58 protein-coding genes and 1 tRNA gene are annotated in these 57,671 nt (G+C 54.8%); 41 read left to right on the top strand and 18 right to left on the bottom strand.

Annotation, left to right across the window (positions count from 1 at the left end; genetic code table 11):
* Positions 1 to 1,289: DNA topoisomerase (locus QI197_03005; GenBank protein ID MDK2372328.1), on the top strand; the 1,289-nt coding region annotated here is incomplete at its 5' end.
* Positions 1,241 to 1,843, top strand: coding sequence for an HAD-IA family hydrolase (locus tag QI197_03010; GenBank protein ID MDK2372329.1), 603 nt, complete (start codon positions 1,241 to 1,243; stop codon positions 1,841 to 1,843). The genes QI197_03005 and QI197_03010, both read left to right, overlap by 49 nt.
* On the opposite strand, the gene QI197_03015 is transcribed toward QI197_03010, so the two are convergent.
* The 3 genes from QI197_03015 to QI197_03025 form a co-directional block, all read right to left on the bottom strand.
* Positions 1,833 to 2,081, bottom strand: coding sequence for a hypothetical protein (locus QI197_03015; protein ID MDK2372330.1), 249 nt, complete (start codon positions 2,079 to 2,081; stop codon positions 1,833 to 1,835). The genes QI197_03010 and QI197_03015 overlap by 11 nt on opposite strands.
* Positions 2,082 to 2,298: 217 nt before the next feature.
* Complete coding sequence (locus QI197_03020; GenBank protein ID MDK2372331.1) at positions 2,299 to 2,739, bottom strand: hypothetical protein; 441 nt, start codon at positions 2,737 to 2,739, stop codon at positions 2,299 to 2,301.
* Positions 2,696 to 2,911, bottom strand: coding sequence for a hypothetical protein (locus QI197_03025; GenBank protein MDK2372332.1), 216 nt, complete (start codon positions 2,909 to 2,911; stop codon positions 2,696 to 2,698). The genes QI197_03020 and QI197_03025 overlap by 44 nt, the downstream gene beginning before the upstream one ends.
* A 72-nt stretch (positions 2,912 to 2,983) precedes the next feature.
* Between QI197_03025 and QI197_03030 the strand changes: the two genes are divergently transcribed.
* Both QI197_03030 and leuS read left to right on the top strand, forming a co-directional pair.
* On the top strand, positions 2,984 to 3,217 hold the full coding sequence (locus QI197_03030; GenBank protein ID MDK2372333.1) for a hypothetical protein: 234 nt from the start codon (positions 2,984 to 2,986) through the stop codon (positions 3,215 to 3,217).
* 97 nt (positions 3,218 to 3,314) lie between these two features.
* Positions 3,315 to 6,185 carry a leucine--tRNA ligase gene (gene leuS, locus QI197_03035; protein MDK2372334.1) on the top strand — a complete coding sequence of 957 codons (2,871 nt, stop codon included), beginning with the start codon at positions 3,315 to 3,317 and terminating at the stop codon, positions 6,183 to 6,185.
* A 16-nt stretch (positions 6,186 to 6,201) separates the two neighbouring features.
* On the opposite strand, the gene gap is transcribed toward leuS, so the two are convergent.
* Genes gap through QI197_03055 form a run of 4 tightly spaced genes read right to left on the bottom strand, consistent with a single transcriptional unit; the run spans position 6,202 to position 10,579 of the window.
* Complete coding sequence (gene gap / locus QI197_03040) at positions 6,202 to 7,212, bottom strand: type I glyceraldehyde-3-phosphate dehydrogenase (GenBank protein MDK2372335.1); 1,011 nt, start codon at positions 7,210 to 7,212, stop codon at positions 6,202 to 6,204.
* Positions 7,213 to 7,259: 47 nt separating this feature from the next.
* Positions 7,260 to 9,461: a CDC48 family AAA ATPase gene (locus tag QI197_03045; protein MDK2372336.1), complete on the bottom strand. Its 2,202-nt coding sequence runs from the start codon at positions 9,459 to 9,461 to the stop codon at positions 7,260 to 7,262.
* A 40-nt stretch (positions 9,462 to 9,501) separates the two neighbouring features.
* Positions 9,502 to 10,008: an Hsp20/alpha crystallin family protein gene (locus tag QI197_03050; protein ID MDK2372337.1), complete on the bottom strand. Its 507-nt coding sequence runs from the start codon at positions 10,006 to 10,008 to the stop codon at positions 9,502 to 9,504.
* A gap of 55 nt (positions 10,009 to 10,063) precedes the next feature.
* A complete protein-coding gene (locus QI197_03055; GenBank protein MDK2372338.1) occupies positions 10,064 to 10,579 on the bottom strand; it encodes a helix-turn-helix domain-containing protein in 516 nt (171 codons plus the stop codon).
* Positions 10,580 to 10,698: 119 nt separating this feature from the next.
* Here QI197_03055 and QI197_03060 point away from each other — a divergent pair, with 119 nt between their 5' ends.
* The 4 genes from QI197_03060 to QI197_03075 all read left to right on the top strand — a co-directional run bounded on the left by QI197_03060 (position 10,699) and on the right by QI197_03075 (position 13,931).
* Entirely contained in the window at positions 10,699 to 11,226 is a 528-nt protein-coding gene (locus QI197_03060; GenBank protein ID MDK2372339.1) for an ECF transporter S component, read from the top strand.
* Positions 11,223 to 12,218, top strand: a complete 996-nt coding sequence (locus QI197_03065; protein MDK2372340.1) for an AIR synthase family protein — start codon at positions 11,223 to 11,225, stop codon at positions 12,216 to 12,218. The genes QI197_03060 and QI197_03065 overlap by 4 nt, the downstream gene beginning before the upstream one ends.
* Positions 12,219 to 12,297: 79 nt before the next feature.
* Positions 12,298 to 13,050 carry an electron transfer flavoprotein subunit beta/FixA family protein gene (locus tag QI197_03070; protein MDK2372341.1) on the top strand — a complete coding sequence of 251 codons (753 nt, stop codon included), beginning with the start codon at positions 12,298 to 12,300 and terminating at the stop codon, positions 13,048 to 13,050.
* A complete protein-coding gene (locus QI197_03075) occupies positions 13,050 to 13,931 on the top strand; it encodes an electron transfer flavoprotein subunit alpha/FixB family protein (GenBank protein MDK2372342.1) in 882 nt (293 codons plus the stop codon). The genes QI197_03070 and QI197_03075 overlap by 1 nt, the downstream gene beginning before the upstream one ends.
* Before the next feature lie 15 nt (positions 13,932 to 13,946).
* Here QI197_03075 and QI197_03080 read toward each other — a convergent pair whose 3' ends face one another.
* Positions 13,947 to 15,149 (bottom strand): TrkA C-terminal domain-containing protein, encoded by a 1,203-nt coding sequence (locus tag QI197_03080; protein ID MDK2372343.1) that lies wholly within the window; start codon positions 15,147 to 15,149, stop codon positions 13,947 to 13,949.
* 24 nt (positions 15,150 to 15,173) lie between these two features.
* Positions 15,174 to 16,541, bottom strand: a complete 1,368-nt coding sequence (locus tag QI197_03085; GenBank protein MDK2372344.1) for a mannose-1-phosphate guanylyltransferase/mannose-6-phosphate isomerase — start codon at positions 16,539 to 16,541, stop codon at positions 15,174 to 15,176.
* A gap of 355 nt (positions 16,542 to 16,896) precedes the next feature.
* On the opposite strand from QI197_03085, the gene QI197_03090 reads away from it, so the two are divergent.
* Genes QI197_03090 through nth form a run of 10 tightly spaced genes read left to right on the top strand, consistent with a single transcriptional unit; the run spans position 16,897 to position 25,352 of the window.
* Complete coding sequence (locus tag QI197_03090) at positions 16,897 to 18,273, top strand: amino acid ABC transporter substrate-binding protein (protein MDK2372345.1); 1,377 nt, start codon at positions 16,897 to 16,899, stop codon at positions 18,271 to 18,273.
* Positions 18,274 to 18,313: 40 nt separating this feature from the next.
* Positions 18,314 to 19,231 carry a branched-chain amino acid ABC transporter permease gene (locus QI197_03095; GenBank protein MDK2372346.1) on the top strand — a complete coding sequence of 306 codons (918 nt, stop codon included), beginning with the start codon at positions 18,314 to 18,316 and terminating at the stop codon, positions 19,229 to 19,231.
* Between the two features lies 1 nt (position 19,232).
* Positions 19,233 to 20,246 carry a branched-chain amino acid ABC transporter permease gene (locus QI197_03100; protein MDK2372347.1) on the top strand — a complete coding sequence of 338 codons (1,014 nt, stop codon included), beginning with the start codon at positions 19,233 to 19,235 and terminating at the stop codon, positions 20,244 to 20,246.
* Between the two features lie 12 nt (positions 20,247 to 20,258).
* A complete protein-coding gene (locus QI197_03105; GenBank protein ID MDK2372348.1) occupies positions 20,259 to 21,044 on the top strand; it encodes an ABC transporter ATP-binding protein in 786 nt (261 codons plus the stop codon).
* Positions 21,031 to 21,744, top strand: coding sequence for an ABC transporter ATP-binding protein (locus QI197_03110; protein ID MDK2372349.1), 714 nt, complete (start codon positions 21,031 to 21,033; stop codon positions 21,742 to 21,744). Before QI197_03105 ends, QI197_03110 begins: the two co-directional genes overlap by 14 nt.
* A 52-nt stretch (positions 21,745 to 21,796) precedes the next feature.
* On the top strand, positions 21,797 to 22,690 hold the full coding sequence (locus tag QI197_03115) for an ArsA family ATPase (GenBank protein MDK2372350.1): 894 nt from the start codon (positions 21,797 to 21,799) through the stop codon (positions 22,688 to 22,690).
* A complete protein-coding gene (locus tag QI197_03120; GenBank protein MDK2372351.1) occupies positions 22,687 to 22,869 on the top strand; it encodes a hypothetical protein in 183 nt (60 codons plus the stop codon). The genes QI197_03115 and QI197_03120 overlap by 4 nt, the downstream gene beginning before the upstream one ends.
* Complete coding sequence (locus QI197_03125; GenBank protein ID MDK2372352.1) at positions 22,857 to 24,281, top strand: sodium:solute symporter family protein; 1,425 nt, start codon at positions 22,857 to 22,859, stop codon at positions 24,279 to 24,281. The genes QI197_03120 and QI197_03125 overlap by 13 nt, the downstream gene beginning before the upstream one ends.
* A gap of 4 nt (positions 24,282 to 24,285) precedes the next feature.
* Complete coding sequence (locus tag QI197_03130; protein MDK2372353.1) at positions 24,286 to 24,669, top strand: thioesterase family protein; 384 nt, start codon at positions 24,286 to 24,288, stop codon at positions 24,667 to 24,669.
* On the top strand, positions 24,666 to 25,352 hold the full coding sequence (nth, locus tag QI197_03135) for an endonuclease III (GenBank protein ID MDK2372354.1): 687 nt from the start codon (positions 24,666 to 24,668) through the stop codon (positions 25,350 to 25,352). Before QI197_03130 ends, nth begins: the two co-directional genes overlap by 4 nt.
* Before the next feature lie 7 nt (positions 25,353 to 25,359).
* On the opposite strand, the gene QI197_03140 is transcribed toward nth, so the two are convergent.
* Positions 25,360 to 27,270 (bottom strand): arginine--tRNA ligase, encoded by a 1,911-nt coding sequence (locus tag QI197_03140; GenBank protein ID MDK2372355.1) that lies wholly within the window; start codon positions 27,268 to 27,270, stop codon positions 25,360 to 25,362.
* Positions 27,271 to 27,335: 65 nt separating this feature from the next.
* Here QI197_03140 and QI197_03145 point away from each other — a divergent pair, with 65 nt between their 5' ends.
* Complete coding sequence (locus QI197_03145; GenBank protein MDK2372356.1) at positions 27,336 to 28,184, top strand: endonuclease V; 849 nt, start codon at positions 27,336 to 27,338, stop codon at positions 28,182 to 28,184.
* On the opposite strand, the gene QI197_03150 is transcribed toward QI197_03145, so the two are convergent.
* Positions 28,168 to 29,619, bottom strand: a complete 1,452-nt coding sequence (locus tag QI197_03150; GenBank protein ID MDK2372357.1) for a hypothetical protein — start codon at positions 29,617 to 29,619, stop codon at positions 28,168 to 28,170. The genes QI197_03145 and QI197_03150 overlap by 17 nt on opposite strands.
* Positions 29,620 to 29,638: 19 nt before the next feature.
* Positions 29,639 to 29,773 (bottom strand) — tRNA-Trp (locus QI197_03155).
* Positions 29,774 to 29,832: 59 nt separating this feature from the next.
* On the opposite strand from QI197_03155, the gene QI197_03160 reads away from it, so the two are divergent.
* From QI197_03160 to QI197_03210, 11 genes are all read left to right on the top strand, one after another.
* On the top strand, positions 29,833 to 30,717 hold the full coding sequence (locus QI197_03160; GenBank protein ID MDK2372358.1) for a hypothetical protein: 885 nt from the start codon (positions 29,833 to 29,835) through the stop codon (positions 30,715 to 30,717).
* Entirely contained in the window at positions 30,717 to 31,478 is a 762-nt protein-coding gene (locus QI197_03165; GenBank protein MDK2372359.1) for a TatD family hydrolase, read from the top strand. The genes QI197_03160 and QI197_03165 overlap by 1 nt, the downstream gene beginning before the upstream one ends.
* Entirely contained in the window at positions 31,471 to 32,283 is an 813-nt protein-coding gene (locus tag QI197_03170) for a class I SAM-dependent methyltransferase family protein (protein ID MDK2372360.1), read from the top strand. The genes QI197_03165 and QI197_03170 overlap by 8 nt, the downstream gene beginning before the upstream one ends.
* Before the next feature lie 56 nt (positions 32,284 to 32,339).
* Entirely contained in the window at positions 32,340 to 33,134 is a 795-nt protein-coding gene (locus tag QI197_03175; protein ID MDK2372361.1) for a helix-turn-helix domain-containing protein, read from the top strand.
* Complete coding sequence (locus tag QI197_03180) at positions 33,092 to 33,352, top strand: hypothetical protein (GenBank protein ID MDK2372362.1); 261 nt, start codon at positions 33,092 to 33,094, stop codon at positions 33,350 to 33,352. The genes QI197_03175 and QI197_03180 overlap by 43 nt, the downstream gene beginning before the upstream one ends.
* On the top strand, positions 33,352 to 34,470 hold the full coding sequence (locus QI197_03185) for an NAD(P)/FAD-dependent oxidoreductase (GenBank protein MDK2372363.1): 1,119 nt from the start codon (positions 33,352 to 33,354) through the stop codon (positions 34,468 to 34,470). Before QI197_03180 ends, QI197_03185 begins: the two co-directional genes overlap by 1 nt.
* 8 nt (positions 34,471 to 34,478) lie before the next feature.
* Positions 34,479 to 35,123 (top strand): rhomboid family intramembrane serine protease, encoded by a 645-nt coding sequence (locus QI197_03190; GenBank protein MDK2372364.1) that lies wholly within the window; start codon positions 34,479 to 34,481, stop codon positions 35,121 to 35,123.
* A 50-nt stretch (positions 35,124 to 35,173) separates the two neighbouring features.
* The gene (locus QI197_03195; protein ID MDK2372365.1) at positions 35,174 to 35,491 is read left to right on the top strand and encodes a hypothetical protein; all 318 of its coding nucleotides are present in this window, start codon (positions 35,174 to 35,176) and stop codon (positions 35,489 to 35,491) included.
* Between the two features lie 36 nt (positions 35,492 to 35,527).
* A complete protein-coding gene (locus QI197_03200) occupies positions 35,528 to 36,100 on the top strand; it encodes an archaemetzincin family Zn-dependent metalloprotease (protein ID MDK2372366.1) in 573 nt (190 codons plus the stop codon).
* Positions 36,066 to 36,833, top strand: a complete 768-nt coding sequence (locus tag QI197_03205) for an HAD-IIA family hydrolase (protein MDK2372367.1) — start codon at positions 36,066 to 36,068, stop codon at positions 36,831 to 36,833. The genes QI197_03200 and QI197_03205 overlap by 35 nt, the downstream gene beginning before the upstream one ends.
* Positions 36,834 to 36,898: 65 nt before the next feature.
* Positions 36,899 to 37,273 carry a GIY-YIG nuclease family protein gene (locus QI197_03210; protein MDK2372368.1) on the top strand — a complete coding sequence of 125 codons (375 nt, stop codon included), beginning with the start codon at positions 36,899 to 36,901 and terminating at the stop codon, positions 37,271 to 37,273.
* Here QI197_03210 and QI197_03215 read toward each other — a convergent pair.
* Entirely contained in the window at positions 37,266 to 38,057 is a 792-nt protein-coding gene (locus tag QI197_03215; GenBank protein MDK2372369.1) for a 50S ribosome-binding GTPase, read from the bottom strand. The two genes, QI197_03210 and QI197_03215, sit on opposite strands and share 8 nt — an antisense overlap.
* A gap of 96 nt (positions 38,058 to 38,153) precedes the next feature.
* On the opposite strand from QI197_03215, the gene QI197_03220 reads away from it, so the two are divergent.
* The 5 genes from QI197_03220 (at position 38,154) to QI197_03240 (ending at position 45,583) form a co-directional block, all read left to right on the top strand.
* On the top strand, positions 38,154 to 39,191 hold the full coding sequence (locus QI197_03220; GenBank protein ID MDK2372370.1) for an acetoin utilization protein AcuC: 1,038 nt from the start codon (positions 38,154 to 38,156) through the stop codon (positions 39,189 to 39,191).
* Positions 39,192 to 39,241: 50 nt separating this feature from the next.
* Positions 39,242 to 40,288 carry a glycosyltransferase family 2 protein gene (locus QI197_03225; protein MDK2372371.1) on the top strand — a complete coding sequence of 349 codons (1,047 nt, stop codon included), beginning with the start codon at positions 39,242 to 39,244 and terminating at the stop codon, positions 40,286 to 40,288.
* 1 nt (position 40,289) lies between these two features.
* Positions 40,290 to 42,920, top strand: coding sequence for a glycosyltransferase family 39 protein (locus tag QI197_03230; protein MDK2372372.1), 2,631 nt, complete (start codon positions 40,290 to 40,292; stop codon positions 42,918 to 42,920).
* Positions 42,921 to 43,384: 464 nt separating this feature from the next.
* Entirely contained in the window at positions 43,385 to 44,569 is a 1,185-nt protein-coding gene (locus QI197_03235) for an FprA family A-type flavoprotein (protein MDK2372373.1), read from the top strand.
* A gap of 9 nt (positions 44,570 to 44,578) precedes the next feature.
* Positions 44,579 to 45,583: a hypothetical protein gene (locus tag QI197_03240; protein MDK2372374.1), complete on the top strand. Its 1,005-nt coding sequence runs from the start codon at positions 44,579 to 44,581 to the stop codon at positions 45,581 to 45,583.
* Positions 45,584 to 45,657: 74 nt separating this feature from the next.
* Here the strand turns inward: QI197_03240 and QI197_03245 are convergent, their stop codons facing one another.
* From QI197_03245 to ade, 4 genes are read right to left on the bottom strand one after another with little or no spacing between them, the layout of a single operon-like run.
* Positions 45,658 to 46,263 (bottom strand): hypothetical protein, encoded by a 606-nt coding sequence (locus QI197_03245; protein MDK2372375.1) that lies wholly within the window; start codon positions 46,261 to 46,263, stop codon positions 45,658 to 45,660.
* Between the two features lie 50 nt (positions 46,264 to 46,313).
* Positions 46,314 to 47,207: a tetrahydromethanopterin S-methyltransferase subunit H gene (locus QI197_03250; GenBank protein ID MDK2372376.1), complete on the bottom strand. Its 894-nt coding sequence runs from the start codon at positions 47,205 to 47,207 to the stop codon at positions 46,314 to 46,316.
* A 3-nt stretch (positions 47,208 to 47,210) separates the two neighbouring features.
* Entirely contained in the window at positions 47,211 to 47,897 is a 687-nt protein-coding gene (locus tag QI197_03255; GenBank protein MDK2372377.1) for a methylenetetrahydrofolate reductase, read from the bottom strand.
* Positions 47,898 to 49,559 carry an adenine deaminase gene (gene ade / locus QI197_03260; GenBank protein ID MDK2372378.1) on the bottom strand — a complete coding sequence of 554 codons (1,662 nt, stop codon included), beginning with the start codon at positions 49,557 to 49,559 and terminating at the stop codon, positions 47,898 to 47,900. It lies immediately after the preceding gene.
* Positions 49,560 to 49,665: 106 nt separating this feature from the next.
* Between ade and QI197_03265 the strand changes: the two genes are divergently transcribed.
* Positions 49,666 to 51,906 carry a CDC48 family AAA ATPase gene (locus QI197_03265; GenBank protein ID MDK2372379.1) on the top strand — a complete coding sequence of 747 codons (2,241 nt, stop codon included), beginning with the start codon at positions 49,666 to 49,668 and terminating at the stop codon, positions 51,904 to 51,906.
* Here the strand turns inward: QI197_03265 and udp are convergent.
* Positions 51,900 to 52,769 (bottom strand): uridine phosphorylase, encoded by an 870-nt coding sequence (udp, locus tag QI197_03270; GenBank protein ID MDK2372380.1) that lies wholly within the window; start codon positions 52,767 to 52,769, stop codon positions 51,900 to 51,902. The two genes, QI197_03265 and udp, sit on opposite strands and share 7 nt — an antisense overlap.
* A gap of 155 nt (positions 52,770 to 52,924) precedes the next feature.
* Between udp and QI197_03275 the strand changes: the two genes are divergently transcribed.
* The 5 genes from QI197_03275 to QI197_03295 all read left to right on the top strand — a co-directional run bounded on the left by QI197_03275 (position 52,925) and on the right by QI197_03295 (position 57,447).
* The gene (locus QI197_03275; protein ID MDK2372381.1) at positions 52,925 to 54,439 is read left to right on the top strand and encodes a 2-isopropylmalate synthase; all 1,515 of its coding nucleotides are present in this window, start codon (positions 52,925 to 52,927) and stop codon (positions 54,437 to 54,439) included.
* Positions 54,423 to 55,673 (top strand): 3-isopropylmalate dehydratase large subunit, encoded by a 1,251-nt coding sequence (locus tag QI197_03280; protein ID MDK2372382.1) that lies wholly within the window; start codon positions 54,423 to 54,425, stop codon positions 55,671 to 55,673. The genes QI197_03275 and QI197_03280 overlap by 17 nt, the downstream gene beginning before the upstream one ends.
* On the top strand, positions 55,673 to 56,182 hold the full coding sequence (locus tag QI197_03285; protein ID MDK2372383.1) for a 3-isopropylmalate dehydratase small subunit: 510 nt from the start codon (positions 55,673 to 55,675) through the stop codon (positions 56,180 to 56,182). The genes QI197_03280 and QI197_03285 overlap by 1 nt, the downstream gene beginning before the upstream one ends.
* Entirely contained in the window at positions 56,154 to 57,140 is a 987-nt protein-coding gene (locus tag QI197_03290; GenBank protein MDK2372384.1) for an isocitrate/isopropylmalate dehydrogenase family protein, read from the top strand. The genes QI197_03285 and QI197_03290 overlap by 29 nt, the downstream gene beginning before the upstream one ends.
* A 100-nt stretch (positions 57,141 to 57,240) precedes the next feature.
* Positions 57,241 to 57,447 (top strand): hypothetical protein, encoded by a 207-nt coding sequence (locus tag QI197_03295; protein MDK2372385.1) that lies wholly within the window; start codon positions 57,241 to 57,243, stop codon positions 57,445 to 57,447.
* Positions 57,448 to 57,671 lie beyond the last annotated feature (224 nt).

The following is a 57,671-nucleotide window of genomic DNA, read 5'->3' on the forward strand; positions in this document are numbered from 1 at the left end:
GGATAACTGGGCTGACTCCGAAGCAGATAGCGGACAGATCATCTGGAATCGCCCAGCAATTGTACGAGGCAGGTCTCATCAGCTACATCGGAACGGAGAGTCAAAAGTACCCGAAAAACTGGACCAAGGAGGACTTCGTCAGGATGGTTGAGCTCATAGGAAGTTATCCCCCCCTCGAGGAGGACGCTTCCTTCGTGTTAAGGAACATGAGGGACAGGCCCGTGGAGGGGGAGAAGGATGATCCAGCCCACCCGACCATCCATGTCGTCGGCTCTCCCGAGGAGGAGTTCCAGAGCAGGAACCACAGGCGAGTTTACGAGATAATAGCCAGGAGGAATCTAGCCACCCTAGCACCGGATGCCCTCATCAGGAGGGTGAATGTGGAGGTCTCAGTGGAGGAATACAGGTTCAAGGCAAGTGGCGCTGCCCTACTAGAGGAGGGATGGCTCAGGGTCTACCCCTACGCTAAGAGGGATTACTCGATGCCCCCAGTGGACAATGGAGAGGAAGTTAAGTGCATTGACGTAAAGATAGAGGAGAAGGAGACCCAGCCACCCAAGAGGTACACACCGGTCTCGATAATTAAAGAGATGGAGAAGTTGGGATTGGGAACAAAGAACACCAGGGTTCAGATACTGGATATACTCAAGGAGAGGGGATACATAGAGGGGAAAAGTTTCAAGCCCACGCCGCTGGGAGAGGCGGTCGCGGAAGTGCTTGAGGAGTACGTTCCAGATCTCACAAGCCCGGAGCTCACTGCTAAGCTTGAAGAAGCCATGGCGAAGATTGAGAGAGGGGAGTTAGACCACAGCTCCTTCCTCAGCGATGCGTTACTGAAACTAGAGCAGATAATGAGGGACTTCAAGAGTAAGGAAGGGCTCATCTCAGAGAAGCTGGCCAAGGCTGTTCAGGCATACAGGTTAACCCAGAACGTCGTCGGGAAATGCCCGAAGTGCGGAAGGGATCTCCTCCTCAAGAAGAGCAAGTACGGCTACTTCGTCATATGCTCCGGCTATCCTGACGACTGCGATGTGAAGTTCAACCTCTTACCTGGGGAGCGCATATTGAGGGAGGAGTGCAAGTGCGGTCTCCCGCTGGTGGAAGGGAAGATCAGAACTAAGAGTAAGAAGACCCTCAAGTACATCAGGTGCTTGGGTAATTGCGAGGAGAGCCCGGTGAGGTGCGCCAAATGCGGCGGAGTGATGGTTCCGAAGAAGGGAAAGTTTGGGGTGTACCTGCAGTGCAGGGAGTGCGGATCCGTGAACTTCTTCAGAGTAAGAAAGCGCTGATAGCCGATCTGGATGGGACCTTGGTCGACCTCCGCATAGATTGGGATTCCCTCAGGGAGAGGGTAAGGCGGGCGATGGGATGGGATCATCCCCTCAGGCCTTTGGGGAGGAGCATACCGCTAGCTGCAAGGAACGAGGAGGAGGTCAAACGAGCATTCGAGATAGTAGAGGAGGAGGAATTGAAAGCAGCATCGAGGGCTCGACCGGACGAGGAACTGAGAGAATTCTTCGTTTCCTTAAGGAGGAAGGGCCTCCAAATAGGACTTGTAACAATGCAGGCTAGCAGATCGGCCGTTTTAGTCCTGAGGAATATGGATCTAGCCGATCTGTTCGACGTAATCGTCACTAGAGAGTACTCTCTAGACAGGAGAGGACAGTTAGTTTACGCTCTGAAAAAATTGGGTGTTAGGGGTGGAGATTGCGTATTTCTAGGGGACATGGAGTGGGATGTAAGGTCCGGGAAGGAGGTCGGGTGCCTCACCATATGCGTTGGAGGGGAGATAGAAGGTGCGGATCTCTATGTGCGGGACCTCAAGGAAATATTCAAGTATTGACCAAGAGCTCGGGTTTCTCCTTTTCCAGCCTTTCAAGGAGTTTCTTCGCCCTTTCGGTGGCGTAAACCCTCATCCCGCCGCCGCTGTAAGTGACCCTCACTAGGCCCTCGCTCTCCAAGTATTTGATGACCTTGACACGGTACTCCCTCTTAGCAATCAGCTTGCTGGCCGTCATGCCCTTGTCGCCGCGCTTTACCAGCTCCTTTAGGATCCGAACATGGGACTTCAGTAATACCACCTGACCACCTCCTCATTCACTCTAGTACCGGTATTCTTAATAAATGTTTACCGACTTTAGGCTAAATCCATGCTGTATAAGGATGTAATAACAATAGTAAAGCCACAAATTTTACCAACATTCTCTGGAGAGTATAATTAGGGATCCTTACGACTTCGATGAACGACTTATTTGAACATAATGTGAACATTAAGTAACCTTACCAATGAGATGGAAACTAGGCTCCTTCCACATTTCTCAAGTATTCTCTTATGTAGGATGACAGAGATCTTACCAGTCTCTTCATTTCTCTCGCCTTTCTTCGTCTCTCTTCCATTTCTCTCTGGAGGGAGGCTAGTTGTTTCTCTAACTTTTGTATACCATCTGACGAAGAAATGGCAACCAGAACCCTCTCCAGAGTTATGCGGTCCAGCCTCTCTAGAAAGTATTCTATCTGCTGAACCAAGTGTTTACCGACTGAATCGCCGGAGTCTCCCAGTCTCTTCAGCCTATGCTTGAACGAGATCAAATTCTGCCTCTCCTGACCTAGAGGGTCGTAGATTATCTCGACCCTTATCATCCTACCCATTCTGGAGACTCGGGTGAACTCCTCAAGTCCCAAGTCGCTTATCACCCTATATATAGTTTCCGCTGGATTCCCTATCCCCCTTGGCCTCATCCTCATCCACCTCTATCTCGGCCACGATGGGGCCTCTGTACCCACAGTCCAGACAGATATATTCCTCCGGCAGTAGCCAGCCAGAGAAGGGGGAGAGCTTCCTTATATTAGTGCTCCCACAAACGGGACACACAGTTATCTTGATCGTCTTCTTTGACCTACCCACTTCCATCACACTTTCCCATTTCCTCCGTGATGTCGGTTCCATATATGCCGTGCTCCCTAATTAAAAATTGGTGATGTCATGCAGAGGAGGAAGGGGGTTACCGGCACGCTGGAGCAGGCTCTCCTCATAGCCGTGACCTTAGCATTCTTCTTGGGTATAGTTGTCACTCCAATGGCGAATGCAGCCAAGTTCGTCTGGGAAATGCCTCAGAACGCTTGGGAAAACTGGAACAACTTCGTTGATTGGTTGGATGATCTCATAAGCAACGTGTTCAGTCTCGATAGTGGTGGAAGCGGCGGCCAGAACGGCTGACCGAACCCTCTTTCTTTCATTCACATAGTAGGCTGAGGGTAACTTTTTCATTGGCGCTGTCCCATTTGAGCGATTCCGGTGGAGAAGGTGGTGATATTTGGAGGCGGAGGCCAACCTCGTCAGTAAGCTCAGGCGGATAGAGAGGAAGTGGCAGGCCAAGTGGGAGGAAGCTAGAATATTCGAGGCGGATCCAGACAGCAGAGAGAAATTCTACCTCACTGTGGCTTATCCCTATCCCAACAGCCCGCAGCACGTGGGTCACGGGAGGACCTATGGACTTACAGATGCGTATGCCCGTTTCAAGAGGATGCAGGGCTACAATGTGCTCTTCCCCATGGCCTTTCATTACACCGGAACTCCGATCCTCGCTATGGCAAAGAGGCTCAGAGAGGGTGACAAGGAGCTTATACGCATATTCACAGAGATATTCCACATACCCAAGGAGAAGCTTAAGGAGCTGGAGGACCCGCTCAAGATGGCTCGCTACTTTCACGAGGAAATTAAGTCGGGAATGAAGCTCATGGGGTACTCTATAGACTGGAGGAGGGAGTTCACCACCATAGACCCGCCCTACAACAACTTCATAACGTGGCAGTTCCACAAGCTCCACGAGAAAGGCCTCCTCACCAAGGGTAGACATCCTGTCGGTTGGTGCCCGAGGTGCAATAATGCGGTAGGTCAACACGACACAATAGGTGATGTAGAACCGGAGATCGCTGAGACTACTCTGATAAAGTTCGAGGATGAATTCATCATCCCGGTCGTTACCTTCAGACCAGAAACCATCCTTGGCGTCACCAATATCTGGATAAATCCGGAGGTGAAGTACAAGATCATAGAGGTGAGCGGGGAGAAGTGGGTGGTCTCCGAGGAGGCTCTGATAAAGCTCAAGTTCCAGAAGTTCCCCGTGAAGAAGGAGATTGGTGAAATCTGGGGCAGAGATCTGCTGGGGAAGAAAGTGAGAAACCCCATGACCCGAGAGGAGATCGTGATACTCCCAGCCAAGTTCGTTGATCCAGATTACGGGACCGGTATTGTGATGTCCGTCCCCGGGCATGCTCCTTACGACTATCTCGCCCTCATGGACCTCAAGAGGAATCCGGATGCTCTCAGGAAGTACGAGCTCTCTCCAGGGGTGCTCGATGGCCTCGAGCCGGTATCCATAATTGAGGTGGAGGGATTCGGCGAGTTCCCGGCCAAAGATGCCGTGGAATCCCTCGGGGTCAGGGACCAGAATGATGAGAGGGCTGAGGAGGCCACCGAGCTCGTCTACTCCAAGGAGTATCACTCCGGAAGGATGAAACCAAATACTGGGAAGTACGCGGGCTTGCCAGTGAGTGAGGCGAAGGAAAGGGTCAAGGAGGATCTGATAGCTGAGGGGAAGGCTTACATGTTCTACGAGATAGCCAACGCCCCTGTGTACTGCAGGTGCGGGGCCAAGATAGTCGTGAACATAGTTGAGGACCAGTGGTTCATCGACTACTCTAATCCCGAGTGGAAGAGGTTGGCCCATGAGGCCCTCAACAGCATGAGGATAGTTCCTAGGGAGGTCAGGAGGGAGTTTGAGGAGGCAATAGATTGGATGAGAGAGAAGGCCTGTGCTAGAAAGAGTGGCCTCGGGACCAAGCTTCCGTTCGATCCGGATTGGATGATAGAGAGTCTCAGCGATTCCACTATTTACATGGCCTACTACACGATAAGTAAGTTCATAAATGAGGGACTGGTTACCGCAGAGCACCTTGACGATGAGGCCTTCGACTACATATTCCTCGGGAAGGGAGATCCGGAGGACATCGCCCGCAGGAAGGGGCTCGATGAAGAGGTCCTCAAGAGGCTCAGGCAGGAGTTCACCTACTGGTACCCGCTCGACTCCAGGCACAGTGGTAGGGATCTCATATGGAACCATCTCACCTTCTTCATTTTCAATCATGTAGCCATATTCCCCAGAGAGCTCTGGCCCAGGCAGATAGTCGTGAACGGCTCGGTCACCATGGAAGGAAAGAAGATGTCCAAATCCTTGGGCAATATAATCCCGATAAGGGAGGCAGTGGAGATATTCGGTGCTGACCCCATCAGGCTGTCCGTTCTCGGTTCTGCCGAGCTTCTGTCAGATGCAGACTTCTCCCCTCAGGTAGCAGCCAGCACCCTCAGGAGGTTGTTTAGAATACACGAGATAGCCACGCAGTTCTCGGGAGCGGAGGAGAGAAAGGAACCGGAGGACTTCTGGGACAAGTGGATACTCAGCAGGACGAGAACCCACATAATAGCCACGACCGAGTCCATGGAGGAGTGCAGGAGCAGGGAGGCGATACAGCACTCACTCTACCTGATCCTCAACGAGATGGAGGAGTATTTAGATGCTAAGGAGAGGCCTAACGAGGGCATCATCAAGGCGATCCTCAAGATATGGGCCAGACTGCTCGCCCCCTTCGCGCCCCACATGGCCGAGGAGATCTGGGAGATAGTTGGCGGGGAAGGTTTCGTGTCCCTCGCTAGGTGGCCCGATCCCGAGGAGATGCCCCAGTACCCAGAGGCGGAGCTCTCATACGAGGTCGTGTCCAATGTTCTCGAGGATGTGAGGAGCATCCTCGCTTCAGGGGTGAAGGGAAGCAAGCTTTACCTCTACTTAGCGTCAGACTGGAAGTACGACCTCTTTAGGAGGATCGACGAGTTGAAGAGGGTGCATGGACTCGATCCGCGCAGGATAATACCTGAAGTGATGAAGGAGGAGAGGTTCAAGATCAAGAGCAAACAAGCGATTGACCTGATCAGGCAGTTCACCTCAGGCGGATGGCCGTGGCTGCCCAGCAAGGAAGCCGAGCTCGGAGCCCTCAAGGATGCTAAGTCCTTCTTGGAGAAGAAGCTGGGCTTGGAGATGGTGTTCGAGGACGAGGATTCACCGTCCTACGATCCTAAAAAGAGGGCCGGGAGGGCCGCCCCCGGGAAACCGGCCATCTACATAGAGTGATGGAAATCCTTCCATCTCACATTTTATTCGCTATATAGTCGAGGAGATCGACTACTCTAGCCGAATAGCCCCACTCATTGTCGTACCATCCGAACACCTTGATGAAGTTGCCATCCACAACCTGGGTCAGCTCGGGATCGAAGATGACGCTGTGCTCATCGCCCACCAAGTCTACCGATACTACGGGATCGTGGGCTATTCCTATGTACCTTGACAAGGGGCCGCTGGCGGCCTTCTCAAAGGCCCTGTTCACCTCATGGATGTTGGTCTCCCTCTCGACCTCTGCGGAGAAATCGACTATGGACACATCCGGGGTGGGTACCCTTAGGGCTATCGCGGCCAGCCTCCCCCTCAGCTCAGGGAATATCAGCTCTATGGCCTTCGCCGCGCCGGTGGATGTGGGTATTATGGACATGGCAGCAGCCCTAGCCCTCCTAAGGTCCCTGTGGGGCGCGTCCAGTATCCTCTGATCGTTGGTGTAGGCGTGAACCGTGGTCATCAATCCTCTTCTTATTCTGAAGCTCTCATGCAGCACCTTGACCAACATGGCGAAGGCGTTGGTAGTGCAGGAGGCGTTGCTTATCACGTGATGCTTGTCCAGATCCAGACCGCCCTCGTTGACACCCATAACAACTGTATAGTCTGCAGGTTCGCCCTTGGCCGGCGCTGTAATCACTACCTTCTTGACGCTGCCCCTCAGATGCTTTGCAGCATCGCTCCTAGACCTGAAGAGTCCTGTGGCCTCAACCACCACATCAATATCCAGCTCTTCCCACGGGATCTTCGCCGGATCCCTGACGCTGAACACCCTGATCTCCTTGCCATCCACGATTATGCTGGATCCCTCGGCCACTACGGTCCCGGGATACCTGCCGAAGACGGAGTCGTATTTCAGCAAGTGAGATAGCGTCTTGGGGTCCGCTATGTCGTTCACCGCTACGAATTCCAAGTTAGGGTTCCTCTGTCCTATCTTGAATACCTGCCTCCCTATCCTCCCGAATCCGTTAATCCCGATCCTGATCGGCATAAGGCATACTGAGGAGGAAAGTAAAAAGATTTCCTAAAGAAGGGGAGTTAGGAACTGACCCTTCTAGCGAATTCCTCGGCCACTCTCCTGTATCTCTCCATTTCCTCGGTGCCCATGGGCCTCACTTTCTTCAGGGCCTCCTCAAAGTGTTTCAATTGTATCTTTAGCTCGTCCTTGTGGGCTATTGCTTCCTTCGGATCCTTGTAATTGGAGATATGTTCCCTAAGAGCTATCAGGGCGGCCGTGTTCACCAAGTTCTCCAAGTCAGCGCCTGTGTATCCCTCAGTGCGCTTGGCCAGCTCCTCTAGATTCACATCGTCAGCGAGGGGCTTCCCCCTTGTGTGTATCCTGAGGATCTCCACCCTAGCCTTGTAGTCCGGCGGAGGGACATATATCAGCCTGTCGAACCTACCGGGCCTCAGGAGAGCTGGATCCAGCAAGTCGGGCCTGTTAGTCGCTGCTATGACTACGACCTTCCTCAGCTCCTCAAGACCATCCATCTCAGTCAGTAACTGGCTGATTATCCTCTCAGTCACCCTAGAATCGCCAGCAGCCCCCCTCACCGGGGCGATGGAGTCTATCTCATCGAAGAATACTATGGCCGGAGCCGCCTGCCTCGCCTTCCTGAATATCTCCCTTATGGCCTTCTCGCTCTCTCCCACCCACTTGCTGAGTATCTCGGGGCCCTTCACGCTTATGAAGTTCGCCTCGCTCTCGTTGGCAACAGCCTTTGCCAGCAACGTTTTACCGGTTCCAGGAGGACCGTAGAGGAGAATGCCCTTGGGCTGCTTGGCACCGCTAGCCTCGAAGAGCTCCGGGTACCTGAGAGGCCACTCGACCGCCATCCTGAGCTCCTCCTTGACCTCTTCAAGGCCTCCTATGTCCTCCCACTTCACATTAGGTACCTGGACTACTACCTCCCTCAAAGCTGACGGAGTTATATCCTTCAGAGCATCAAGGAAGTCTTGCATCGTCACTTGAAGTTTTTCCAAGACCTCAGCCGGGATCTCCTCGCTCTCGAATAGGTTCACCTCCTTCATGAGCCTCCTTAGAGCCCTCATAGCCGCCTCCTTGGCTAAGGCCGCGAGGTCAGCGCCCACGAACCCGTGGGTTATCTCAGCCAACTTATCGAGATCTACATCGTCTGAGAGGGGCATTCCCCTAGTGTGTATCTGCAGTATCTCCTTCCTGCCCTCCCTATCCGGCACCCCTATCTCTATCTCCCTGTCGAACCTGCCAGGCCTCCTTAGTGCTGGATCTATGGCATTAGGCCTGTTCGTAGCCCCAATAACTATTACCTCTCCCCTACCCTTCAGGCCATCCATGAGAGCGAGGAGCTGGGCCACTACACGCCTCTCAACCTCTCCAGTCACCTCCTCCCTCTTGGGAGCGATCGCATCTATCTCATCTATGAATATTATCGAGGGAGCGTTCTTCTCAGCCTCCTCGAATATCTCCCTGAGCCTCTTCTCGCTCTCACCGTAGTACTTGGACATTATCTCCGGGCCCGAGATGCTTATGAAGTGGGCGTTGCTCTCGTTGGCAACAGCCTTCGCCAGCAACGTTTTACCGCAGCCCGGTGGTCCATAGAGCAGCACGCCCTTGGGCGGCTCAATGCCAAGCTTTTGGAAGAGCTCCGGATGTCTTAGAGGTAACTCTACCATCTCCCTTATCTTCTGGATGGCATCCTTGAGGCCTCCTATATCCTCATAAGTGACTCTGGGGATCTTCCTCTCCTCTGGAGCTGGTTTCTCGCTTATCTCTATGTCAGTATCCGGACCGACTATCACAGCATCGGCCACAGGCTGTATTCCCACAACCACTAGTTCTATCCTAGTTCCCAGAACGTTGATCGGTATCCTGTCCCCTCTAGTGAGAGGCCTCCCTTCGAGTAGTCTCTTCAGGTACTCCTCCCCGCCCAGTAATCTCATGGGCTCTGTCGGGGCCAGCAGCACCTTTCTAGCAGGCTTGGCTATGGCCTTTCTCACCCTGACGGTGTCGTCTATGGCCACACCAGCGTTCCTCCTCGTGTAACCATCAATTCTGATGATGCCCTTCCCATAATCGGCCGAATAAGACGGCCAAGCCCGGGCGGCGGTCACCTTGGTACCTTCAATCAGGACCACATCGCCCGTCTCTATGCCCAGCTCTGACATGGTCTCTGGCTCCAACCTAGCGATGCCCCTGCCCACGTCTTGAGAGTGTGCTTCCGCCACACGGAGTGTAACGTACTTCCTCTCGGATGACATCAAATCACCTCCTCCCATAAAAAGGATGGAAACCGGATGCTCACTCCACCTTTATCCTAGTGCCCTCCTCCTTGATAGGCTCCTTAGGCTTCAGGGTTATCTCCAAGATGCCGTTATTATATCTAGCCTTGGCGGTCTTCGGATCTACCTCAACCGGCAGCTCTACTTGGGTTCTGTACTTCCTATCGCCGTTCTCCGCCTTGATCTTGACTATCTTCTCCGTCGCCTCCACTTCTATCTTGTCCTTGGTGACTCCAGGTATCTCCGCTATGACCTTCACCTCGTTTGCCTTGTCGTCCACGACAATGTCGACGAAGGGCTCCCTGTATCCAGCCTCCTCTATTACCGGAGGCTTGACATTACCGAACCTTCTCACTATGGGCTTGCCATCAGGACCTATGGTTATACTGAATCCATACACATAAGGACCGCGGATCTCACCCTCGCCCTTCATACCGGCGAAAATCTCGTCGATCATCTTCTCGAGCTCCTCAAAGTCCTTCTCCATATCCTCGAGAATCCTCCTCCAGTACCTGTCCCACCACATACTCTCGACCTCCCATTATCCGTTAAGTTAAGTTAATATAAAAACTTTTCCAAATTTAGCGTGAAAATCTCTTCAGATTCCGGAGGATCTCCTCCCTCATCCAGAGTAGATGAGACTCTACAGACTCCAGTTCCAGCAATAAGGTATCTATATCTTGTATCAAGTTGGATGTCCTCGTCACTGTCTCGCTAAAGGAATTGAGGTTGCTCAAACTCTCCAGCCTTGATCTGATTTCGTCGAATCTCTCCCTTATGTCCTTAGATGGAGAGGTTGAAGTTGGTTCTATCTCCAGTGCCCTTATCTGGAGGGAGTCCTCTGTCAAAGTCACGACTAGGCGTATTGAACGTGATATCTTGTAGTACTTCCTAGGCCTCCCAGGCCCCATGTTGACCGAGTAAGATTCAACTATACCCAAGGATTCAAGTTCCCTCATGTGCTTTAGGGCAGCAGGCGGAGTTATACCCAGCATATCAGCTATCTCCTTAAGGGTTAGAGGCTTCCTCGTTAGCATAGATACTATTCTTCTCCTAGTCTCACCTGATAGGGCCTCGATTATGTCCTCGGCTCTCATTTCCCATCTGGTAAAATAGTATATAAGGAATTATTTAAGCATTTATTTGGATGTGTCAAGGACTACAACGTTCAATAACTAGTTTAACTGAAACGTGAGGCGGCTCCTCGGGTGAGAACTTGACCTTAAAGGAGGAGATCGATGCTAGGGTCTCTCCAGGCGTCGCTTCATCTAGGGGCGTTGCAACCATTGGTGTTATGGCTGCTCTGGTGGCAGTAGCCACGATGGTGATCCAGATCCCCACACCAGCGACTCAAGGTTACATAAACCTAGGAGATACCATCGTCATGCTCTCGGGGATCCTCTTCGGGTCCGTGGTGGGATCCCTCTCGGGCGGAATAGGATCGGCATTAGCGGACCTGCTAAGTGGATACGGTCACTGGGCACCGTTCACTTTGGTGATAAAGGGTGTAGAGGGATTCCTAGCGGGCATTGCCAAAGGGAAGGGCAATGTGATCTCCTTGCTCATCTTAGCCGTTGCTGGTGCTGAGATGGTAGCTGGTTACTTCGTAGTGGAATGGTACCTCTACGGCCTAGGAGGGGCCCTTCAGGAGGTGCCAGGTAACACATTCCAAGCAGTATCGGGAATAGTTTTCTCCTACCTGCTCGCCCCCGTCATCAGGAGGGCGTTAGGGGAATGGTCGTGAAACATAGGGGAAAGCTTCCCCCAGACTTCCTTTTCAGAAACATCATAGGGAAGCTACCGATCGAAGGTGATGGGATCCTGTTAGGCCCCTCCTTGGGCGAAGATGCCGCTATACTTGAGGTGAAAGAACCTCTGCTGGCTGTGCACTCAGATCCGGTGACAGGAGGCGGGAAGCTAGCTGGCTGGCTCTCTGTGTACGTGGCATCCAACGACATAGCGACAAGAGGTCTGAGTCCTAAGTGGCTACTCGTAGTCTTGCTTTTTAGGGATGGAGTGGATGAAAGCGAGATCTCTGAGCTAGTAGATCAGGTAGGGGAGGCGGCTAGGGAGATAGGTGCCGTGGTGATCGGCGGACACACAGAGATCACCCCCGGACTTCCGTTCAACATAGTGGTGACTACAGCCATGGGTGCTGGCGGGGTTGTTCTCAACACCAGAGACGCCAAGGAGGGCGACTCCCTCATCCTGACCAAAGCTGCCGCATTGGAAGGGACCGCCATCCTAGCCACCGAGCTGAGAGGCCTCTTGGAGGAGAAGGGCGTGGATCCTCATATCCTAGACAGGGCATCTGGGTTCATAAGGGAGATAAGCGTTGTGAGGGATGCTATGTTAGCTGCTAACCTAGCTAGGGCGATGCACGATCCTACAGAGGGTGGACTTATCGGGGGAGTCCAAGAGATGGCTCTAGCCTCGGGGAACGGATTCGTAATATATGAGGAGAACATACCCCTGAGAGAAGAAACGCTCGCTGTATGCGAGGCGCTGGAGATAGATCCTTTGAGGCTGATAAGCTCGGGGAGCCTCCTCATATCCGTGAGCGAGGAAAGGACAGACGAGTTGATCAGCGAGCTCAGGAGGGAGGGGATAGAGGCCTCCGTAATAGGCAGATTAACGGGGAGAGGGGAGGGGATGAGGCTCGTAAGAGCCAACGGTATGGTAGAGGATGTCAGTGAGCCTGTGATGGATGAGCTGTGGAGGGTCCTTCCCTCCTGAACCATTCAATTAAAGATCCCACCTTCTTTTATGTTTAAAAAATAAACCCAGCTGGAGTTCGGGGATTCCCTTGGAGGTCGTGGCATGCGTTAAGTTGGTTTACGATGAGACCCAGATGCCTGTGGAGGGGGATCGCCTCTTAGTGGATCAAGCTCCCGTGAAGATTAGTGATATAGACAGGAATGCTATCGAGGAAGCTGTCAAGATAAAGGAGGAGCTTGGTGGAAGAGTGACTCTAGCTGTCGTTGTTACAGGACCCTTAGATGAGGCTATCTTGAAGGAGGCCCTCGCCATGGGGGCTGATAGAGCTCTAATCGTGGAAGGAGATGCCGTTAAAGGGCATAATCCCTATAGGACAGCTCAAGCCATAGTGAAAGCCTTGAAGAGAGACGGAATCGATCCCAATCTTGTGGTGTGCGGGGAAGGCTCTTCCGATCAGTACAGCTGTGCCCTGCCAGCGATGATCGCCGAGATGCTATCCCTCCCGGTGGCGACATTCGTGGGGAAGCTGGAGGTAAAGGAGGGCAAGCTAGTGGTGGAGAGATACTTAGAAGGGGGCTTCGAGACAGCGGAAGTTCCACTCCCCGCGGTCATCTCAGTAACCTCGGAGGTCAATGAGCCTAGGATCCCGACGGTCCTCCAGATAATGAAGGCCGGCAAGAAGGAGAGGAGCTCGGTAGATGCCTCTGAACTTGATCTGAAGTTTCCACCCATCGAGCTGGTGGAGATAAAGGCTTACGTGAAGGAGAGGAGAAGGGAGAAGGTTGAGGGAAGCGTGAACGAGGTGGTAGATAGGATAGTGAAAGTCCTAGAGGAGAAGGGGGTGATCTGATGAAGATAGTTGTGGCCTCCGACCCGTCCAATCTGCCCAAGCTGGTTGGTGCCGCTAAGTCCCTGTCTCCCGAGGTCATTGAGGCTGTAAGTACTGACAGGGTCTCTATACCAGTTGACAAGCTCGTAATCGCTGATCTGACCCTTAATGACTGCTGGACCAGCGCCTTGAGTGAGAGGGAATTCGATTTGATGCTTCTTCCCTCAACGAGGGACTTCAAGGAGATAGGGGCTAGAGTGGCCGCTCGCAAAGGTATTTCTTACCTGTCAGATGTCCAAGAGCTCGAGCTAGGCGATCAATTGGTGGTATCGAGGATGGTGTTCAGCGGGAGGGGCATAGAGAAGCTGAAGGCTCCTCTTCCCGCTGTCATCACTATAGAATTGGATGCATTCGAGCCTATTTCCGAGGGTGGGGGCCCCTCTTCAGTAGAGGAGTTGAAGGTGGATTGTTCCCCGAGGATCAACTTGCTTGAGAGGAGGGAGAGGGAGGCAGAGGTCGACCTCTCAAAGGCCGAGATAATAGTGTCCGTCGGCAGGGGTCTCAAGAAGAAGGAGGATCTAGAGATGATAAGGGAGTTAGCATCCCTTCTGGGCGCGGAGATCGCGTGCACTAGACCCATCTCTGCGGACTTCAAGTGGCTGCCCGAGGAGAGGCATGTTGGAATGACCGGTGTGAGAGTGAAGCCGAGGATCTACCTAGCCTTGGGTATCTCCGGCCAGATACAGCATGTGGTCGGTTTCAGGGACGCAGAAACTGTTATATCAGTAAACACGGATCCTGATGCTCCTATATCAGAGGTGAGCGACTACTTCGTTGTGGCCGATCTTTACGAGGTGGTCCCCAAGCTGATAGAGGAGATAAGGAATAAAAGAGGCTCCTAGGGTTTAAAACTGATTTTAATCCTCCAGCAGTTCCCCTCCTAACACTTTTATCGCGTCCTCTACTCCCTCTTTCGGGCCGGTCAGGATTAGGATATCGCCCTCTCTGAGAATCTCCTCGTCCTTAGGTGCGTATATCCACCTAACTCCCCTCTTTATAGCAAGTATCCACATACCTGTCTTCTCCTCTAGGTCTAGATCCTCTATCCTCCATCCCACCGCCTCGCTGTCCTCCCTCAGTGCTACCCTCACCACGGTATCCTCGCTCTCCTCCACTACGATCTCTAAGACTGGGTGAGCCGGAACTCCTCTCTCCACTATTAGGGCCATCCTAGAGGCTGCGTCCCCTAGCCTTTCAGATGCTGATGCTGCCCTTATCAGCGGTACGATCTCCTCGGGCCTCGAGCTCGGGAGGAGATCCTTGATCACCTTGGCGAAGAGCTCGTCTTCCAGTTCATCGAGCTCGTCTTCCAGTCTAGATACTTCAGAAGCCATAGCTGGATTGTTATAGAGGATGGAAGCATAGGCTAGATATATCGCGAGCTCCGATAGGCTTTTCATACTGTTCAGTCTCTCAGCTATCTCTTTAGAGGCCTCATCGACCTTCTCCAATGGTCTCTCTGGTACCACAGGCTTGGAGTTCTCTCCTCGAGCTAAGGCTCTAGCTGTCTCTATGCTGTCCTTTGTGCCTTCCAGCAGAAGCAAGTCCCCTACTTCAAGCTCCAAGTCGGGCGGAACATCAAATATCCACCTTCCTTTCTTCTTAACAGCTAGTACCTCGCAGCCAGCCATGTTCGCGGGATCGTATAGATCCTCACCCCTCATGGATATTAGAGGAGACGTTTCCTCGATCCTCACGAGCCCTATGATTTCCTCTGCAGTGTAGAGCATCCAGCTTAAGGCTGGATGGACGGGGTATCCTTTGAGGACCAGTCTCACAAGGTCGGCCATTGCATCCGATATCTCGTCCACAGCTATGCCTATATCCAGCAGGGCAGCGAGCTCCTCAGCCTCTTTGGGAGATCTACCAGCGACTATTGTCATCTTGAAGAGGTTATATCTCAGTTCATCGAGTTCTGATTCCAGACCTAAGACCTCCTCAGCTAACTCCCTGTCTTGATACATTAGAGAAGCGTATGCGAGGCTCAAGGCGAACTCGGATGCGTCCTTCATCTCGACTAGGATATCCCTTACGCTCCTTGGCTCACCCTCTGAGGCCATTCCTCTCCTTCCCCAAAGGCAAGGTTAAAAACCTGATTCGTCCACATCGTCGCTCCCTAAGTACTCTCCTGTGGCGATCTCTATCATGTCTAGGGGGATCTTCCCGGGATTCTCCAGCGTGTACGAGTATCCCACGGGTACCTCTGCTCCCTTTCCCCTAGTTATTATCCTCTCCTCCCCGTTGACCGTGACTCTAGCAGTTCCGGTGAGCACCTGCCAGTAGATGCTCCTGTGGTAATGCTTCCTAGGCCCGAACCCCTTCCCCGGATATATCCTCAGCCTGCTCACCTCATAACTCTCCCCCCTGAGGAGGGTAGTCTTAGTTCCCCATGGCTCGTAAGTCACTCTGTGCCTCAGCACCTCAGGCACATTCTCCCTGAGCATGGTTTCGACGAGTCCCCTGAGTTCCTGTCCTCTTCCCTTGGGCATTACCAGAATGGCGTCCTCGTCATCCACCACAATCATGTCCCGGACACCGACCAAGGCAACCAATCTCTTCGACAGTACCAAGTTTCCATCGGACTTAGCATGCTTCACACGTCCGCTTATGGCGTTTCCCCTGTCATCCTTATCCAGAAGTTCGTATATCGAGTCGAAATTCCCTAGGTCGCTCCATCCTAAATTCTTCGTGGGAACGATGGATAGCAGGTGCGGCACCTTGGCTAGCACGCCTGAGCTCACATCTACCTTCTGAACGTTCCTGTACGCTTCCCTTGGATCATCAAATCTTTTGAAGGGCTCCGAAACCCCAGGCAGATTCTCTTCAATGGCCTTCACCATTACATGGGCTTTGAACGACATGATCATGGTGCTCCAGTACCAGTTTCCCTCCTCCAGCATCTCCCTCGCCCGCTCAACCCCCGGCTTCTCGACGAACTCCTCTACCTCGTAAACTCCCTCATAGATTTCCCTCCCAGCTTTTATGTAACCGAATCCGGGTTCGGGCTTCGATGGGGGAACGGAGATGAGGGATATTCTCCCATGATCCGCGGACTTGAGGGAGGAGGAGAGTGCCTTGAACAACTCCGATTCATTCAGGATCATGTGATCTGACGGGAAGACAGTCACATTGATGGGGGAGTCGAACAGGTCCATGGCCCTTATGAGTCCGTAGTAGATAGCGGGCGCAGTATCCTTTCTATCAGGCTCTAAAATGACCTTCTCCTCGTCCAGATCTATGTCCATCTCCCTAGCCTGACCTATCACTTGATACTTGTACATCTCCGATGTGATGACCATCACATCATCGGCCACGATGGTGGCCCGCTTGAGGGCCTGCTGATAGGTGGAAAGATCGCCTAGGACTTTAGCAAACTGTTTTGGATATTCTTTACGGCTGAGCGGCCAGAGTCTAGTTCCGAAACCACCAGCCAAGATCATGGCTATCTTCATGGCAGCTTACCAGCCCGTGATGTAGGTAGATCCTATTAAGCGTTGGTAGGAATCACGTATGATCATTCTTTAAAGTATTCTATTATACGTGTCTTAATGAGGTAAAAATACTTCATCGCGTTCTAGGAAATAAGCCGGTTGACGGCGGTTTTGGCGAGGCTTGACAACCGGTATTGTGCGACTGGAAAATTAAGAGTTTTTAATTAAATGAGTAGAGGCGTTAGTTTCTCTCATGGAAGAACCAGTTAATCATCTTAATTAATGTTCACGATAAGGCAGTATTTATAAGTAAGCGTTCCAGAGCACTTAGTAGCACCCTTCCCGCACGTCTTGTGTGAAAAGGGAGGTACTTCCCATGAGGAGGTATGGAGTTTCCAAGTATGTGACCGCGGTAGCGTTTCTAGTAATAGGCCTTATCGTGGGCGCCGCAATCGCTATGTCCTCACCCGGACAGGTGGTCACTACTACTGTCACCCAAAGCAGGGTTGTCACGGTCACCAAGACGATCACCCCCGCAGCGCCAACCACTACCCCAACCACCACTCAGAAACCAACGGGATTTACTGGCACTATCTACATAGGTACCACGATCTCCCTGAAGGGCAAGTTCGCCCATGAGGGAGAGTACGCTCTGAACGGATTTAAGGTCGCTATAAAGTGGCTGAACGAGGTGCATGGAGGTATAAAGGTTGGAGACAAGGTTTACAAGGTTGAACTGAAGTATTATGACGACGAAAGCAGCAGTCAGAGAGTACCGGAGCTCTACAGTAAGCTGATAACTGAGGACAAAGTGAACTTCCTGCTAGCCCCGTATTCATCCGGTCTGACAAAGGCTGCCGCCCCAGTCGCCGAGCAGAACAAGATAATCATGGTGAGCCATGGAGGCGCTAGCGATTCCATCTTCCAGCAGGGTTACAAGTACGTGGTACAGACTCTGAGCCCGGCCTCCACCTACCTGAGGAGCGTGGTGGACCTCATAGCTGAGAAGGATCCGAACGCCAAGATCGCTTTAATATACGAGAACGCCGCCTTCGCCGCTACGGTAGCCAAGGGAGCTAAAGACGAGATCCAGAAGAGGGGTCTCAAACTAGTCTACGAGAAGCCCTATGAGAAGGGAGCCACCGAGTTCGGATCCATAATAAACGAGGCAATGGCTGCCGGTGCTGAAGTGCTCCTCGGTGGTGGTCACTTCGCCGATGGTACTGCCCTAGTGCAGCAGGCTTGGCAGCTCGGATGGAAGCTGAAGGGCATAGGCATAATAGTGGCACCTGCGCTGGCCGAATTCAAGGAACAGCTGAAGGAAGCCGCTGACGGTGTGATGTACCCTGCCCAGTGGGAGATAGGGGTCAAGTACAGTCCAGAAGCTGCCAAGAAGCTCGGGATAGAATGGTTCGGGCCAACCAACGAGGAATACATACAGATGTACAAGGAGATCTCCGGAGGAGGTATGCCTGACTACCACGCTGCCGAAGCCACTGCCGCCATACTGCACCTAGCTAAGGCGATAGAAGTCGCTGGAAGCTTGGACTCTGACGCCGTCAGGGCGGCCTTCAACAAGGTGGACATAATGACCTTCTTCGGAAGGCTCAAGATAGATCCGGCCACCGGACTGCAAGTGGGCCACCAGATGGTGGTCGTGCAGTGGCAGGCCGGTGAGAAGAAGATAGTTTATCCGCCGGAGGCGGCTCAGGCGGGCCCAATATACCCGGCCGAGAACTGGTACAAGAGGTAAGTCTCCTTCCCTTCCTCTCCCCTATTTTTGGGTGGTCGTTATGGATGTGTCGATCCTCGCGATTAACCTCGTTAACGGTTTCCTATGGGGCATAATCCTAGGATTCGCTGCCGTGGGACTCACCCTGCTGTGGGGGGTCATGAAGGTAGTGAACTTGGCTCAGGGAGAAGCAATACTGATGGGGTCCTACGTGGCGATAATCCTGTTCACGCAGTACGGTCTGAACCCATTGATAGGCGGTTTAGTGGCCTTACTAGTGGGACTAGCTGCCGGATTCCTGATTTACTGGGCGCTACTACACAAGCTGGTGGGCAAGGTCGAGAAGATAACGCTGAAGATAGAGATGTCTACCTTGCTGGCCATGTTCGCGTTGAGCATAGCCTTGCTCAACTTCTACTACTACACCTTCGGGAGTGAGCCCAGAGGTTTCGGTCTCTGGAGCATAGGCCTTCCCTTCATAAGGGTTCTGGGAACAACCATCAGAACAAACATCCTGCTTGCGGACGCTCTCGCTTTGATAAGCGTTGCAATCGTCTACCTCTTCTTGGACAGAACCATACTTGGCAAGTCCATAAGGGCCGTAATGCAGGACGCTCAAGCAGCCTCTCTAGTCGGGATCAATCCCGTGAGGATAAAGTTGCTTACCACGGTCTTGGGAATCGGCCTAACCGTCTTCTCGGGGTTCATGGTCCTCCTATTCGAGGCCTCAGTGACTCCGGAGATAGCGTACAAGTATGCTCCTCTCGGCTTCGTAGTCGTGGTGCTAGGAGGACTCGGAAGCGTGGTTGGGTCGTTGGTCGCCGGCATCATAATAGGGATAATCTATGGCCTGTCTAAAGTAGTGGTATCTATCTTCAATCCGAGGATCAGTGACCCAGTAGCCCTGTCCACCGCTTTCATAGTCCTCATACTAATCCTGCTGTTCAAGCCGGAGGGAATATTCGGGAGGAAGAGGTGAGATGGCCGGTAAGGAGAGCACTCTATCCCACTACCTAAAGAGTCCCACCCTCTTAGTGATCGTGTTCGTGGTGCTCGGGATACTCGTCGCAAGGATGCTGGGAATGAGCACCTTAGACACGTTAATGACCATCATGTACTTCATGGGCATCGCTCTTTCGCTGAACATAATCATGGGATTCGCCGGCTATGTGAGCTTCGGACACGCGGTGTTCTTGGGACTGGGAGGATACGCCTATGTACTCTTAGTGTACTTCATCAAACCCCTAGCCGAACTCCAGAACATGGGCTTCGGCCTTGGAGCATTCTTGGTCGCCGTGCTCGCTGGCCTCTTCGCAGCTACCATAGCTGCCAGCGTCGGAGCTGCGGTGCTGAGGCTCAGGGGCGCCTTCTTCGCCATAGCCACTATAGGATTGGACTTCACGGCCCTCTATCTGATGAAGGCCATAGTGCCCGAGCTTAATCCGGAGCAGTTCTTCGGAGCGCAGATAATCCTGCCAGCTGACAAGATAGTGGAGAAGGATGTTGTGTTCAACGCCATGTTCCTGACCCTGATCATCCTGCTAGCCGTGAACTACTACATCAGGAAGTCGCCTTTCGGCGTGGGACTGACAGCTATAAAGGAGGATGAGGACGCTGCTGAGGTATTGGGGGTCCCCACCACTATGTTCAAGATAATAGCCTTCACCTTAGCTGGGTTCTTCGCTGGAATGGTTGGTGCTCTATTCTCGCTCAACGGTGGAGGCGTGGACGAGACCCTATTCAACTTGGGACACAGTATAGACATGATAGTCATGATAGTCATAGGGGGGTTGGGAACCGTATTGGGACCCGTTGTGGGTTCATTGATATACTTCGAACTCTATGACCTCCTATTAGTACACTATCCAGGCGTGAACCTGATCATCTTGGGAATCATAGTTGCGATAGTGGTCTTATTCTTCCCTGAGGGGCTCATAGGACTCCTGAGGAAGTATAAGGTGGGGGGAGTGAGACTAAGGGACCTTTTGGAGTAGGGAGGGGATTGAATGGAGGATATCTTGGTTGTTGAGAATGTTACTAAGAGGTTCGGTGGCTTAGTCGCCAACAGCAAAGTCACCTTCTCGATGAAGAGGGGCGAGATCTTGGGCCTCATAGGTCCTAACGGGGCCGGGAAGACCACGCTCTTCAACGTCATAACTGGTGTCTATAAGCCAGATGAGGGTAGGGTGATATTCAAGGGGGAGGACATAACGGGGAAGCCGCCTCACGTCATCACTAGGAAGGGTATAGCGAAGACACACCAGATAGTGAAGCCGTTCAACGACATGACGGTACTGGAGAACGCCATGGTCGGGGCGCTCTTCGGGAAGAGAGCTCGCCAGATAACTATAGGGGAGGCTAAGGAAATCGCTTACCAGTCCCTAGAGCTAGTAGGGTTAGAGGAGAAGGCCGAGGAGCTCGCCGTGAAGCTGACACTCAGGCAGAAGAAAATGTTAGAGTTGGCTAGGGCCCTCTCCGCCGAACCTGAGTTGCTCCTGCTTGATGAAGTGCTGGCAGGTCTAAACCCGAAGGAGGTGGAGGAGGCCCTTGAGATCATAAAGAAGGTCAAGGAGGAGAGGGATCTGAGCATCATAATGATAGAGCATGTGATGCATGCAGTGATGAACATTGCCGGCAGGATAGTGGTACTGCATTTCGGCTGGAAGATTGCCGAAGGTACTCCCGAAGAGGTGGCCAACAACCCGGAGGTGATAACCGCCTACCTAGGGGATCCGAGATATGCCTTGAGGTTCGTCAAGAGGAAAGGAGGTGAAGGAGATGGCTCTTCTTGAGTTGAAGGACATAGATGCTGGGTATGGGGAGACTCAAGTCCTCTGGAACATCAACCTGCAGGCCGACGAGGGTATCATAACAGTCATGCTCGGGAGTAACGGCGCCGGAAAGACCACCACGCTCAGGGTAACCAGTGGCATCCTACCGCCTTGGAAGGGCCAGATCCTGTTGGGAAACGAGGATGTAACTAAGCTCCCAGCGCACAAGAGGGTCGAGCTGGGGATAGTAATGGTCCCTGAGGGTAGGAGGCTCTGGCCCGAGCTCACGGTCTTCGAGAACCTTGAGTTGGGCGCTTACACCAAGAGAGCGAGGGATAAGTTCGACAGCAGCTTGGATCTGGTGTACAGTCTGTTTCCTAGGTTGAGGGAGAGGAGAAGCCAGCTGGCCGGTACTCTGAGCGGTGGGGAGCAGCAGATGCTCGCCATCGGGAGGGCTCTCATGGCAGATCCGAAGATTCTGCTTATGGACGAGCCCTCCTTAGGCCTAGCACCCAAGCTTGTCGGTGAGATAATGAATGTCATCAGGAAGCTGAGGGACGACGAGAAGCTTACCGTCTTCCTAGTCGAGCAGAATGTGCACATGTCCCTTGAGATAGCGGACTATGGCTACGTGATAGAGCAGGGGAGAATAGTCCTGTCGGGTCCCAAGGAAGAGTTGGAGGGTAGTGAGAGGATAAAGAAGGCCTATCTGGGCCTCTAAATCCCAACTTTTATTGCTATCTGTTAAATCTTGTAAGGCACCCTCATTCTAGATGAGGCTCGTCAGCTTCTGGGGAAAGGGTGGAGTAGGTAAGACGACAAGCTCGGCTTCCTTGGCGGCTGGGCTTTCCGAGGAGGGGATGGATGTCCTCCTTCTGACGACGGACCCGACCCCTACTCTTTCTGATGTGCTGGACTTTCCCTTGAAGAGTGAGCCCTCCAAGGTAAACGGGTTCAGGGGGCTGTGGGCGGCGGAACTGAGTGAGAGCGCCGTGATCGAAATGTGGAAGGAGAGATTCGGAGAGGAGGTCTACGAGGTGGCTTCCTCCTTCCTGCCGGTGGGGAGGGACTTCATAGACTACGTGGCTAGAGCCCCTGGCATAGCGGATCAGTTCATGCTCTACCTCCTGCACGAGTTCTGGAGAAAGGGGGGTTACGACATCATAGTCTGGGACACACCCGCGTCCAGCGGAAGCATCAGATTGCTGAGGATAGAGGAGGAGTTCTACTCCCACATGAACGACGCCATACGCATGTATCTAAAGTTGAAAGGATTCTTGGAGAGGATAAGGAGGGGAAGGAGGGATCCCTTGGCACTGATAGAGGAATGGAAGTCCATAGCTCGAGGTATAATGGACATGCTGTCAAGCGACTCCCACCACCTCATACTGGTGGCCATTCCCGAGAAGATCTCCTATCTCCTGACGCTAAGGATGAGGGATGAGTTGGAGGGGATGGGCATAAAGGTCAGGGCGCTGGTCGTGAACAGGCTACTCAGGGACTGCAAATGTGATAAATTGAACAGGATGGCCGAGATCCACGCGAGGGTGCTGGAAGAGTTTAAGGCATCCTTCAACCATGTAAGGGTGATAGAGAACGTCGACTATGAACCGGTGGGTAGGGAGGGTTTGCTTAGGTTTTACGACTACCTGAGGGAGTTGGTATGAGAGACAGGGCCTATCTGGTGTGGAGCCTGCTCGTCTTAACCCTATCCTACACGGTGCCTCACCTCGCTCTCAGGGAGTGTAGGGACCTCTCGCTATACGCGTTCTGGCTGGTTCTCACGCTGGTTCACTTCACCGTCACCCTGATCTACCTCAGGGGGGATGCCTCGTGGAGGAGCTAGCCGCAGCGGTGATCACCCTCACCCTCTACCTGCTGATGGGGACGATTATAGCCCTCCTATCTAGGAGAGTGGGAATAAAGACTACGAGCGATTACTACGTGGCGGGCCACAGGCTGGGCGGCATACTAGCTGCTATATCCTACGCAGCGACTACCTACTCCGCTTTCATGATGGTCGGGCTGGTCGGGCTCACGTACGCGACCGGTGTGGGAGCTTTCGGGTTCGAGATAACCTACCTCCTATCCACCATATTCCTCCTGAGCTACGTCGCACCCAAGGTCTGGAAGTTGGCAAGGGAGAGGAACTGGGTGAGTCCAGCTGAGATGATATCAGACCTTTATGGCCTGAAGCCGCTATCTCTCATCGTGGCTGCCATGTACCTCATAGCCCTGATACCCTACGCCTCGGCACAGCTCATAGCCGTCGGTAGAATGGTTGAGGGGATGGCTCCCGGCCTCTATTGGCTCGGCATCCTGCTGGGAGTGGTTGCAGCCCTGATATGGACAGGACTATCTGGGATGTGGAGCCTCGCCTCTACCGACCTGTACCAAGGCCTGTGGATGATACTGGCCGCCATCGGATTCGTGGTATGGCTCTTCCTGTGGGGTGGATCGGATATAGCGAGCGGCACAGCCAAAATGGCTGAGAAGGGCCTCCTAGGTATGAAGTGGTCTCCCCTAGTCTTCGTGTCCTACTCGATTCCTTGGGCCTTCTTCGCGGTGACCAACCCCCAAGTGGTCCAGAAGCTGTACACGCCCAAGGACGAGAAGGCCCTTAGGAGGCTCATAACCCTCTTCACCCTGTTCGGCCTTTCCTACACGGTCATAGTGACGGTAATAGGACTCGCGAGCAGGGCCCTGACCGAGATCGGACGCCTCCCCGTCATCAAGGTGGGCGATCAGGTCACCCCCTCGCTGCTCAGCTACGCTCCCCTTCCCCTTGCCGTCTTCGTCTTCACCTCCATCGTGGCGGCTGCGATGACCACCATGGACGCGATAGTCTTAGCTCTCTCCTCCACCGCCTCTAGGGACGTGTACCAGCGCTACTTGGGAGGGAAGGACAGAGCGGCGATAAACTTGGGTAGGATCTCCATCCTCATCCTACTGCTCGTCCTGAGTTACGTGGCTTACCTGAAGATCGGTTTCATAGTGGATCTATCTGTGCTTGCATCGGCGCTGCTACTCCCCCTAGCCCCAGTTACCTTGATCGGATGGTTCTACGGTAGGAGGAGTAGGGTAATGGGCTACGCCGCGGCAGCATCTCTCGCCTCCGGGTTCCTGATAGGCCTGTACTGGGCATTGGTGCACGGCGCGAGGAAGTCTCTGACTACACCCATATTCGGGCTCCCTTCCACCCTGTTCATCCTCTTAGTGTCCACCCTTATAATGATGGTTCCGCTCGTGAGGAGGTGAAGCGATGTCAGGTGTGAGGCCTGGCCTGACCGGTGAGTTCACCTATCTAGTTGATGAGAATATGGCCGCGAGCCATTTGGGGGTTGGGGTCCTCTCCACTCCCAGCATGATAGCCCTTATGGAGATCTCGTGCCACAGAACCGTGGAGCCCTACCTAGAAGAGGGTTACACCACCGTGGGTACGTATGTGTGCGTTTTTCACAGAGCCCCTGCTCCAATCGGCGGAGAGGTCAGGGTGAAGGCGACCCTTGTGGACATGGATGGAAGGAAGCTTGTCTTCAGGGTCGAGGCCTACTGGAAGGAGAAGCTCATAGGTGAGGGAGAGCATCACCGCTTCATAGTGAATGAGGAGAGGTTCGCTTCCAAGCTGAAGGAGGAGTTGGGTTGATCGAGGGAGTGGATGGGAAGGCAATCCTGAGGAGGCTAGAGGGGGCCTTGGACTTCAAGGAGGAGGAGTTCGTCTCCCTCATGGCCAGCAAATCCAAGAACCCATTTGAGGTGCTGGTAACCACCATAGTCTCCCAGAACACCAACGATAAGAATACCGCAAAGGCTATGAAGAGATTGAAGAATATTCTGGGCAGGATAGTTCCCGGAAGGATAGAGAAGCTCAGTTTGAGGGAGCTGGAGGAGGCCCTGAGACCGGCGGGCCTTTATAGACAGAAAGCGAGGGTCATCAAGAGGGTTGCCTCCCTCCTGAGCGGCGGCAGGCTAGAGAGAATACTAGAGAAGGACCTCGAGGAGGCCAGGAGGGAATTGATCAGCCTGCCTGGAGTTGGACCCAAGACTGCTGACGTGCTGTTGAGCTTAATGGGGAGGAGACCCACCATAGCGGTGGACAGGCACATCACTAGGGTGGCAGTCAGACTTGGTCTAGCAAGTAGCGACGACTACGAGGAGATAAGAGGATCGTTAATGAGGTTGTTCGACCCAGAAGACTACTTGAAGGCGCACCTCCTCCTGATAAAGTTGGGAAGGGTTTACTGCCGTCCTAAGAACCCGAAGTGCGAAGAGTGTCCCCTCAGGGACATGTGCGATTACGCCAAGTCCAAGAAGAAAATTGGAAGGTGAGGATGTTTTACATCCTCTCCAGCCTCGGCACGCCGATGAGGTCTAGCGCCTTTCCTAGGACCCCTCTCACCCCCATAACGAGCCACATCCTAGCTTCCCTTGCTCCCTCAGGAGCGTTGATAACCGGATGGGTCTCGTAGAACTTATTGAAGGTCGAGGCCAGCTCATTAGCGTATTGGGAGATCAGATCCGGTCTTAGAAGCTGGTAAGCACTCCTCACCTTCTCCGGAAACTCTGCCAACATGTAAACTAGGGACACCTCCAGATCGGACGACAATTCGGATGGATCGAAGGATTCAGGGATCTCTCCTGCCTTTTTCAAGATGTTATGGGCCCTAGTGTAGGAGTACTGGACGAAAGGTCCACTGTTCGTCTCGAAGTCGAGGACCCTCTCCCACCTAAACTGGACTACCTTGGTGGGGGAGACATTGATCAGGGCATACTTCAGGGCACCTACAGCTACCCTCTCGGCTATCTCCTCTATCCCTGGATCCCTGTCCATTCCCCTCTCCTGAAGTATCTTCATAACCTTGCCTTTTGCCTCGTCCAAGAGATCGTCTAACGTTATGTAGAGGGCCTTCCTCCCAGACATCCTCACCCCTATAAGGTTGACCATCTCGTAAGCGAAGTGTACGAGGAAGTCCGGATCATAGCCCATCAGGGCGAGGCTCGCCCTCACCTCCTTCTGCTCCAAAGTCTGCTCGGTGGCGATCACGTTGTAGCACCTTCTGACGTCGGTAGCCTCCACCTTGAAGAGGGAGTAAGCCACATCAGTCCCCGTGTACAGCCAAGTACCGTCCGATCTGGTGAGGTAGAACCTCGGAGGTACTACCTCCTCCAGCCTGCCCTCCTCCTCTAATCTCCTCACCTCGTCCTCCGTCAGTCCGAATATCCTCCTGACATCCTCCCTCTCCCTGATCGCCCTCTCAAGATCGATGTATATCGCTTCACCGTCCCTACCCAGATAACCGGAGGATTCAAGCTTCTCTAGGGATTTCCTCACCCAGCTCTTCCATATGAGCTCGCTCTCCCAGTCGAACTGATCGTAGGTTATGCCCATCCTGCCCAAGGTCTGGAGGAAACCTCTTAGGACCGATTCTGCTACCTCCCTGAAGACCTCCCTCGCATCCGGGTCTCCGGACTGGTACCTCTTTAGGAGATCCATGACGTAGCGGTCGTCAAGCTCGGTCAGTCCTTTGGCTATCTCGGGATCTTGGGCTCTAACCCTCTCTATGGTCTCCTCCCACTCCTTCAGATCCCCCTCCTCAGATTCACCCCTCTTGATCCTGTCTATCTCCAGCACCGCGTTAGCCATGGCGTATACCAGACCGAACCAGTGATCCAGCTTCCCCTTCGGCTTGAGGTGCCTCGTCTTGGACCTGCCAGCTGCTAGTATCGCAACCTGCAGGTTGCAGTCGTTCACCAAGTAGTGCCTCCTAACATCCCAGCCTAGGAAGTCCAGTATCCTAGCGAAGGAGTCGCCTATTATAGCGTTCCTCCCGCTTCCTACGTGGAGGGGATGTACTGGGTTGACGCTGGTGTGCTCCACCATTAGCTTCTCTCCCTTCCTCTCCCCCCTGCCCAGCTCCTCCCTAGACGCCAAGGAGAGGACGTCCTTGAAGAGGGTCTCACGAGAAACCCTCACGTTGAGGTATCCATTTTCAACCCTCACTTCCTCCGTATACGGTATGCTGGAAGCATCTATCCTCCCAGCCACTAAAAGCGCCGCTTCGTCCGGCTTCCTCCTCAGGTATCTAGCTATCTTGAATCCGACCGGTAGTCCGTAGACATCCGCGTCCTTGGGGGATCGAGCTACTTGGAGGGGGGAGAAGGACCCCTTCACTCCTATCTCTGAGAGGGCCTTATTCACTTCATCAGCTAGAGCTAATTTCATGGAGCCGAGCGGATCTGTGGTCATCCCTTTAACTTTGGGTTCGTTATTTAAAACGGTGGTGAGATATCCGACTGACGCGCTTCCAAGAGATACTTGCTGAGGCCTTGCAGAGCATTCCCCCGGGCAGGGTTTCATCATTCGGTGACATAGCCTCCGCCCTGGGGGATGTCAGGGCCGCTCTCGCTGTGAGAAACGAGTGCCTAAGGCTATCTAACCTCGCACCTCATGTTCCTTGGTGGAGGGCTGTGTCCTCAGACGGTAAACCACTTCCGGGAGCCTTAAAGAGAATTAGAGAGGAAGGAGGACTTGAACATCTCAGGGGGAGGAAGTTCTTCCACGATGTTAGGGCCTGGCCCATCTTCCGGTTGATGGCGGAGGCTCAGTTAATGCTCTCCTCTAAGCTGGATTTAAGGTCCCTGAAAGGGGTGGAAGTGGCTGCCGGTGTCGACGTCAGTTATGGGGACGAGGAGGCTGTCGCGGCCTGCGTCTCGGTCGATTCCAGATTGGAGATCGTCGAGGTGGCTTACGAGAGGTTCGTCCCCCAGATACCTTATGTGCCGACCTACTTGGCATTCAGGGAGTTGAGGGGCATGCTCCCCTCCGCCCTCAAGTGCGATTTCGATGTGATATTTGTGGATGGGCACGGCCTCTCCCATCCGAGGATGCTAGGGGAGGCCTCACATTTGGGGTTGCTGCTGGGGAAACCCTCCATAGGAGTTGCGAAGTCTAAGCTGGTGGGGAGATTGGAGGGGGACCGCGTCGTCCTCCGAGGCAGGGAGGTCGGTGCTGTTGTGAGGAGGGGTTTCGTCTCTCCCGGTCACCTGATGGACTTGGAGAGCAGCATAGAGATATCCAAGAAGTTCTGGAGGGAAGGAAAGCAGCCTCTACCCCTCATACTAGCCCACAGGATTTCCAAGGAGACTATACGGGGATCCTGATCTCGTGCGATTTCCCGGCCTCCAGATCGACCCTCATGATGGAGTCCTTGCCCTCGGGATTTATCACCCTGAGTTGAAGGTCCTTCACTTCACTGTAGGGCATTATCTTACCCTCCAAGTACTTCCTGTCGTACCTGAAGGTGCCCTTCACATCGCTCACCGCCCTGAACCTCTCAACTAGAATGCTGGGCGGGGCGACCCATATCCCTCTCTCATGAGCGTTCCTGAGGAGCGAGAGGGTGGATAGCTCGTCCATCGCGTCAACCGCCACCATGCACCCCCAATTGGCCACGAACTCCGCTGCTCTCGAAGCTGATCCTCTATCAGAGACCCTTCCCACCAGTGGGATGTTCCAGACGAGGCCGTTAGGCCTGAACGGACATCCGATGCCGACCGGGAACCCGAATTCTCCAGCGATCTCGCCAGCCAGTACGTATCCCGCCTCGACGTATACCGCCGACCTCCAAGCATCCATCAGGGTGGAGGCTATACCCTTGAACCTGATCCCTATGCCTCCCCTCTTTATGAGGGCGGCTACCTCCTCGTACTCCTCGGCCATCGACATGTGATCTATGGAGGCCCTGACTGAGGCTAGGAGGCCCACCTCATGACCGCCCTCCTCCATTGATATGAGCAGGTCCCTGATCTTATTCGGAGTGTAGTCTTCTCCCCTCCCCACGAAGAACGTGAGGTCCTCAGTTCCTTTAATCAACCTCTCTATCCAGGATTCCGTTCTTCGAAGCAACTTTCTCAGGTCGAACCTCAGGCCGGAACGCCCCGTCCTGTATATAGGAATGGAGACGGACATTCCTCCCTTGTAGCCAGAAGGGGGGATCTGCTTCATTATGAGAGGGAGCTTCTCCCTTTTGTGGAGGAGTAGAATAGAGAAGAGGAGGAACTTAGCATGCAGATCAACTACAGGGGTGGATACGGGGACCCCTCTGAGGTCCTCCAAGACCTTGGGGTTGAAGCGCCTGTCGCTGGTCCTTATCCTCTTCATGCCCAAGGAGGACTCGGCCCCCTTTAGGAAGTAGCTCACGTTCCTGAAGAGGTCGTATCCCAAGAGAAGGTGCGAATCCTTGGAGTAGAGGGGGGCCTGCCTGAGCAGTCTCTCGCCTTCTAGATCATACTTGGCTCCAAAGTAGGGTATCTTTATCCTATCCACTACCATGAAGCCTGCAGGCTCAGGTGGGGATTTCTTCACCTCAGTCTTATCTCCCCCGTAGTAGGAGAGGGCCGTCTCGCCCACGAATATAGAGGGGATGGTTACGGGGACGAATTCGGTTGCCTCGGGGAATATGGCCACGGAGTGCTTCAAGGGATCTGGTTCATCCACCTCCTCCCAGAACAGTCCCAGTGAATTCAAGGTGTGTTTGACCGCATCCCTCACATCCCTGTCCAAGGATCTAACAGCCGCAATGTTCGTCGGGACCACGCCCCCTATAGAACGGAGGTGGTGGGGCCGGTGGGACTTGAACCCACGTCCTACGGGTCTCCCCCTCAGTGCTCCAATGACTGGAGCCCGCCGCCCTACCTTTCCAGGGCGTTCCCCCAATCATGGGGGGAGAGCCAGGCTGGGCCACGGCCCCCCAGATCCTCCTCCCTTTAAATCGAGGAAGTTATATAAATAGTTTGTCCGGTGTTAGCGATGAAATGCCATTACTGCCAGCGTGAAGGTACCATATTCGTGGAGAATTTAGGTGATTGGGTTTGCGAGGAGCACTTCGAGAGGTATTTCCTGAAAAGAGTTGACCGCGTGTTGAGGAGGGTCAGGAAAGGTAGTTCCCTCCTGTTCGGGGTGTCGGGCGGGAAGGATTCCGTGGCGGCCCTGCATGCATCCAGTTTAATTGCACCCAAGTATCGGCTCAGGTTAGGGGCCGCGATAGTGTACACTGGCCTAGCCCCCGATTGCCTCGAGGTCTTCAAATCCTTGACCGAGGAGCTGGGGGTGGAGGGGATCGTGATAGATGTGAGGGAGTGGGGGATAAGGATCCCTCCCGACCCCTGGGCCGCCTGTTTCGTCTGCGGGGTGGTCAACAGGTACCTGTTGAATAGATACGCTGTGGAGAGGGGGTATGATTACGTCGCTACGGGCCATAACTTGGATGACATAGCCTACTTTGGGTTCAACAACCTCATCACTCATTCCCTTGATTACCTCTTCTACCAGTACGATTCCGTCACCAAGCCGATGCCCGAGTACAAGATGGCCGGAAAGGTGAAGCCCCTCTTCTGGGTCAGCGACTCAGATGCCTTGAACTACGTGAAGATGAAGGGCCTCCCAACCTGCGTTACCAAGTGCCCTTACGAGGGAAGGGATAAGCAGGCTGAAATCAAACCCCTGCTTAATCAGGTCAGGAGGAAGTGGCCTCCATCCTTAGTCAATTTCGTGAGCAGTTTGAGGGAGCTTGCGAAGATGGCTGAACCTCCACCACGCAAAATTAATCTATGTGAGAGGTGCGGTTACCCGACATCGGGCAGGGTTTGCGCTTTCTGCAGGCTGAAGGAGAGGCTCGAGAGGGAGGTAGTGTGATGAGGCTCTTCGATGCCCACTGTCACCTTGAGGAGGAGGCCTTCGACGGGGATAGGGATGAGGTGATTGAGAGGGCGAGGGAAGCGGGACTAGTGGGCATAGTGACCTCTCCCATATATCCAGAAGACGCGGAGAAGGCTCTGAGGTTGTTCAGGAGCCATCGGCTGGTGAGGGTGTCCATCGGATTAGATGTCTCTGAGTACGGGGACGAGGAGGAGGTGGAGGCCACCATGGATCTGATAAGGACTCACGTCGATGAGATAGTCGCGGTAGGAGAGGTGGGGCTGGATTACAGGATTCTAAGGTCGGGTGGTCCCCCGAAGGAGAAGCAGAAGGAGGTATTTAGGCTCTTCATAAGGCTCGCCAGAGAGCTGGACAAACCATTGGTAATTCACAGCCTGTGGGCTCAAAGACCCGTTCTAAGAGTGTTAGACGAGGAAGGAGCTGAGAGGGTCGTCCTACACGCGTTTGGAGGAACCCCGGAGGATGTCAGGTTTGCAGTGGAGAGGGGATGGATGGTCAGTATCCCCACTAACGTGATGAGGTCCAACAACGTTCAAAGGGTGGCTAAGGCCACTCCAGTGGATCACATGATGCTTGAGTCTGACTCGCCCGTGCTAGCTCCCAACCCCAAGGAGAGGAACGAACCCGCGAACATCAGGATATCAGCAGAGTTCGTGGCCGAAATGAAGGGGATCGATGTCGAGGATTTGGCAGAGATAACCACCGGAAACGCCATGAGGGTGTACGGTCTTGGGTAAGAGAAAGGGGCCTAGGGTACCTTATGATCTCATAGGCTCCAGGGAGACGGGAGCTGTGGCTATCGTAGAGGTACCCGAGGGCATGGATCCGGAGGAGGCGACTAGGGAGGTGATGAGTCGCCATCCACACGTCAAGTCCGTTCTATTGAAGGCAGGGGCTAGAGAGGGTGAGTTCAGGGTGAGGCCCCTGAAGCTCTTAGCCGGCAGTGAGGAGACGGAGGTCATCCACAAGGAACACGGATACAGGATAAAGCTCGATCCCCGTAGAGTCTACTTCTCCCCTAGGGAATCGACCGAGAGGCAGCTGGTGGCGGAAAGCGTGAGGGACGGAGAGCTGGTACTAGTCATGTTCGCGGGAGCCGGCCCCTACGCGATCGCCATTGCCAAGCGCAGGAGGGCCCAAGTGGTCGGGATCGAGCTGAACCCGATAGCTGTCAGGTACTTCCAAGAGAATGTGATCCTCAACAGGGTGGGGCACCTCGTCTTCCCCGTTGAGGGGGACGTGGCTTACGTCACGCCCGCCATGTACGGCAGATTCGACAGGGTGATCATGCCCCTGCCTAAGGGAGCTTACGCCTTCATTAGTCACGCCCTCCGAGCGCTTAGGGGATGGAGGGGAGTCATCCACTTCTATTACTGGGGGGGAGATGAGGCCCTCTCGGAGGCCGAGGAGATGTTCAGGAAGGAGGCTGCTTCCATAGGTTTAGAGGCCATCTCCATAGGTCACCGCATTGTCTCCAGCTATGCTCCTAGGGTGTACAAGGTGCGTGTGGATTTTTTAGTGAGACCTTTAAATGTAGAGTGAAGTTTGAAAATTAGGTTTTTAGTTCAACCCCCAGTACCGTTAGAGGGGATTCCAAATTGGCTGGGAATTTACGAGACGACATCAAAGATCTTCTAAACAGTCTCTCGCCGGAAATGAGAACCAGAGTCATCGATCACTTGGACCGACTAAACAAAACGTTCCCCCTAAATGAGGGTCCCCTCTACGAACTCATCTCATCCTTTAAGAAGAGCTTGGAGGCGGTGAATCACATTCCCAGCCTCCTCACTGACAAGTTGACCGATCATTTCAGGATGAATAGGGATAGATTCGCTAATCAGTTCCAGCAGGACGTCGAATTTCTCATCAAGGCCGGGGACATCAGGGAGTTGGACGAGGCTGAGGTGAGGCTGCTCACGCAGGCCGCCAAGGACTCCATGGAGGCCATGTTCTCCTCACTGATAGATGCGATGAGTAAGGTACTGAACGATTATCTCAGGTGGGCCCCCAAGGCACTAGGTCCCTCCGCTGGTAACGGAGTTGCCGAGAGGACATTGGACCTGTTCGCTACCCTCATGTACCAGCTGGCACTGGCTAAGGCGGAGAAGGATCTCTGCAGAGAGGAGATCGAATCGCTCAAGAACGCAGTGATGCCTAAGGTTACGGGGAGGTACAGGGTGCTTGAGGTCCTCGAGAAGGCAACTGAACCCATGAGGATCATAGCCATAGCTTCGGAGCTCGGACTGGCCGAAGTGACGGTGAGGAGGTACATAAAGGACTTGGAGGAGGAGGGGCTCGTGGAGAGGGTCAGCAACGGCAAGCCCTACAAGTACATCCTGAGGGATAGGAATTGGAGGAAGAGGTTGGTGGAGCGGAGGAAGAAGGAGAAATAATCGTTCTAGTATCGCCTATATGCGAACCCTCCTTGGATGCTGCCCGCCGACTGAAGGAGTGGGCCCATCGCAGGGGCTTGAAGATCAGAGAGGTCTCCACCTTGGAGCCGGAAGGGCAGAGCTACATACTGGAATTAGGTATAAGGAAAATCCCGGCCATCATAATCAGGGGAAAGCTGATCTCTGAGGGGAGAATAGAGCTTCCAGAGGTCTCCTGATGCGTACCGAAGTGCTCATAGTTGGAGGAGGTATCTCGGGCTCCACACTCGCCTATCTGTTGTCGAGGAAGGGCTTCTCCGTTATCATAGTTGAGAGGAGGAGAGTCATAGGGCATCCGCACCACTGCTCCGGTATACTGGGTCCCGACGCCTTAAGCGAGCTTATACTCTTCTCCGAGGAATGGGTCATCGGAGAGGTAAACTGGGCGACCTTCGCATCCCCCGGAGGTAATGAGATAGAGGTACGGAGGCACCTAGCCACGCTCGTCGACAGGACCCAGATGGACAGGGAGACCTGGGAGGCGGCGCTCTCAGAGGGAGCTAGAGGGTTCCTCTCGACAGGATTCAAGGGATTAAGATCGAAGAACGAGGCTCTCGTGGACGATATGATCGTCGAGTACGACCTGCTGGTGGGGGCGGATGGGGCCCTCTCCTCTGTGGCTGACGAGCTCGGCTTCCCACCCATGAGAATCGAGATTGGGGTTCACAAGATCGTGGAGGGCGGGAAGATGGATGGCTACCAAGTGAGAGTGAGGAAGGGTAGCAGGTTCAGCTGGATCCAGCCCTGGAAGGGAGGGAGGAAGGTGGGGGCGCTGGGAAGGATCGATGACCCGCTGCTCACATGGATCCAAGAGACATCGGGAGATCCGGCGATCGGGTACGAGGGAGGGGTGATCCCGGTAGGTCCGAGAAAGAGGTTCTGGATGGATAATGTGGCGCTGGTGGGAGATGCGGCTGGCCAAATAAAGCCTGTTAGTAGGGGAGGGGTCCTCCTAGCGGTTAGGGGAGCCAAGAATCTAGCCAGCTGCCTCGAGGACTTGGACGACTTGGAGAGGGCCCTGAGATGCTACGAGTCAAGGTGGTGGGGGCACAACAGGCGTGAGATCTCCCTAGGATGGGCAGTAAGGAGGTATCTGGAATCCCTGAATGACCGACAGATTGACACCATCTTCACCTTAATTCGTGAGGAGGGCCTCGTGGAAGGGGACTTCCACGTGGACAGGCAGTCAGCACCAATCAGAATCAGTCGTTTACCTAAAATTCTTAAATTAGCTTCCGTGAATATAGGATCAGCTGCGTCGGCCCTCGCCGAGGCACTGAAGTACATGCTACGGTGATCGAAAAGATGATGGAACTCTTGACTGAGATCCTGCTGGGCATTGGCGTCACCCTCTTCTCGTTCATCCTCTTTAAAATGTATTCCAGCATTCCTGAGGTTACCTCGGCCCTGATCTCGATCAATCTCGGGCTCTACGCAATGACATCCCCTGCACTCCTCGAGGCGAACAGGTACATGCTCCTATACTTCGGCAGTTCGGGCCTCTACTTGATGCATGGTAGGTACTACACATTGATCACATCGATGTTCCTCCATGCCAACATCCTACACCTGGGGCTGAACATGTACGCCCTTTACATATTAGGTAAGGTGGTTGAGCTATCCCTAGGCAGGGTCAAGTACCTCCTCATGTACTTCATCTCGGGCGTGGTTGGGAACCTCCTGTCAGCTTTCCTCGATCCCCGAACGGTGGGAGTGGGAGCTTCAGGGGCTATAATGGGCCTCTTGGGGTACATGGTGGCCATGGAGTACAGGGTGACTGGGAAGCTGAGTTCCTCCACCATATTCATAGCGCTCTTCGTGATCTTCGGTGGTTTCTCAGCCAATGTGGATGTGTTGGCCCACGCTGGCGGCTTCGTCGTGGGGTTGATGTGGGGTCTGGGCAGGAGGTTCAGGCCCTCCTACACCGTCAGCTATGACCTCTATTATTGAGGTAATAAGGGGAAATAACAGGCATCAGCACCCCATTTTAAGAGTTTTAGGTGGACGATCATCGGGTCGGGTGGATGTTCAAGGTCAGAGAGGTGAAGAGAGTTAACGACATTAGATGGGAACCCGGGTTGAGGCTGGTTCACATAAGGGACGAACAGAGGTGGCCAGAGCAGTTCTATTCGGAGGAGGGCTACCACGTGGAGATCAAGGCCCCCATGTCGTATCACAAGGGGAGCTGGATCTCACCTCGGGGAATCTACGCCATGGTCGATTACGAGATAACCTTGAAGGGGAGGAGGATAAAGGTCAGGAGGGTCATTCATGAGAGCGATCCATACTTCCTGAAGGTGGTTCAGGAGATGCTCTAGTTATATAGTCTGGCGGCGCTGTAGCGGAGGTAAAGCATGCTGCTAGGGAAGCTTGTGATCGTTCCAGCTGGCTTCATATACCATTGGATACTAGAATTCCTCGCCGAGAAGCTGCCTCAGGCTTATCCAATTGATGTGGAAATCGATTATACTGAGATTAAGATTCCTCCAACGTTGTACGACCACAACACTCAACAGCTGAGGAGCGAGAAGTTCCTAGAGTACCTGTGGCAGATCGACAGATGGGCATCCGATGAGAAAGTACTTGCCGTGGTGGATGAAGATGCATACACCAAAGGGACCAACTTCATCTTTGGTCAGGCTGAGCTTGGAGGGAGGTTCGGGTCCGTCTACCTCTCCAGACTCAAGCCAGAATTCTACGGTGAGAGGGAGAACAGGGCCCTTTTCCTCCTGAGAACTCTTAAGGAGGCCTCCCATGAGCTAGGTCACCTCCTAGGCTTAAACCACTGTCCCACTCCGGGCTGCGTCATGAACTTCAGCCTCTCTGTGTGGGACGTTGACAGGAAGGACTGGAGACCCTGCGACAGGTGCCTAGGGAAGCTGGGTGTTCTCGATGTCAGGGCGAGGACCAGACGTCGGCAGATATGATCTGCTGCTCGTGGATATAGACGGCGTCGTCTGGCTTGATGGAGAGCCAATAAGAGGCGCCGTGGAGGCCCTCAACGAGCTCTCATCTATGATCGAAATCAGGTTCGTAACTAACAACTCCACCCGCCACAGACGCGTAATAGCCTCCCTTCTGAGGGATGCAGGCTTGGGATGGGTTGGGGAGGAGCATGTGATAACGAGCGCTAGCACGCTTGCCGACATAGCCCCCTCGATAGGGGTGAGGAGGTGTTACGTGGTCGGTGAGGAGGGCCTCAGGGGGGAGTTAAGGGAGAGAGGCGTGGACATCTCGGATGAGGGTGACGTGTGCGTGGGAATGGACAGATCCTTCAATTACCGGAAGCTGACGAGGGCCCTGAGGAACATATTGAGAGGGAGGCTCTTTCTAGCCACTAACGAGGATCGCACCCTTCCCACGTCAGATGGACCGATTCCCGGAGCTGGTTCCATGGTTTCAGCAATTTCCGGCGCTTGTGGTAGAAGACCGGATCTTGTAGTGGGTAAACCGAATCCCCTCATGTTCCTCCTCGCCTCCCGAAGCGTAGGAGCGTCCCATCCTTTAGTGATCGGGGACAGACCGGAGACGGACATTCTGGGGGCCTTGAGGGCGGGAATAGACTCCGCTTTGGTCCTCACCGGAGTGGTGAAGGAGTATGAGGGGGTGGTACCTCGACCCAAGTACGTTTTGAGGAGCTTGATGGACCTGATCCGCTGAGGGGAGTTAAGGGAGCTTATATCCTCCTGTTAATATCTCCCGGCACCATCCTTGAAGTGGGAAGGTTGGGAACCTTCGAGTTCCCGGTTGGTGTTCTCGCGTATGTCGGCTCAGCAGCGGGACCCGGTGGCCTGGGAGCTAGGATAAGGAGGCATTTCAGGAAGGGGAAGACCTTGAGGTGGCACGTGGACTACCTGACAGAGGTCATGGACGTGCCATGCGCCTTGGCATTTCCTGACGCTGAAGAGGGGTCCTTATCTAGGATCCTCAGGGGGGTGGGAGTCCCGATCGTCAGGGGGTTCGGCTGCTCGGACAGGAGAGCCGATGAGACCCATCTCTACCTGATGGGTGAGGATCTCAGGGAAGCCCTGGGGATCTTGGGAAAGATCGAATGGGAGAGGGCCTATCTGATATGGAACCCCTTTTACAGGCTTAGATGAGCCCTAGATCCTTGGGAGTGACATAAAAGATGAGCTTGTACCTATGGTAATCTCTGATCACCTGCCTAGCTGCCTCTTCCACGTTGGGTTCCCCGTCTTTGAACCTCCAGCCTCTCTTCTCCGCCAACCTCTCCAGTATCTCGATGGGATCCGTCCCCTCGATGCCATAGATCCTCTTCACGATCCCGGGATTGGATCTGAGGGCCCTCTCCAAGAGGGACACGGCGACCTCCACGGGGTTCTTCAGTTCCTCAGGGGGATAGCCTCTTATGGCCATTTCGAGCGGACCACCCTCTACCGGAAGGATTCCCGGGGAATCCAGTATGTACAGGTTCCTGTCTATCCTGTAGAGCTGGAAGTGGCGCGTGTACCCGGGATTGCCGGGCACAGGGCTGGTTGAGGCGGAGCTCCTCCCCTTGAGGACATTTATTATCGAGCTCTTTCCCACCTTCGGGAAGCCTGCTATGAGTACCTTGGCTGGCAGCTCGGGGGCTTCCCTCTTGATGAACCTCCTCAGCCTCATGGTGCCCAGTCTCTCCCTCGCGCTCAAGTAGGTCGCTTTCAAGCCATCCTCCTCGAATATCCCCACCCACTGGTCTAGTATCTCCCTAGGAACCAGATCTGACTTGTTTATCGCCACGAGGATCTTCCTTCCCCTTCTCTTAGCCATCTCCTCGAGTTTGCGGCTTCTAGTCGTCCAAGGGTCCCTAGAGTCGACGACCTCCAGCACCACATTTACCCTGTCCATAGCTTTCGCTATTTCCTTCCAGCTGGCTACCTTCATCCAGGGTAAGTGTGGCAATGCTTTATATTACTTCCGCGCCGCATGGGGGTTGGTAGGTAAGTTAAGGTTAAGGGATTCGCCCAAGCCCATCCCCAGATGAAGTTCGTCTACGATGATTCCATATCCTCATACGACTTCGGTCCGGGTCATCCATTCAGAGGAGACAGGTTTCCCTCCTTCATCAGATTTCTCGAGGAGAGGGGTGAGCCTTTCGAGCTTGTGGGGTACGTCGGCGAACCACCGACCATCGAGGACTTGAAGGCAGTTCACGACGGAGAGTACTTGAACTTCCTCAGGGTCAGGAGTCAGACCGGGCACGGTATGGTCTCCCTAGATACGCCGGCATTCAAGGGGATGTGGGAAGCTGCGCTCAGCATGGTCTACTCCTCCATGTCAGCTGTCAGGCTCGCTTTAAAGGAGAGAGGTGCTGCGGGATTCGGAGGCGCCCACCACGCCGGTGTCAATTATGGGGGAGGCTTCTGCCTGCTGAACGACATCGCGATCGCGACCAGATGGGCCCTTAGGAACGGTATTGAGTCCGCGGCGATATTCGACCACGACGCCCATCACGGGAATGGCACCATGGATATATTCTACGATGACGACACGGTCCTTTACGTGAGCATTCACCAAGATCCGACCACTATCTATCCGGGCGTGGGTTTCGCGAGACAGGTGGGGAGGGGGAGGGGGGAAGGGTACACGGTTAACATCCCCCTGCCTCCCGGAGCGGGACCCTCCTCCTATGAGATGGCTTTCGAGGAGCTGGTAAGGCCCATTGTGGAGTCCTTCGCGCCTAAGCTGCTCATAGCTCACGGAGGAAGCGATCCTCACTTTCTGGATCCCCTCACACAGTTGGGATTGGATTTGAGGGGGCTCTGGAAGTTGGGGAGGTGGGCATCCTCACTTCCAGCCGATCACAGGGTGGAACTCCTCATAAGCGGTTACAACGAGCATGTGAGGAACTGGGGGTGGCTGGGGATAGTTAGAGGATTCGCATCCCTAGACATGGGCTTCGACCCGGAGGAGATTGAAGGCAGGGCTCCGAAAGAGGACGATTACGTTATTCGAAGGGCCAAGCTGTCCATAGACGATGCAAAGAGCGTACTCTCCAAGTACTGGAACCTCTCCTGACGGGGAAATTTTTTACGCGGGCCTATCCGATCCCAGAGGAGGCACCGGCCTTGATAAGCATAATCATTCCCACCTACAACGAGAGAGAGAACCTAGAGGAGCTGGTGAGTCGAATAGATAGGGCATTGGCCGGTGTGGATTATGAGATAGTGATAGTGGACGATAACTCGCCTGACGGAACGGCTGACCTGGCTAGAGAGCTCTCCTCCAAGTACCCCATCAAGGTCAAGGTGAGGCCGGGGAAGATGGGACTATCCTCTGCCGTGGTGGAGGGATTGGAGCTGACCGAGGGGGATGTAGTGGCTGTTATGGATGCTGACCTCCAACATCCGCCTGAGCTGCTTCCTGAATTGTACAGGAAGGTAACGGAGGGTTGCGACATAGCCATAGCCTCTAGGTACGTGGAGGGAGGGTCCGTGGCTGGGTGGGGGCTGGTAAGGAGGATAATCTCTAGGGGATCGATACTGCTCGCTTGGATCCTCCTTCCCAGGGTTAGGGGTATCAGGGACCCTTCTTCTGGTTACTTCATGTTCAAGAGATCTGTAGTGGAGGAGATCGTTGAGTATCTGGACCCCAAGGGCTTCAAGATCCTCTTGGAGGTGCTGGTGAAGGGGAACTATTCCAAGGTGTGTGAGGTCCCCTACACCTTCGGCCTGAGGAGAAGAGGTTCCTCAAAGCTTGGAGGCGGCGTCATACTGAGTTACCTGTTGCATGTACTGGAGCTCAGCCCTCCTATAGTCAGGTTCGCCATAGTGGGGGCAGTCGGTACCGTGGTGAATCTGACTGTCCTCTGGATTCTGCGGTACGGTCTCAAGCTGATACACGAGATCGCATCCGCCGTCGCCATAGAGGTATCCCTTCTGAGCAACTTCCTCCTCAACGACATCTGGACATTTAGGAGGAGGAGAAGGAGCGGGTTCATTCAGAGCATTCTGAGGTACCATGTGGCCAACCTGGCCGGCATAATCACCCAGTACGGCGTCTCGGTATCCCTTCACAGGTTCCTAGGTGTGGAATCTCTGGCTTCCCAGTTCGTGGGTATCTTGGTCGGGTTCCTAGTGAACTACGCCCTCAGCAAGAGCGTGGTGTGGTGGTGAGATGAGAAGGTCCTTCCTGATAGGCCTCCTATTGAGTCTCCTCATGGCTACAGCCTATATCAGCTACGCCTACTGGGAGATGTCGTCAGGAAAATACAGAGGAGATGATTACTACGTGAGTGACGAGGTATGGTACGCCACCTCGGCCAGGAACTTATTGAAAGAGGTGTTTGGCGTCAATGCAAAGTACGTGAGGGAGGGTTACGCTTACGCGACTCTCGTCTTCACATCCAACGAGTTCTTGGAGGAGCACCTGAGCGATGTTGAGAGGTGCCTCTCCGAGCTTGACGGGAGCGTGATGAGGGCCAACTACACGGAGACGGGGGACAAGGTCCCCCTTCTCTGGGTGAGGGTGCCGGAATCCAACCTATCAAAGCTTGAGGGATGTGGGGGAGCCATAAAGGTGATACCAGGCTTCGAGTATCCTTCGAAGAAGGGTATCCATGACTACCTGAATCTGGAGCACCCTCCCCTAGGGAAGTACCTGATAATGGCCTCGATTATCTTGTTCGGAGATGAGCCGATGAGCTGGAGGCTCCCAGGTTTAATTGAAGGCTTCATCATGGTTATCCTCGTTTACCTGATAGGAAGCAGGTTGCTCAATCCCTTCTGGGGGGTCGTGGCATCCCTCGCCCTAGTGCTCGATCCCATGTTCGTGTCAATGAGCATGGTGGCCATGCTAGACATACACCTAGCCTTCTTCACGACCCTTGCCCTCCTGTTCGTGGTGTACGATAGGCCACTGGCGGCCTCCGTCGCTGGATGGCTCGCGTTCTCCGTAAAATTCAGCGGGCTGTTCGTTGTCCTAGCCGTCTACCTCTATATCAGGATATACGGGAGGGAGAGGGTCCTTCCCTCCTTGGTCAAGGCTCTAGCGCCGGCCGTAACGTACATCCTCATTTCCATCCCAGTAATCTCCTACTTGGGAGTGGATAGGTGGATTATTGAGAACCTTAATGCCGCGGCATGGCACACAACGAGCAGGGGAAGCGGTCCAACTCCCTCCCCTCCGTGGGGGTGGTTCTTTAACCTTGCGCCGATGGCCCTTCATTACAATCCAGACCTCATAGCCAGAGTGAACCTTGTGTCCTACGCGTTCGTGTTCGCGTTCTCCTTCATCCTGCTTCCGGCCCTTCTAGAGAGGAGGAGAGAGTACATACCCATCTTGTTCGTCGGCTCCATCGTATTAGGCTATACTGCCGTGTTCTTGAAGGGCAACAGGACCCTTTACAGCTTCTACGCGATACAGCTGTCCTCAGCTGTAGCCGTCTCGTTCTCGGTGATCATGGCCTACCTCTCCCTCTGGGAGGGCGAGGTTAACAGGTACCTCAGCGAGGGATGGAGGAGGACCTCGAGGGCGCTGCTCGGTGAGGGACTGAAGTTACCTGAGGAGCTGTCCTTCCTGAGACCGCTCCTGACCATGGATGCAAGGAGCCTCTCCCTCTCCCTTGGAATCCTCACGGCTGCGTTCTCCTCCCTCGTCCTCTACTACATGGCCTTCATGCCCACCAGCCCTGCTGCGCTCCTCGGGCTGGATGATATCGGCCTCTCCAACGTGCTTACCCAGTTCCTCACCGAGTCTTCATCCGAACTCTGGATTAGGGGAGCAGCCTACGGGACAGTTGTAATGCTCTCCTCCCTGATAATCCTCTTAGACCTCTACGAGGGAAGTGGGGGCCTCACCTACGCACCTCTCCTAGCCGTGCTGCTCCTCTCCTCATCCGACTGGACAATGCTGGCAGTGGCTCTTGCCATGGACTCGATGATGTTGGCCAGAAGGAGAAGGCGCCTGTCCTCGTCGGTCCTGTTAGGGATCTCGGGTGCCGTGAACCCGCTTACCCTGACCGCGGCCCCGTTAGTCATCTCGATGAACGGGCGTATCTATGCGCTCGGGGTAATAGCTGGACTGATCCCGCCCATGCTTATCCCGGGATCGATCCATTGGCCCTCTGACGTGACCGGAGGATTGTTGAGACCCCTACTCGGTGAATACTCCCTTTTAGCAGGTCTCGTTGCCGCTCTTGTACCCATCCTCATCTGGAGGGACGAGAGAGAAGCTTCGGTCATCTCCGCCGGGGTCTTCCTTTTAATTGCCGGTGGAAGGCCCTACTGGTCCCTCATACCCCTCCTCATGGTATCGATGATGGGTGGGGGACCAGGACTGGCCCTGATGGAGCTGGCCGCCTCCGTCCCGGTTCTGTCCTGGGTCACTCCCAAGCTGATAAGTGGGCCCCTATTCAAGTGTGATCCGGCAGGACCCGCCGATCCCTGTTCTGATCCCTTCATCGCGCTGACTCTCCTCTCCCTCGCCCTCGTCTACTGGGGAGTGAGGAGGATCCTACTGAGGAGAGGTTATCACGGGTATGAGGGCGAGGGGCTCAATTCTCCTAGCGAGGTAACGGAATGTAACGGCGAACATCCTCACTCCCCTATTTTCGGCCTCTCTGAGGGCTTCAGCAAACTTGGGATCGGTCCTAGCGTTTGGGATGAGGAGCTCGGCGTCCGGCCTCATCACGAGGAAGAGAACGGCCGCGCTATGTCCCTCATCGACGGCCCGGATCAGGTTCAGCACATGCCTCCTCCCTCTCTCGGTGGGGGCATCCGGGAACAGGGCCGTGCCGTCCCTGACTAGCGTGCACCCCTTTACTTCGAGATAGAGGACCCTATCCGGATATTCCAGCATGAAATCCACCCTGCTGTCACCGTACTTCACTTCACTCCTAATCGAGACGAAGCCCCGGAGCTCCGGCAAGAATCCCGAGGCTAGAAGCTCGGTAGCTAGCTCCGAATGGAGGCCGGAATTGACTACCGTCCACACCCTGCCGTCCCACACTAGGAGAACCTCGCAATCAGTTTTTCTCCCCGGATTGGATCTCTCTAGGAAGACAACTGGGGCTCCCCTCACGAACAGTTCGGTGAGCCTCCCCGGATCCCTTACATGGCATCTTCTCCTCCCCTCTAGCGTGTTCAAGACTGCTAAGAAACGATTGGGCCTCTCGAGGAACTTACCGGATCCAAGCTTGCCTTTTATGAACATACGGGCCCCTATGCTACCAACATTTTTATGAATTCCCCGCCTCAAGGCGCGTGAGTCCCATGAGCTGGTTCAAGAGGGAGATAGCGGAGGGGGTTACCCTCGTCAGGATCCTGAACACGAAGCTTCCAAGGTTCGAGAACTTCTGGCCCATCCCCAACGGAACATCATACAACTTCTATGTGGTAGAGGGAAGTGAGGGAAATGCCCTCATAGACGGAGCCGATTTCAGGTTCTCCAAGGAGTTCTTCGAGGCCCTCGAGAGCGTGGTCAGGATCGAGGATCTGAGGTACGTGATCACTCAGCACACCGAGCCGGACCACTCCGGCACCCTGGCGGAGGTCATGAGGAGGGCGGGGGAGGCGGTTCTCTTGGGAACTAAGCAAGCCCTCAGCATAGGTGAGGCGCTAGCCGACTTCCCCATGGACAGGGCCAGAGAGGTGAGGGACGGGGACGAGGTCAGCTTGGGGAACAAGACCCTGCGCTTCGTCCTGTCCCCCATGGTCCACTGGCCCGATACAATGCTCACCTATCTAGTGGAAGACTCCATCCTGTTCACGTGCGACCTGTTCGGTTCTCACGGTGCCAGTGAAAAGGTCTTCTACGATGAGGCTCCCGACTCCTTCGAGTTACTGGATTACTATGCCTCCATACTTATGCCCTATTACGCAATGGCTGCGAAGGCCGTTGCTAAGGTCAGAGAGCTGAATCCCAAGATAGTAGCTCCATCCCACGGAGCCCTCCACAGGGAAATCGAGGGACTGCTGAGCACGTACGAGAGGTGGACCTCCTGGAAGCCGCTTAAGAAGGCTCTGGTCGTGGTAGGAAGCCAGTACGAGAATACGGCAAGGGCGGCCGAGGCTGCTGCTGAGGGGTTGAGGGATATCGGCCTCGAGGTAGCTTTGGTGGACAGCGCGGAGACCGACCCAGATGATCTGCTCGCCCACACGCTGGAGGCTGCCGCGATACTCGTAGCTACCTCGACGCATAACGGTCACCCCTTCCTAGGCATCACCTTTTACTTGGACCTCCTCAGGGAGTACAGGCCCAAGAACAAAGTAGCAGCGGTGCTCGGGTCCTTCGGGTGGGGGGGAGGCGGTACTAGGGCCGTCAAGAAGGAGCTGGAGGCTCTGGGCATACCTGTAGTGGACGAGCTGGCGTTCAAGGGTAAACCCAAGGAGAGCGATCTCAGCAGGGCCAAGGAGCTAGGTAAGAGACTTGGAGAGGAGGCATTGAAGCTCCTGTGAGCGCTATAGGTGATCCAAGTAGCCGGTGGCCGAGACGCCATATCCTACCTCAAGCTAGCTAGGAAGCTGAGCGCCCTAGCCGTATTAGGCAGTTTCGCCTACATCGGCGTGGGGTTGCTCTCCCTCCCGCTGAGGTGGTATCAAGTCCACATGCACTTCATGGGGATGGGCGTGGCCTCGTTCGCCGCCGGCGTCAACATCTCGTTTTGGACCTCGGTGACGAGGAGGCGAGGCTCGGTTCTAGCGGCTCTCCTTCACTCCCTCTCTCTGCTCCTCCTGCCGCTCGGCTCGCTGTTGGGATGGGGAACCGTTACGATTGCTTTCGTCTCCCTCACTGGTCTCTTCTTCCTCATCCCATTGAGGAAAAGGTCCTTGATCTATCTGCTGGAGTTGTATTCCTTCCTCTCCCTCCTCTCCACGGCCCTCATTAGCTACCAAGGAATGGAGGTTTGGATCACAGCTGTGGAGTGGGCTCACCCGGTGCCCCTCATATACGCGGTAACCCTTCACGCCCTCCCTAAGACCTACAGATACCGGGCCAGCTTACCCCTTACCATCCTGATGACCGCTCTTCACGCGCTTGCTCTCTCTGGATTCGGTCCAAGCAGGCACCTGATGTGGGCGAGCATGCTCTCCTACTTAGGGGCAGCTAGGCTGGATTTGGCGCTTCGCGGGTTGAGATCCGTCAGGGTGAGGGAGGCCCTGCCGGCTCACCGCTACCTCATAGCGGGCTACCTCCTCCTCATTCCCCTGCTGATCCCGTCGTGGTTTATGCCCGTGAACTCGTTAGGCCTACTGCACATTCTCCTATTGGGTTTTGTAGGCCTCCACATATATGCCCATGCTCCAATGATGATCCCAGTTCTCCTTGGGATTAGGAACGCGAAGAGGTTCAACTACTCGGCTCTCCTTTTACTGTTGTTGGCTGCCCTCTCTTGGCCATTCAACAGGGATGTAGCCCTTTACTTCCTCTCGGGAAGCCTCTTCCTAGTCATTTACATAGTGAAGCCCTAGAAAAAACGAAATTGAATTTGATACTGACTCCCAAAAAAGGGGAATGATTGTGAAGGGTCGAAGGGACAGAACAATCAGGAGAAGGTTATCTTCCTGTCTTTGAGGCTCCTGTTCAGCAGATCGGCGTGTTCGAGGGTCACCTGATACTCTGCCAGTTTCGTCAGCTCGAGGGACGGGATGGTCACCTTGTTCACATAGACCTTGCCATCGTCGAACCCCACCGTGTAGACGAAGACTTCCTTAGTTTCTAGGTACTTCTTCACCTCTTCGTGCTCTAGGGCTTCCTTCAGGCCGCCAGCAGCGAATATCCTCACATGGACGACCAAGCTGCCGGGCACATCCTCCTCGGCCATGGCCTTTAGGAGATCGACGAAACTCTTCTTCGTCTCATCGAACGGAGTCTCTCCTCCGAACTGGAGCAGTACTGCCTGGGCAGCGAACTCCTTCAGCCTCTTGGCCAGCTCCTTCTCCCTCCCGTGTTCCACCATGAAGTGATAGGTGACGCCCCCGCTCAGGGTCAGGAAGGTGGCTTCAGTGGCCGCTGCTATGCTGGAGCATATGATGTTCTTGGAGGCCACCACGGCGACCTTGTTGAGTCCTAGGTCGGATAGAGCCTTCCCGACCAATCTTCCGGTGAGGGCGCGCAGGTATATCTCCTCTTCGAATGTGGTCAGGGGCATGCATGATCACCATACCTAATAATATTAGATTAATTTAACTTTTACGCGTGTCATACCTCTCCCTTGGACATCTCCTGAAATACCCTCTGCAGTTCCCTGAGAACGGAGAAGGGGTGCTCTCTGAGTTTACTTCTAGGCACGTTGGCTTCCATGGCCAGCATAGACTCGAGAAATGCGAGTCCTCTCGCAACACCCCTGAACCTGCCGGCCGGTCCGAAGATCATGAAGTCAGCACCTCTCATCCTTAGGTATGAGAGAGCAGCCGTCAGCATCGTATAGGCCTCATCCCCGTACCTCCTCTTGCTCAGGAAGGCTAAAGCGTTGGCTGGAGCGCAGCCTACCACGTACCCCTTGGATCTAAGGAAGCTCATGGACTCGGCCACAGAGGCCAGTGAGGCGGGATCCAGCACGACCGCGTCCACTAGGAACTCCTCTACCCCCGCCTCCTCGGCCTTAGGTACGAGTTTCTCCTCCAGAATCGATAGCTTCACCTCGGGTTTGAGGCTCTTCAGTGCGTTTTTCGGATCGAAAGCCACCAGAACGGCCTTCTTGATTCCAGAGGTCTTTATGGCGTTCAGCTCCTCCTCGGTGCTGTCTGGATATATGGCGTTTGCTATCGCCAGATCCGACAAGCCCAACTCACCTGCGATCCTATAGGCGTGGGCCCTGACCTCTGGATCTATCCCGTCGACTAGGACGGGGACATCGAATCGCGAGGCGAATTTCAGGTAGGGCTCCGCGGCGCTCTTGCTAGTTATGATGACATCCAAGGCGTATGGGAAATTCAGATGCCGTGCTACCCTCAGATCCGATTCTATGAGCTTCTCCTCAGCCTCCTCATCAAACACGCCTCTCTCGTGATCTTTAACCCTCCTGTCTCCCCTGTAGAAGACGGATCCTATCATCAGAGGGGGGTTCTCTCCCAGCTTGCCTCCCAGCCGCATGCGCTAACCTCCCAAGACCTCCAAAATTCTCGAGTGGTTCCTCGGGGAGCTGATTATAACTCCCTTGACCAGTCCTGACTCCTCCAACCTGTCCATGAGTTCCTTATAGTCCACATCAAGCACCTCCTCTATGTCCATGGCCCTGAGAACGGACTCCTCCATCTCCGCCAAGGTGAGCATCAGCATGGTGTATAGGGGCGTGTCCCCGATAAAGTCTGATATGGGATAGAGCTCTTCAACCCTCTGTATTGGCTGGGTGACAACGAAATCCGCTCCCGCTTCCAGCTTAGCCCTGAGCCTCTCTCCCGGCTTGAGGGAGGTGGCCACACCCAGCTTCACCTTCACGCCCCACTCCCTCACGAGGGTTATCGCCCTCACGGCGTCGAGGCCCGTGGGCCTGCCTATGCTGGGGGGATCCCCTCCAACCAGCAGAACCCTCTTCATACCCAGCTCGGCCAGACCCATCATCTCGGAGAGCAGGGCAAGCTCGTTCCTGTCCATCAGCCTGTAGTTGGGGACCGCATTCACCCCTATATTCCTGAGCAGGACGGCCAAGGCCAAGGAGGAGGGTGCGGGCTTTCCGAAGGGAGAATCGGGTATGGAGATGAAGTCCGCCTTCCCTATGAGGGAGGAGACTCTCCTGAGGAACCTCGGTTTCGGGGAAGGAGGAACCTCCACTCCTATCTCCAATTAGATCACCTCCAAGAGAGGGAGAACTATCTCCTGCCTGTTCACATCGACCAGTCCCTTCGGGGTCAGCTTCAGCTTTGGGATCACCGAGAGAGCCAAGAAAGAGAGTTCCATGAACGGATCCTCTCTAGTACCTCCGAGGGACCTGTACGCCCTGTCCAGCTCTTCCTCCAGCGAGGCCACCTCCTCTGCCGGTCTGTCAGACATTAGGCCACCCACCGGAAGTGGGAGTATCGAGATCGGTTTGCCATTAGAGACCACCACCTGGCCGCCCCTGACTCGCTCCAGCTCGCGGGCCGCCACGACCATGTCCTTCAAATCGCTGCCAGCCACTATCAGGTTGTGGCTATCGTGTGCGACCGTGGAGGCTATCGCTCCGCTCATTCCGAACCCCCTAACAAATCCCCTTCCGATGTGCCCCGTTCTCCCATGCCTTTCCACTACCGCCAAGTGTTGAACCTCTCTCCCCGCCTTGACCAGTCCTTCCTCAATGGGAAGCCACTCCTCACCCTCCTCAGTAAGGAGAGATCCAGTCAGTTCAATGACCCTCACTCTAGCCCTCCTTCCCTGGGCCTTCACGGCGAGATCCCTAGGTGAGAGGGAGGGGAGCTTCATAGTACCTATCCTTTTGACCCTCACCGCGCTGAATAGGGGTTCACCGTTGGAGGCCACGAGCTCTCCCCCTATGTAGACCCTGAGGGCCTCGAACCTCTTGAGATCCCTCACCACCACCAGGTCAGCTAGCCTGCCGGGAGCGATGCCGTCCAGCTCCCTTATGCCGAACCTCTCGGCCACATTTATCGTCACAGCCTGAACCGCTTCCACGGGGTCGAGGCCCTCCTCAACGGCCCTCCTGAGGAGGTGATCCACATGCCCTTCCCTCATAAGGTCGGACGCGCTCCTGTCATCCGATACTAGGAGGATCCTCCTCTTCTGGACTCCGAGGAGTCCCCTAATTATGCTCATATCCTTTGATGCGGTTCCCTCCCTCACCATCACATACGTACCCTTTCTGGCCTTCTCCAAGGCTTCCTCCTCTGTAGTAGACTCATGATCGGACTCTACCCCCCTGAAGAGGTAGAGACAGAGTTCCTCGCCCATGAGGAGGGGCGCGTGCCCGTCGACCGGCATTCTTCTCCTCCTAGCCTCTTCCACCTTCCGGAGTAGATCCTCCTCACCCGAGATCACCCCAGGGAAGTTCATCACCTCCCCGAGCCCCATAGCCTCGTCTAGGAGTTCCGAGACGGCAGCAGCATCGAGATGGAAGGGGGATTCCTCGAGGGGGGAAGCGGGAACGCAAGAAGGTACCATCAGGTGAACCCTTAGTGGGGTCTTACCCGATTCCTCTAGCATGAACTTGAAGCCTTCCTTCCCAGCGACATTCACTATCTCGTGAGGATCCGCGAAGACGGAGGTGGTACCCCTAGGTACCACCAGCCGAGCGAACTCCCCGGGAGGGAGTTTGCTGCTCTCTATGTGGATATGACCGTCCTTCAGTCCGGGAATAATTGTCCCATCTACTCTCTCCACCCTTCTGGCCTCGATCCTCTCCCTGACGCAGAGGATCCGGTCTCCCAGAATGGCCACGGGTCCGTCGAGAAGTTCGCCCGTGTAGACATTCAAGTACTGACCATCCAGTAGGAGGTCTGCCTTCAGTTCCATCCCTGTGAGCGCTCACCACCTAAATATATCCGTTCTCATGGGATGTCGCCGCCCTTATGCAAAATTAATAAACCCTTCCTCGGAGGATGGATTCGAGGTGTGATCGTTGGGGAGGAAACAGCCCCCTAAGAAGGGAGACAAGAGGGATGACAAGGAGGTAAAGGATGTAACGCTCATAGTGGCGGATGTGGTGAAGCAGGCGGACTTCGGCAGGGGGATAGTGAGGATTGATCCCGAGGTGATGAAGCAGCTCAACCTGACTAGCGGCGATTACGTGAGGATTTACGGCTCTAGGGTGACCCACGCCAGGGTCATGCCGTCCGTGAGTATGGACGTGGGCACCAGATACATAAGGATGGACAAGATCATCAAGGGAAACGCGGGAGTTAGGACCGGTGAGAAGGTCAGGGTAAGACCTGTTGAGGTTGGGGAGGCCAGCAAGGTAGTTTTGGCCCCGCAAGACCACATGATAAGGGTGGCGCCCGACTTCCACAACTGGGTAAAGAGGAGGCTCTACGACTTCGTAGTTACCAAGGGAGATGTTGTCCTCATCCCCATATTCCAGAGGTTCATCCCCCTAGTGGTGGTCAGCGTCACGCCCGGTACCTTCGGGAAGGTCGGGGCGAACACAGTCATAGAGGTAAGGGAGAGACCCGTGGAGCTCTCCAAGATAATAGTGCCCACCGTCACATATGAGGACATAGGAGGGCTGAAGGAGGAGATACAGAGGATAAGGGAGATGGTGGAGCTCCCACTCAAGCATCCCGAGCTCTTCAGGCACCTCGGCATTGAGCCGCCCAAGGGCGTGCTGCTCTATGGACCACCGGGCTGCGGTAAAACGTTGCTGGCGAAGGCTGTTGCCAACGAGAGCAACGCCCACTTCATAAGCATCTCGGGCCCGGAGATAAAGTCCAAGTACTACGGTGAGAGCGAGAAGAGGCTCAGGGAGATATTCGAGGAGGCTGAGAAGAACGCTCCCTCGATAATATTCATAGATGAGATAGACTCCATTGCGCCGAACAGGAACGAGGTAACTGGAGAGGTTGAGAGGCGTGTAGTGGCCCAGCTCCTCGCTCTCATGGATGGCCTGAAGGGTAGGGGAGAGGTAATAGTTATTGGGGCTACGAACAGGCCAGAGGCTCTCGACCCGGCTTTAAGGAGGCCTGGCAGGTTCGACAGGGAGATAGAGATAGGGGTGCCGGATAGGGGGGGCAGGAAGGAGATACTGCAGATACACACGAGAAACGTGCCTCTCTCAGACGACGTGGACTTGGACGAGCTGGCTGACATAACCCACGGGTTCGTGGGCGCTGACCTCGCGGCTCTGGTGAGGGAGGCTGCCATGGCCGCTCTTAGGAGGGTCCTCCCCAAGATAGATCTGGACGCGGAGACGATCCCTATAGAGATTCTGGAGGAGCTTCAGGTCACGAAGGACGACTTCATGGAGGCTCTGAAGCTGGTTCAGCCCTCAGCTCTGAGGGAGATCTCGATAGAGGTTCCGGACATTTCTTGGGACGATATAGGTGGGTTAGATGAGGTGAAGAGGGAGCTCAGGGAGGTCGTGGAGCTGCCCTTGAAGAACCCTGACGCCTTCAGGAGGCTCGGGATTGAGCCGCCCAAGGGCGTGCTGCTCTATGGACCACCGGGTTGCGGTAAAACGTTGCTGGCGAAGGCCGTCGCTAACGAGAGCGAGGCGAACTTCATAAGCGTGAAGGGCCCGGAGATCCTCAGCAAGTGGGTGGGAGAGAGCGAGAAGGCCGTGAGACAGATCTTCAGGAAGGCGAGGCAGGTGGCCCCGGCCATCATATTCATCGACGAGATAGACTCCCTCTTCCCGAGGAGGGGCACCAGCTTCGATTCCGGAGTGACGGAGAGGGTGGTGAGCCAGATGCTCACCGAGATCGATGGGATACAGCCTCTGAGGGACGTGGTCGTGATAGGAGCCACGAACAGGCCAGATCTCGTGGATCCAGCTGTCCTCAGGCCAGGAAGATTGGAGAGGCTGGTCTACGTTGGGCCACCGGACCTTAACACTAGGTTCGAGATACTCAAGGTCCTGACGAAGGAGATGCCCCTCTCAGACGATGTCGATCTCTGGAAGATAGCCCTAGCAACGGAGAGGTTCAGTGGAGCGGATCTAGCGGCTCTAGTGAGGGAAGCCGCGATGGCCGCGCTGAGGGAGGACATAAACGTCAAAGAGGTTGAGATGAGACACTTCGAGCAGGCGCTAACGAAAGTGAAACCCAGCCTCACCGACGATATGCTGAAGTACTACGAGGAGGTGAAGAGGACCTTGAGAGCTGCTACAACTCCAGAGGAGAGGAAAGAAGAGTCGTATGTCTACTGAATGTTTTTTGATCCTCCTCTCTCACCATTAACCCACTTCCTGAGGAGCGAGGGGATAAGTACACTCTTACTCTCGCTCTCCTTAAGAGAATCCCACTCGCTAAGTATCTTGACGGCCTCGTTCGCCACCATTATCGCCTCTTCCTCTCCCCTCACATCAAATTCATCCCTGTTTCTCTGAGCGAAGACGGCGTGGACGGCTCCGGCCCTCAGACCGAAGAGGGAGGCCAAAACGAAGAGAGCCGAGGACTCCATCTCGAAGTTGAGGACCCTCGCTGCCATGAGGTCTCCTACTAAGTCCCTATGCCAACTCTGCTCATACCTGTTGAAGCCGGGCCTCCCCTGGCCCGGGTAGAAGCTGTCTGTCGTTGCCGTAATACCCACGTGGTACCTGTAACCCAAGGAATCGGCGGCCTCTATCAGTGCCAGGAGGACCTCATAGCTGGCGTGAGCAGGATATCCCTTTGAAACGTACTGGTCACTCGTCCCCTCCATCCTGACAGCAGCCGATGTTATCACCAAATCTCCGAGCTCTATCTCTGGCTGTATCGCCCCCGTGCTCCCGACCCTTATGATGGTGTCCACTCCTACCCTAGCCAGCTCCTCGACAGCTATTGCTGTGGCAGGGGCCCCAATGCCCGTGGATACCGCCAGTAATCCAGTACCCTTGTAGGCACCCCTGTGGACAATGTACTGCCTGTGCCTAGCAACCTCCTCGAACCAGTCCCAATGTGCAGATATCTTGGGAACCCTATCCGGATCTCCTGGGAGTAATGCGTACCTCTCAGCCTCCTCCCTAGATATCTGCACATGATACTGCTTGCCACCCTCCATCTCGGGATGCTCAGCGCTCTTGAACCTCATGGCGAGTACATAGGGAGGGGAGGTAATAATGGTATGCTCAGCTCAGCGCTAGCTGAGTATACCTTTTTAATTGGACCTATCCAGCGATGGGCAGGTGGTCCCTTGGAACTAGAGTAGCCTACGTTTCCGATATCAACTCATCGGTCAGGGAAGCCATGAGGCTTCCCGAGAGGGCTAGAGTTTTTGATACCACCTTAAGGGACGGCGAGCAGACACCTGGAGTCTCACTCACACCGGAGGAGAAGATTGAAATAGCTATAGCCTTGGACGAGCTGGGAGTGGATGTTATAGAGGCTGGCTTCCCCATCACCTCAAAGGGAGAGTCCCAGTCTGTAAGGGAGATAGCTAGGGCAATCAAGGAGATGGAGGGCAGCGTCAGGGCCGAGATATGCGCACTGGCCAGATCCACGCCTAAGGACATAGATATGGCGGTGGACGCTGGCGTCGACTCGGTCCACGTCTTCATAGCCACCTCCCCCCTGCACAGGGAGTACAAGCTGAGGATGAGCGAGGAGGAGGTGCTGGAGAGGGCTGTGAGGGCCGTGGAGTACGCGAAGTCGAGGGGCGTGAAGGTGGAGTTCTCCGCTGAGGACGCTACTAGGACAGAGGTGGACTTCCTCCTCGAGGTGTTCAAGGCCGTAGAGGGGGCTGGGGCCGACAGGGTGGATATACCTGACACAGTCGGTGTCATGTCGCCCCCAGCCATGAGAGCTCTGGTCAGCAGAGTGGTGGACGAGCTCAGGATACCAGTGAGCGTCCACTGTCACAACGACTTCGGACTGGCGGTGGCCAACTCCCTAGCCGGGGTGGAGGCCGGGGCCCAGCAGGCTCACGTGACCATCAACGGGATAGGGGAGAGAGCCGGTAATGCCTCTTTGGAGCAGTTCGTCACCTCTCTGAAGTTCCTCTACGGCGTGGAGACTGGTGTGGATCTCTCAAAGCTCAGATCGGTATCGGAACTCGTGGAGAAGCTCACTGGAATACAGGTACCCCCTAACGCTCCCATCATAGGGGACAATGCCTTCTCCCACGAGTCCGGCATCCATGTCCACGGGGTGCTCGGCCACCCAGGAACCTACGAGCCCCTGAGCCCCGAGGTGGTGGGGATGAGGAGGCGCATAGTGCTGGGGAAGCACACGGGGAGGCACGCAGTGGAGCAAGCGGTGAAGCAGCTCGGTTACGATGTGAGTAAGGAGGAGTTGAACCTCATAATCCAGAGAGTGAAGGAGTTAGGGGATAAGGGCGTCAAGGTGACCGAGAGGAGGTTTTCTAAGATAGTTGCTGAGGTCGTTGGCGGTAGACCGGGGGCGAGGATCATGGAGGTGCCAGAGTGGACAGTAGTTACGGGCAGCAGCACCACCCCCTCAGCCTGGGTGAGGGTCAGGTTAAAGGGCGAGGAGAGAAGGAGTGCCGGCTGGGGAGTGGGTCCCGTCGACGCGATAGCCAACGCACTCAAGTCCATAGATGGAATGCCTGAGTTCAGGCTGACGAGGTTCGAGCTCAACGCCGTCAGCAGGGGGACTGAAGCGGTGGGTGAGGTCTACGTCAGGGTAGAGTCCAACGGGCTCGCAGCGGAGGGATTCGGGCTCAGCGATGATATAGTGGATGCCAGCATAGAGGCGCTGGTCGATGCCCTGAACAAGGTGATGACCCTTGAGGACGGCGGTTGAGAAGATACTGGCGAGGGCCTCTGGCAGGGACGTGAGCGTGGGAGACATAGTGGAGGCTGAGATAGATGTCTACATGACCCACGACCCCATGGGGGCGCTGGTCGAGGACGCGCTGAACGAGATAGGTGCTGGGGTGAAGTACCCGGGGAGGGTGGTGGCCATACAGGACCACTTCGTACCTGCGAAGGACATAGAGTCTGCGGTACTGAGCATGAGGTTGAGGGAGTTTCACAGGAGGTTCAACTTCGGCTCATATTACGAGGTGGGGAGGGGAGGGATATGCCACATAGTCCTGCCGGAGGAGGGGCACGTCGTTCCCGGAGATGTGGTGGTGGGCACTGACTCCCACACCCCCACATCGGGAGCTTTAGGGGCATTCGCGGTAGGAATAGGAGCTACAGAGATGGCCGCAGCTATGGCCCTCGGCAAGCTCTGGTTCAAGGTGCCCCCCACCATCTTGATAAGGGGCGAGGGGTCCTTCCCCCCTCTGGTGCACGCCAAGGACCTTATCCTTGAGGTGATAGCGAATATAGGAACCGATGGCGCCATATACAAGGTGCTGGAGTTCGACGGACCTGCTGTGAGGGAGCTAGGGATGGACGAGAGGTTCGTGCTCACCAACATGTCCGTTGAGGCCGGCGCGAAGACGGGCTTCATCTCCCCGGACGAGGTCACCTTCCGCTACCTAGAGGGCAGGACCTTCAAGCCGCCTAGACCGGAGTACTCCGATAAGGGAAGCTTCGAGGACGAGCTGACCTTCGATGTGAGCTCTCTAGAGCCCTTGGTGGCCGCTCCCCACTCTCCTGCGAATGTAAAGGCCGCGAGCGAGGTGGACGAGGAGGTGGACCAAGCGTTCATAGGCTCCTGCACCGGAGGGAGGCTTAGCGATTTGAAGGCGGCCGTCAGAATTCTGAGGGGCAGGAGGGTGAGCGAGAGGGTCAGGCTGATCGTGATACCTGGGAGCCAGAGGGTGTACAGGGAGGCCCTGAGGATGGGGCTCATAGACGCTCTGGTCGAGAGCGGAGCGGCGATAGGGCCACCGAGCTGCGGGCCCTGCTTGGGCGCCCATCTGGGCGTGCTAGGGCCAAATGAGGTTGGTATCTCCTCATCCAACAGGAACTTCAGGGGCAGGATGGGACACCCCGATTCGCGCGTCTACCTAGCTAGCCCGAGCACGGTCGCTGCCAGCGCCCTTACCGGGCGAGTGACCGACCCTAGGGAGGTGGTCTCTTGATAAGGGGTAAGGTGATCAAGTACGGCGACGATGTCGATACGGATGTGATAATCCCGGCCCGCTACCTGAAGCATGGGGCCGATCCCCAAGTCCTCAGGGAGCATGCTATGGAGGACTTGGATCCGGATTTCAGGGAGAAAGTGAAGGAGAGAAGGATAATAGTGGCGGGGAGGAACTTCGGTTACGGCTCGAGCAGGGAGCAGGCTCCCTTAGCCCTCAAGTACGCGGGCATAGAGGTGGTGCTGGCGGAGAGCTTCGCTAGGATCTTCTTCAGGAATGCCATCAACGTGGGACTGCCCGTTATGGAGGTTCCTGGTGTGAGCAAGGTTGTGGAGGATGGCGACGTGGTAGAGGTGAATCTGCTTTCGGGCGTGGTCAGAGTTATCGGCAAAGGCGAGCTTAAGGGCACGAGTATACCCGAATTCCTGATGGAGATACTGGAGGCCGGAGGCTTGGTTCCCTACTTGAGGAGGAGATTTCGTGCCGAGAATAGCCCTGATACCCGGTGACGGTGTCGGTCCGGAGATAATGGATGCTGTTATCCCAGTACTAGAGACACTAGCGGATAAACATGGGATACCTATACAGATGGAGGTTTACGAGGCTGGAGATGAGACGAAGAGGAGAAGGGGAGTTGCTCTTCCTGAGGACACGTTCGAGGGTGTGCGCAAGGCCGACGCGACGCTGATGGTAGCGGTAGGTGAGACGGCTAAGGAGGTGATCCTCCCGATCAGGCAGGAGCTCGACCTCTACGTTAATTTAAGGCCAGCCAAGTCATATCCAGTGCCAAACGCCGTTCAGGGATTTGACGTAACAATAGTTAGGGAGAATACCGAGGGACTTTACGTCAGGGCCGGCTGGACAAATGTGGATACCGCGGTGGATCTTAGGGTAACCACCAGAAGGGGAAGCGAGCGTATCTGCAGGTACGGATACAGATATGCCAAAGAGATAGGGAGGGAGAGGGTCTACGTGGTGCACAAGGCCAACGTTCTCTTGGGCTGCAGGCTGTTCAGGGATGTATGCTCCTCCGTGGCGAAGGAGGAGGGGTTGGAGTTCAGGGAGATGTATGTTGACGCGGCGGCGATGAGGCTGGCCATGGACAGGCCCTTCGATGTAATAATAACGACAAACATGTTCGGCGATATACTGGCCGACCTAGCAGCCGCCTACATCGGTGGATTGGGCATGTATCCGAGCGGGAATATAGGGGATGAGAGGGCGGTCTTCGAGCCCGTTCATGGAACGGCTCCTGACATAGCCGGGAAGGGCATAGCTAATCCCATGGCAACTCTGCTTTCAGCGGCGATGATGTTCAGGTGGTTGGGATACAGGGAAGCGGGTGAGGAGCTAGAGGAAGCCGTGCGGAGAGCGTGCGAATTGGGATATACCACCCCAGATGTCGGAGGGAAGATGAAAACTTGGGAAGTCTGCGCTAGCGTGAGAGATCTCATATCAGCTGGGTGATCGATCCCTTCGACCTTAAATGAAGCTGTTAATGCGATCTCAAGGTTAGTAGGAGACCTATTGCCTGAGAAGGAGAGATCTCACTAAATTTTCAGCTTAATTGAAGTGCTTAACTTTACTACTGAGGCATCAGGTAGCATCAGCGAGGTTCGTCAAGCTTCTCTCCCAAATTCAGCGCGCCAGCAAGGGGAAGAAGGTCCACGTGCCTTACACGGCCAGCGCTTTCTCTGAGGAGGACATCGCATTCCTAGTCGAGAAGAGAGCTCACTGCACGGCTTCACCGAGAAGAGCAATTGTATTTCTCTAGAGCATGGCACCTTCAGGAGAGTCTCCTCGCTCATTCCGGTCTCATCAGCCAGCTTGATCAGGCTGGCCACAGCGCCTTATGGGAGGGCCAAGGAATTTAGGAATGTCTCGCTTTGAAGTTGGAGAGGAAAATTAACTTCATATGTCTTCCGAAAGACCTAGAGGTTTCCCTCTCCTATGCCCAAATGATCCGAACTTGAATACTTAACATTATCAACAAAGTTG

This window comes from Thermoproteota archaeon, from assembly GCA_030130125.1.
Lineage (GTDB): Archaea > Korarchaeota > Korarchaeia > Korarchaeales > Korarchaeaceae > Korarchaeum.

Excerpts from the sequence above, each read along its gene's own strand:
- gap (MDK2372335.1), bottom strand. The coding sequence starts at position 7,212 with ATGCCGATCAGGATCGGGATTAACGGATTCGGGAGGATAGGGAGGCAG.
- QI197_03105 (MDK2372348.1), top strand. The coding sequence starts at position 20,259 with ATGGAGGATATCTTGGTTGTTGAGAATGTTACTAAGAGGTTCGGTGGC.
- QI197_03250 (MDK2372376.1), bottom strand. The coding sequence starts at position 47,207 with ATGCGGCTGGGAGGCAAGCTGGGAGAGAACCCCCCTCTGATGATAGGA.
- QI197_03245 (MDK2372375.1), bottom strand. The coding sequence starts at position 46,263 with ATGCCCCTGACCACATTCGAAGAGGAGATATACCTGCGCGCCCTCACC.
- QI197_03200 (MDK2372366.1), top strand. The coding sequence starts at position 35,528 with ATGCTGCTAGGGAAGCTTGTGATCGTTCCAGCTGGCTTCATATACCAT.
- QI197_03110 (MDK2372349.1), top strand. The coding sequence starts at position 21,031 with ATGGCTCTTCTTGAGTTGAAGGACATAGATGCTGGGTATGGGGAGACT.
- udp (MDK2372380.1), bottom strand. The coding sequence starts at position 52,769 with ATGAGGTTCAAGAGCGCTGAGCATCCCGAGATGGAGGGTGGCAAGCAG.
- QI197_03030 (MDK2372333.1), top strand. The coding sequence starts at position 2,984 with ATGCAGAGGAGGAAGGGGGTTACCGGCACGCTGGAGCAGGCTCTCCTC.
- QI197_03230 (MDK2372372.1), top strand. The coding sequence starts at position 40,290 with ATGAGAAGGTCCTTCCTGATAGGCCTCCTATTGAGTCTCCTCATGGCT.
- QI197_03235 (MDK2372373.1), top strand. The coding sequence starts at position 43,385 with ATGAGCTGGTTCAAGAGGGAGATAGCGGAGGGGGTTACCCTCGTCAGG.
- QI197_03130 (MDK2372353.1), top strand. The coding sequence starts at position 24,286 with ATGTCAGGTGTGAGGCCTGGCCTGACCGGTGAGTTCACCTATCTAGTT.
- QI197_03140 (MDK2372355.1), bottom strand. The coding sequence starts at position 27,270 with ATGACCACAGATCCGCTCGGCTCCATGAAATTAGCTCTAGCTGATGAA.
- QI197_03090 (MDK2372345.1), top strand. The coding sequence starts at position 16,897 with ATGAGGAGGTATGGAGTTTCCAAGTATGTGACCGCGGTAGCGTTTCTA.
- QI197_03085 (MDK2372344.1), bottom strand. The coding sequence starts at position 16,541 with ATGAAGATAGCCATGATCTTGGCTGGTGGTTTCGGAACTAGACTCTGG.
- QI197_03220 (MDK2372370.1), top strand. The coding sequence starts at position 38,154 with ATGAAGTTCGTCTACGATGATTCCATATCCTCATACGACTTCGGTCCG.
- QI197_03020 (MDK2372331.1), bottom strand. The coding sequence starts at position 2,739 with ATGAGGCCAAGGGGGATAGGGAATCCAGCGGAAACTATATATAGGGTG.
- QI197_03120 (MDK2372351.1), top strand. The coding sequence starts at position 22,687 with ATGAGAGACAGGGCCTATCTGGTGTGGAGCCTGCTCGTCTTAACCCTA.
- QI197_03275 (MDK2372381.1), top strand. The coding sequence starts at position 52,925 with ATGAGGCTTCCCGAGAGGGCTAGAGTTTTTGATACCACCTTAAGGGAC.
- QI197_03165 (MDK2372359.1), top strand. The coding sequence starts at position 30,717 with ATGAGGCTCTTCGATGCCCACTGTCACCTTGAGGAGGAGGCCTTCGAC.
- QI197_03075 (MDK2372342.1), top strand. The coding sequence starts at position 13,050 with ATGAAGATAGTTGTGGCCTCCGACCCGTCCAATCTGCCCAAGCTGGTT.
- QI197_03215 (MDK2372369.1), bottom strand. The coding sequence starts at position 38,057 with ATGAAGGTAGCCAGCTGGAAGGAAATAGCGAAAGCTATGGACAGGGTA.
- QI197_03115 (MDK2372350.1), top strand. The coding sequence starts at position 21,797 with ATGAGGCTCGTCAGCTTCTGGGGAAAGGGTGGAGTAGGTAAGACGACA.
- QI197_03095 (MDK2372346.1), top strand. The coding sequence starts at position 18,314 with ATGGATGTGTCGATCCTCGCGATTAACCTCGTTAACGGTTTCCTATGG.
- QI197_03160 (MDK2372358.1), top strand. The coding sequence starts at position 29,833 with ATGAAATGCCATTACTGCCAGCGTGAAGGTACCATATTCGTGGAGAAT.
- QI197_03055 (MDK2372338.1), bottom strand. The coding sequence starts at position 10,579 with ATGAGAGCCGAGGACATAATCGAGGCCCTATCAGGTGAGACTAGGAGA.
- QI197_03185 (MDK2372363.1), top strand. The coding sequence starts at position 33,352 with ATGCGTACCGAAGTGCTCATAGTTGGAGGAGGTATCTCGGGCTCCACA.
- QI197_03100 (MDK2372347.1), top strand. The coding sequence starts at position 19,233 with ATGGCCGGTAAGGAGAGCACTCTATCCCACTACCTAAAGAGTCCCACC.
- QI197_03050 (MDK2372337.1), bottom strand. The coding sequence starts at position 10,008 with ATGTGGTGGGACAGGTACTGGAGGAGGATTCTCGAGGATATGGAGAAG.
- QI197_03190 (MDK2372364.1), top strand. The coding sequence starts at position 34,479 with ATGATGGAACTCTTGACTGAGATCCTGCTGGGCATTGGCGTCACCCTC.
- QI197_03025 (MDK2372332.1), bottom strand. The coding sequence starts at position 2,911 with ATGGAAGTGGGTAGGTCAAAGAAGACGATCAAGATAACTGTGTGTCCC.
- ade (MDK2372378.1), bottom strand. The coding sequence starts at position 49,559 with ATGGAACTGAAGGCAGACCTCCTACTGGATGGTCAGTACTTGAATGTC.
- QI197_03080 (MDK2372343.1), bottom strand. The coding sequence starts at position 15,149 with ATGGCCTCAGAGGGTGAGCCAAGGAGCGTAAGGGATATCCTAGTCGAG.
- QI197_03045 (MDK2372336.1), bottom strand. The coding sequence starts at position 9,461 with ATGTCATCCGAGAGGAAGTACGTTACACTCCGTGTGGCGGAAGCACAC.
- QI197_03205 (MDK2372367.1), top strand. The coding sequence starts at position 36,066 with ATGTCAGGGCGAGGACCAGACGTCGGCAGATATGATCTGCTGCTCGTG.